52 protein-coding genes and 1 riboswitch (1 of these 53 cut by a window edge) are annotated in these 55,829 nt (G+C 53.0%); of the genes, 26 read left to right on the forward strand and 26 right to left on the reverse strand.

The features are described from left to right. Window positions 1–216, forward strand: partial view of an L-threonine 3-dehydrogenase gene (gene tdh / locus MUA00_RS03220; RefSeq protein ID WP_271121670.1) — the final stretch only. It extends 810 nt beyond the left edge of the window; only the last 216 of its 1,026 coding nucleotides appear in the window; the start codon falls outside the window, past its left edge; the stop codon is at window positions 214–216. 59 nt (window positions 217–275) lie between these two features. Here tdh and MUA00_RS03225 read toward each other — a convergent pair whose 3' ends face one another. The 5 genes from MUA00_RS03225 to gpmM all read right to left on the reverse strand — a co-directional run bounded on the left by MUA00_RS03225 (window position 276) and on the right by gpmM (window position 6,314). Beyond that, complete coding sequence (locus MUA00_RS03225; protein ID WP_271121669.1) at window positions 276–1,196, reverse strand: hypothetical protein; 921 nt, start codon at window positions 1,194–1,196, stop codon at window positions 276–278. After that, window positions 1,189–2,421 (reverse strand): glycosyltransferase, encoded by a 1,233-nt coding sequence (locus tag MUA00_RS03230; protein WP_271121668.1) that lies wholly within the window; start codon window positions 2,419–2,421, stop codon window positions 1,189–1,191. The genes MUA00_RS03225 and MUA00_RS03230 overlap by 8 nt, the downstream gene beginning before the upstream one ends. Window positions 2,422–2,513: 92 nt before the next feature. Continuing rightward, window positions 2,514–3,470, reverse strand: coding sequence for a divergent polysaccharide deacetylase family protein (locus MUA00_RS03235; RefSeq protein ID WP_271121667.1), 957 nt, complete (start codon window positions 3,468–3,470; stop codon window positions 2,514–2,516). 3 nt (window positions 3,471–3,473) lie between these two features. Further along, entirely contained in the window at window positions 3,474–4,757 is a 1,284-nt protein-coding gene (gene envC / locus MUA00_RS03240; RefSeq protein WP_271121666.1) for a murein hydrolase activator EnvC, read from the reverse strand. A gap of 9 nt (window positions 4,758–4,766) precedes the next feature. Further along, window positions 4,767–6,314 (reverse strand): 2,3-bisphosphoglycerate-independent phosphoglycerate mutase, encoded by a 1,548-nt coding sequence (gpmM, locus tag MUA00_RS03245; RefSeq protein WP_271121665.1) that lies wholly within the window; start codon window positions 6,312–6,314, stop codon window positions 4,767–4,769. A gap of 248 nt (window positions 6,315–6,562) precedes the next feature. On the opposite strand from gpmM, the gene MUA00_RS03250 reads away from it, so the two are divergent. The 5 genes from MUA00_RS03250 to cysE all read left to right on the forward strand — a co-directional run bounded on the left by MUA00_RS03250 (window position 6,563) and on the right by cysE (window position 9,731). After that, window positions 6,563–6,994 carry a rhodanese-like domain-containing protein gene (locus MUA00_RS03250; RefSeq protein WP_271121664.1) on the forward strand — a complete coding sequence of 144 codons (432 nt, stop codon included), beginning with the start codon at window positions 6,563–6,565 and terminating at the stop codon, window positions 6,992–6,994. A 24-nt stretch (window positions 6,995–7,018) separates the two neighbouring features. Next, window positions 7,019–7,270, forward strand: coding sequence for a glutaredoxin 3 (gene grxC, locus MUA00_RS03255; protein ID WP_271121663.1), 252 nt, complete (start codon window positions 7,019–7,021; stop codon window positions 7,268–7,270). A 64-nt stretch (window positions 7,271–7,334) separates the two neighbouring features. Beyond that, a complete protein-coding gene (secB, locus tag MUA00_RS03260; RefSeq protein WP_121266219.1) occupies window positions 7,335–7,802 on the forward strand; it encodes a protein-export chaperone SecB in 468 nt (155 codons plus the stop codon). Then, complete coding sequence (gene gpsA, locus MUA00_RS03265) at window positions 7,802–8,821, forward strand: NAD(P)H-dependent glycerol-3-phosphate dehydrogenase (protein ID WP_271121662.1); 1,020 nt, start codon at window positions 7,802–7,804, stop codon at window positions 8,819–8,821. The genes secB and gpsA overlap by 1 nt, the downstream gene beginning before the upstream one ends. 88 nt (window positions 8,822–8,909) lie before the next feature. Beyond that, complete coding sequence (cysE, locus tag MUA00_RS03270) at window positions 8,910–9,731, forward strand: serine O-acetyltransferase (protein ID WP_271121661.1); 822 nt, start codon at window positions 8,910–8,912, stop codon at window positions 9,729–9,731. Here the strand turns inward: cysE and trmL are convergent. The 3 genes from trmL to cpxR all read right to left on the reverse strand — a co-directional run bounded on the left by trmL (window position 9,728) and on the right by cpxR (window position 12,356). Beyond that, complete coding sequence (trmL, locus tag MUA00_RS03275; RefSeq protein ID WP_271121660.1) at window positions 9,728–10,201, reverse strand: tRNA (uridine(34)/cytosine(34)/5-carboxymethylaminomethyluridine(34)-2'-O)-methyltransferase TrmL; 474 nt, start codon at window positions 10,199–10,201, stop codon at window positions 9,728–9,730. The two genes, cysE and trmL, sit on opposite strands and share 4 nt — an antisense overlap. Before the next feature lie 86 nt (window positions 10,202–10,287). After that, on the reverse strand, window positions 10,288–11,661 hold the full coding sequence (cpxA, locus tag MUA00_RS03280) for an envelope stress sensor histidine kinase CpxA (protein WP_271121659.1): 1,374 nt from the start codon (window positions 11,659–11,661) through the stop codon (window positions 10,288–10,290). Next, window positions 11,658–12,356 (reverse strand): envelope stress response regulator transcription factor CpxR, encoded by a 699-nt coding sequence (cpxR, locus tag MUA00_RS03285; RefSeq protein ID WP_271121658.1) that lies wholly within the window; start codon window positions 12,354–12,356, stop codon window positions 11,658–11,660. The genes cpxA and cpxR overlap by 4 nt, the downstream gene beginning before the upstream one ends. A 150-nt stretch (window positions 12,357–12,506) precedes the next feature. Here cpxR and cpxP point away from each other — a divergent pair, with 150 nt between their 5' ends. From cpxP to MUA00_RS03310, 5 genes are all read left to right on the forward strand, one after another. After that, entirely contained in the window at window positions 12,507–13,016 is a 510-nt protein-coding gene (gene cpxP, locus MUA00_RS03290) for a cell-envelope stress modulator CpxP (RefSeq protein WP_271121657.1), read from the forward strand. A gap of 125 nt (window positions 13,017–13,141) precedes the next feature. Beyond that, window positions 13,142–14,044 (forward strand): CDF family cation-efflux transporter FieF, encoded by a 903-nt coding sequence (fieF, locus tag MUA00_RS03295; protein ID WP_271121656.1) that lies wholly within the window; start codon window positions 13,142–13,144, stop codon window positions 14,042–14,044. Window positions 14,045–14,230: 186 nt separating this feature from the next. Further along, window positions 14,231–15,193: a 6-phosphofructokinase gene (pfkA, locus tag MUA00_RS03300; RefSeq protein WP_271121655.1), complete on the forward strand. Its 963-nt coding sequence runs from the start codon at window positions 14,231–14,233 to the stop codon at window positions 15,191–15,193. A gap of 147 nt (window positions 15,194–15,340) precedes the next feature. Continuing rightward, window positions 15,341–16,330: a sulfate ABC transporter substrate-binding protein gene (locus MUA00_RS03305; RefSeq protein WP_271121654.1), complete on the forward strand. Its 990-nt coding sequence runs from the start codon at window positions 15,341–15,343 to the stop codon at window positions 16,328–16,330. A 117-nt stretch (window positions 16,331–16,447) separates the two neighbouring features. Next, window positions 16,448–17,752, forward strand: coding sequence for an SLC13 family permease (locus MUA00_RS03310; protein ID WP_271121653.1), 1,305 nt, complete (start codon window positions 16,448–16,450; stop codon window positions 17,750–17,752). 40 nt (window positions 17,753–17,792) lie between these two features. Here MUA00_RS03310 and tpiA read toward each other — a convergent pair whose 3' ends face one another. Next, the gene (tpiA, locus tag MUA00_RS03315; RefSeq protein ID WP_271121652.1) at window positions 17,793–18,560 is read right to left on the reverse strand and encodes a triose-phosphate isomerase; all 768 of its coding nucleotides are present in this window, start codon (window positions 18,558–18,560) and stop codon (window positions 17,793–17,795) included. 109 nt (window positions 18,561–18,669) lie between these two features. Then, entirely contained in the window at window positions 18,670–19,269 is a 600-nt protein-coding gene (locus MUA00_RS03320) for a YiiQ family protein (RefSeq protein ID WP_271121651.1), read from the reverse strand. Window positions 19,270–19,383: 114 nt separating this feature from the next. Between MUA00_RS03320 and MUA00_RS03325 the strand changes: the two genes are divergently transcribed. Next, window positions 19,384–19,803, forward strand: coding sequence for a DUF805 domain-containing protein (locus tag MUA00_RS03325; RefSeq protein WP_271121650.1), 420 nt, complete (start codon window positions 19,384–19,386; stop codon window positions 19,801–19,803). Between the two features lie 2 nt (window positions 19,804–19,805). Here MUA00_RS03325 and fpr read toward each other — a convergent pair whose 3' ends face one another. The 4 genes from fpr to MUA00_RS03345 all read right to left on the reverse strand — a co-directional run bounded on the left by fpr (window position 19,806) and on the right by MUA00_RS03345 (window position 24,172). Then, the gene (gene fpr / locus MUA00_RS03330; RefSeq protein ID WP_271121649.1) at window positions 19,806–20,552 is read right to left on the reverse strand and encodes a ferredoxin--NADP(+) reductase; all 747 of its coding nucleotides are present in this window, start codon (window positions 20,550–20,552) and stop codon (window positions 19,806–19,808) included. A 98-nt stretch (window positions 20,553–20,650) separates the two neighbouring features. Beyond that, window positions 20,651–21,661, reverse strand: coding sequence for a class II fructose-bisphosphatase (gene glpX / locus MUA00_RS03335; protein ID WP_271121648.1), 1,011 nt, complete (start codon window positions 21,659–21,661; stop codon window positions 20,651–20,653). A gap of 119 nt (window positions 21,662–21,780) precedes the next feature. Then, entirely contained in the window at window positions 21,781–23,295 is a 1,515-nt protein-coding gene (glpK, locus tag MUA00_RS03340) for a glycerol kinase GlpK (protein WP_271121647.1), read from the reverse strand. Between the two features lie 25 nt (window positions 23,296–23,320). Next, entirely contained in the window at window positions 23,321–24,172 is an 852-nt protein-coding gene (locus tag MUA00_RS03345; protein ID WP_271121646.1) for an MIP/aquaporin family protein, read from the reverse strand. Window positions 24,173–24,612: 440 nt separating this feature from the next. On the opposite strand from MUA00_RS03345, the gene zapB reads away from it, so the two are divergent. Further along, window positions 24,613–24,852, forward strand: coding sequence for a septal ring assembly protein ZapB (zapB, locus tag MUA00_RS03350; RefSeq protein ID WP_121266187.1), 240 nt, complete (start codon window positions 24,613–24,615; stop codon window positions 24,850–24,852). Window positions 24,853–24,911: 59 nt separating this feature from the next. On the opposite strand, the gene rraA is transcribed toward zapB, so the two are convergent. From rraA to priA, 7 genes are all read right to left on the reverse strand, one after another. Further along, window positions 24,912–25,397 carry a ribonuclease E activity regulator RraA gene (gene rraA / locus MUA00_RS03355; protein ID WP_271121645.1) on the reverse strand — a complete coding sequence of 162 codons (486 nt, stop codon included), beginning with the start codon at window positions 25,395–25,397 and terminating at the stop codon, window positions 24,912–24,914. 92 nt (window positions 25,398–25,489) lie between these two features. Further along, window positions 25,490–26,419 (reverse strand): 1,4-dihydroxy-2-naphthoate polyprenyltransferase, encoded by a 930-nt coding sequence (menA, locus tag MUA00_RS03360; RefSeq protein WP_271121644.1) that lies wholly within the window; start codon window positions 26,417–26,419, stop codon window positions 25,490–25,492. 76 nt (window positions 26,420–26,495) lie between these two features. After that, a complete protein-coding gene (gene hslU, locus MUA00_RS03365; RefSeq protein WP_271121643.1) occupies window positions 26,496–27,830 on the reverse strand; it encodes an HslU--HslV peptidase ATPase subunit in 1,335 nt (444 codons plus the stop codon). A gap of 9 nt (window positions 27,831–27,839) precedes the next feature. After that, window positions 27,840–28,370, reverse strand: coding sequence for an ATP-dependent protease subunit HslV (hslV, locus tag MUA00_RS03370; protein ID WP_034461419.1), 531 nt, complete (start codon window positions 28,368–28,370; stop codon window positions 27,840–27,842). 90 nt (window positions 28,371–28,460) lie between these two features. Beyond that, window positions 28,461–29,507, reverse strand: a complete 1,047-nt coding sequence (ftsN, locus tag MUA00_RS03375; RefSeq protein WP_271121642.1) for a cell division protein FtsN — start codon at window positions 29,505–29,507, stop codon at window positions 28,461–28,463. 88 nt (window positions 29,508–29,595) lie between these two features. After that, entirely contained in the window at window positions 29,596–30,630 is a 1,035-nt protein-coding gene (gene cytR, locus MUA00_RS03380) for a DNA-binding transcriptional regulator CytR (RefSeq protein ID WP_271121641.1), read from the reverse strand. 164 nt (window positions 30,631–30,794) lie between these two features. Continuing rightward, the gene (priA, locus tag MUA00_RS03385) at window positions 30,795–32,990 is read right to left on the reverse strand and encodes a primosomal protein N' (protein ID WP_271121640.1); all 2,196 of its coding nucleotides are present in this window, start codon (window positions 32,988–32,990) and stop codon (window positions 30,795–30,797) included. Between the two features lie 209 nt (window positions 32,991–33,199). Here priA and rpmE point away from each other — a divergent pair, with 209 nt between their 5' ends. After that, a complete protein-coding gene (gene rpmE, locus MUA00_RS03390) occupies window positions 33,200–33,415 on the forward strand; it encodes a 50S ribosomal protein L31 (RefSeq protein ID WP_167614712.1) in 216 nt (71 codons plus the stop codon). A 119-nt stretch (window positions 33,416–33,534) separates the two neighbouring features. On the opposite strand, the gene metJ is transcribed toward rpmE, so the two are convergent. Beyond that, a complete protein-coding gene (gene metJ, locus MUA00_RS03395) occupies window positions 33,535–33,852 on the reverse strand; it encodes a met regulon transcriptional regulator MetJ (protein ID WP_031523354.1) in 318 nt (105 codons plus the stop codon). A gap of 263 nt (window positions 33,853–34,115) precedes the next feature. Here metJ and metB point away from each other — a divergent pair, with 263 nt between their 5' ends. The 3 genes from metB to metF all read left to right on the forward strand — a co-directional run bounded on the left by metB (window position 34,116) and on the right by metF (window position 38,832). Then, window positions 34,116–35,276, forward strand: coding sequence for a cystathionine gamma-synthase (metB, locus tag MUA00_RS03400; RefSeq protein ID WP_271121639.1), 1,161 nt, complete (start codon window positions 34,116–34,118; stop codon window positions 35,274–35,276). A 2-nt stretch (window positions 35,277–35,278) separates the two neighbouring features. Beyond that, complete coding sequence (locus tag MUA00_RS03405) at window positions 35,279–37,711, forward strand: bifunctional aspartate kinase/homoserine dehydrogenase II (RefSeq protein WP_271121638.1); 2,433 nt, start codon at window positions 35,279–35,281, stop codon at window positions 37,709–37,711. A 230-nt stretch (window positions 37,712–37,941) separates the two neighbouring features. Next, window positions 37,942–38,832, forward strand: coding sequence for a methylenetetrahydrofolate reductase (gene metF / locus MUA00_RS03410; protein ID WP_271121637.1), 891 nt, complete (start codon window positions 37,942–37,944; stop codon window positions 38,830–38,832). A 66-nt stretch (window positions 38,833–38,898) separates the two neighbouring features. On the opposite strand, the gene ppc is transcribed toward metF, so the two are convergent. Together ppc and argE are read right to left on the reverse strand one after the other, a co-directional pair. Further along, window positions 38,899–41,550, reverse strand: coding sequence for a phosphoenolpyruvate carboxylase (gene ppc / locus MUA00_RS03415; protein WP_271121636.1), 2,652 nt, complete (start codon window positions 41,548–41,550; stop codon window positions 38,899–38,901). 237 nt (window positions 41,551–41,787) lie between these two features. Continuing rightward, window positions 41,788–42,939, reverse strand: coding sequence for an acetylornithine deacetylase (gene argE / locus MUA00_RS03420; protein ID WP_271121635.1), 1,152 nt, complete (start codon window positions 42,937–42,939; stop codon window positions 41,788–41,790). Between the two features lie 186 nt (window positions 42,940–43,125). On the opposite strand from argE, the gene argC reads away from it, so the two are divergent. The 5 genes from argC to oxyR all read left to right on the forward strand — a co-directional run bounded on the left by argC (window position 43,126) and on the right by oxyR (window position 48,882). Continuing rightward, entirely contained in the window at window positions 43,126–44,130 is a 1,005-nt protein-coding gene (gene argC / locus MUA00_RS03425) for an N-acetyl-gamma-glutamyl-phosphate reductase (protein WP_271121634.1), read from the forward strand. Between the two features lie 16 nt (window positions 44,131–44,146). Then, the gene (gene argB, locus MUA00_RS03430; RefSeq protein WP_271121633.1) at window positions 44,147–44,923 is read left to right on the forward strand and encodes an acetylglutamate kinase; all 777 of its coding nucleotides are present in this window, start codon (window positions 44,147–44,149) and stop codon (window positions 44,921–44,923) included. Window positions 44,924–44,964: 41 nt separating this feature from the next. Next, complete coding sequence (locus MUA00_RS03435; RefSeq protein ID WP_271121632.1) at window positions 44,965–46,182, forward strand: argininosuccinate synthase; 1,218 nt, start codon at window positions 44,965–44,967, stop codon at window positions 46,180–46,182. 75 nt (window positions 46,183–46,257) lie between these two features. Then, window positions 46,258–47,631: an argininosuccinate lyase gene (argH, locus tag MUA00_RS03440; protein WP_271121631.1), complete on the forward strand. Its 1,374-nt coding sequence runs from the start codon at window positions 46,258–46,260 to the stop codon at window positions 47,629–47,631. A 333-nt stretch (window positions 47,632–47,964) separates the two neighbouring features. Continuing rightward, window positions 47,965–48,882, forward strand: coding sequence for a DNA-binding transcriptional regulator OxyR (oxyR, locus tag MUA00_RS03445; RefSeq protein ID WP_271121630.1), 918 nt, complete (start codon window positions 47,965–47,967; stop codon window positions 48,880–48,882). Here oxyR and sthA read toward each other — a convergent pair. Further along, on the reverse strand, window positions 48,865–50,265 hold the full coding sequence (gene sthA, locus MUA00_RS03450; protein ID WP_271121629.1) for a Si-specific NAD(P)(+) transhydrogenase: 1,401 nt from the start codon (window positions 50,263–50,265) through the stop codon (window positions 48,865–48,867). The two genes, oxyR and sthA, sit on opposite strands and share 18 nt — an antisense overlap. 193 nt (window positions 50,266–50,458) lie before the next feature. Between sthA and fabR the strand changes: the two genes are divergently transcribed. Next, entirely contained in the window at window positions 50,459–51,103 is a 645-nt protein-coding gene (gene fabR / locus MUA00_RS03455) for an HTH-type transcriptional repressor FabR (RefSeq protein WP_271121628.1), read from the forward strand. 10 nt (window positions 51,104–51,113) lie between these two features. Then, window positions 51,114–51,476: a YijD family membrane protein gene (locus MUA00_RS03460; RefSeq protein WP_271121627.1), complete on the forward strand. Its 363-nt coding sequence runs from the start codon at window positions 51,114–51,116 to the stop codon at window positions 51,474–51,476. Window positions 51,477–51,515: 39 nt separating this feature from the next. Here MUA00_RS03460 and trmA read toward each other — a convergent pair whose 3' ends face one another. Beyond that, window positions 51,516–52,616 (reverse strand): tRNA (uridine(54)-C5)-methyltransferase TrmA, encoded by a 1,101-nt coding sequence (gene trmA, locus MUA00_RS03465; RefSeq protein ID WP_271121626.1) that lies wholly within the window; start codon window positions 52,614–52,616, stop codon window positions 51,516–51,518. 118 nt (window positions 52,617–52,734) lie between these two features. Further along, a riboswitch (cobalamin riboswitch) is annotated at window positions 52,735–52,919 on the forward strand. Between the two features lie 70 nt (window positions 52,920–52,989). On the opposite strand from trmA, the gene btuB reads away from it, so the two are divergent. Then, entirely contained in the window at window positions 52,990–54,861 is a 1,872-nt protein-coding gene (gene btuB / locus MUA00_RS03470) for a TonB-dependent vitamin B12 receptor BtuB (protein ID WP_271121718.1), read from the forward strand. Next, window positions 54,806–55,687 (forward strand): glutamate racemase, encoded by an 882-nt coding sequence (gene murI, locus MUA00_RS03475; protein ID WP_271121625.1) that lies wholly within the window; start codon window positions 54,806–54,808, stop codon window positions 55,685–55,687. Before btuB ends, murI begins: the two co-directional genes overlap by 56 nt. Window positions 55,688–55,829 lie beyond the last annotated feature (142 nt).

Genomic DNA, 55,829 nt, shown 5'->3' on the forward strand with positions numbered 1-55,829 from the left:
ATCGACTGGACAAAAGTCATCTTCAAGGGCCTCTTCATTAAAGGTATTTACGGACGTGAAATGTTCGAAACCTGGTACAAAATGGCCGCGCTGATTCAGTCTGGTCTGGACCTGTCGCCGATCATTACTCACCGCTTTGGTATTGATGATTTCCAGAAAGGCTTCGACGCTATGCGTTCCGGGCAGTCCGGAAAGGTTATCCTTAGCTGGGATTAACGAAATCTGGATGAAGAAAAGGCCGGGGAAACCGGCCTTTTTACTATTCACTTAAGTTATTATTCGCTGGCGGTTTTCTTTTCAGCATCCGTCAGATAACGCACTTTACGCGTGTAATCCTGCCCCTTAAACAGCAGCTCGCTATCAGGCGAGGCAAGATACTTCTGCCATTCCGACAGCGGAAAACCGCCGTGCGCGCCAACAACGGGTTTAGGGATTACAGACGGCGTGCCGCCGATTTTCTTCGACACCGGCCAGTTCATCCAGTCGCCCAGATTAACCGTTCGTATATCCAGCATATCCAGCAACGCGGCCAGCGGTAGCTGATCTGTAGGCGGCTGGCTGTCGTCCATTAGTTCCCAGGTATCCTGGAATAATGTCAGCCATAAAGGGCAAATACGGCGCCAGGTTTTGCGCGTCGCAGCCAAAAATGCACCGTTTACATGATCGACAATGTAAGGACGCACCGTATCTCTATAATAAGCCGGAACTTTTTCGGCGGGTGCGCCGTCCAGCTTGGCGATCATTTTCCCCTGGCGGAAACTGGAATAGATATGCTGCTCTTCTATTTTAAACGTCGGCATTTGTAGCAGATTAAGGTCGGAATCGATCATCAAAATGCCGTCCGTACGCGCCTGCAAGGGAGCGTTCAGTTTAATCAATCGGCTTAGATAGATTTGTTTGTAGCGATAGCCTTCTTCGCGCTGCGGTAAATCAAGAGTGGCTACGCGAGTTTTAGGCGGTAATTCACCAAATTCCTCTGCCGGACGGTCGGAGACAATGACTATCTCTTCAACATCCGGGGCGAAACACGCAGCGAACGTCGCCGAAAGTAAGCCTTCTTCTATGTAATCCGCGCCAGCGCAAGGAATAACAATCGATGTTACTGGCACAGCGTTTGAACCTGAAGCTGGCTCCTGATAAGGGATATTATGCCGCACCTTAATATGACGATATTTTGCATTCAGAAATTTAAACATGGTTATTCCGGTTTGGTTTCACTGCGCCGAGAACGTTTTCGACGCCGGCAACATAATGTTCTATCGCATAATTATCAATTACACGCTGATGGGCTTGCTGAGTGAGGACATCACGTAACGCGCTATCCTGCCATACCGCCTGCAGATGCGCCGCCAGCGCCAGAACATCGCCATAAGGGTAAAGCAGACCGGTACGGCCGGAATCAATTAATTCCTCTGTGCCGGTAACGTTCGAGCCGATAACAACGGTCCTGAGCAGCATGGATTCAAGTACGACACGGGGCAGGCCTTCGCTTTTCGAAGCCAGAATAAATGCGTCAAAAGCTGCGAGATAATCGAGAGGATTATTGCGAAAACCGGTGAATATGACGCGATCGGCAAAGCCATAGCCGTTCGCCTGTTGCTGCAATTTATCTCTGTCCGGGCCTTCGCCAACCAGCAAAAACTTCCATTTAGCTTCAGGGTGCTGCTGATGAAAGCGATGCAGCGCCTCAAGCGTGTGATGACAGGATTTGCGTGGGATAAGCGATCCAATACTGCCGAACACAAAAGTGTTTTCATCCAGTTCCAACTCTTCACGCATCGCTTTTCCATCCGGCAAAGGCTGGTGGATATCAATCGCGTTGGAAACGGTAGTACATAGCGATTTATGCACGCCATTTTGGATCAGAACACGCTCAACGCCATGGGAAACGGCGATTACCGCCTGGGCTGTTTGATTGACCGTCTGCGTAATTTGTTCTGTCATGACGGGTTCAATCCGGCAATGCTGCACGACAGCGACTTCAAGGTCGAATGCTGCGAGATAGCCTTCCATGTTGGAACCCGGCTGGTTGTTCATATAGAGAATTTGGTAGCCGTCACGTTGCAGCAGGTCGCGTATGCGCTTCGCATTAGGGTTGATGCGCCACTGTTTATCTATGACCTCAGCGACTTTCTTGCGCATTGAACGACTGAAGAATACAAATGCACGGGCCGTTTCTTTGCTGATTTTCGCCCACAGGGGTTGCCCGGTTTGCGGAAGAAAAATAACCGGAATTCCGATGCCGTTAAGCACCTGCTCAATGGTTTCACCTTCTCCACGCGCGTAGTTGTAGTAGAAGCAACACGTGATATCAAATCGTTGGCGGTCGATGCGTTTGAGAAGCTCCAGCATGCTGTTGGTGCCGCCTCCCCACTCTTTACCGTTATCCAGCAGGAGAATTTTGCGCCGTTGTTGCGTCATTGAAGCCCGGATCCCTGTTGTGTTAATCAGCCGGCATTATAAGTGTTCAGAACGCAGGTTTATACGCCGTGTTTTTGTGGCCTTGTGAAATTTCAGGACCGTGGCGTGCTGGTTCCCCAGCCTTGCCACTGATGCTGTATATATTTCGCCAGGGTGCTCTGGCTGATGCTATCGCTAAGCACCGCGAAGTAGGTTGTAGCATAGACCGGAGCCAACGGTTTTTTAGGCTTGCAAAGCTTCACGCCGCTAAATGGATTGCGCGGTTGTTCTGCTGGCTTGCCGGGTTTGCCCGGGAGCGCGTTGTTCGGCGTGGAGGTATCTATCTGCGGCTCATGCAACAGGCTGCTGGGGCGTACCAGCATAATATCCGGCGGCAGGCTGTAAATCACCTGCTGTAATACTCGCACCGTTGTTGGATGCGGATGGCCAATGGCAATGGCCGATCCGTTACGGCGTGCGAGCGCAACAGCGCGGTTAAACTGGAAACGGATATCGGCTTCGTTCTGCGTATCGTCGAGAAATACCTTCCGCTTGATGACTTTGACTTTTGTTCCCGCTGCGGCACGCATCGACTGGCTGTTGCCGATGGTCATGCTGTCGAGAAAATAAAGGTTGTACTGATCCAGCGCCTGCATCACTTTTTGCATCCCGAACAGGCTTGAAGTCATGGCGCTGCCCATATGGTTATTTAAACCCACGGCGTAGGGCACTTTATCGACGGCGTCGCGGATAATGCGCTCGATCTCGCTGCTGCTCATTTCCGGACGTAGGGTATCTTTTTCCAGCGGCTGTTTGCTAAGCGGTGCCATCGGTAAGTGGATGAGCACTTCGTGTCCCGCATTATGGGCTTTAGTCGCCATTTCATGGGCGTGCGGAGCGTTGGGCAGAACAGCGACGGACACATTGGATGGCAGGGCGAGAACCTGATTCTCTTGCTGCGGGCGATAACCAAAATCATCAATGACGATCGCCAGCTTGCCGGCATAAACGGGAGTGGCCAGCGTTAACGCGCAGGCGAGAGAAAAAACAACGTGACGAAATTGAAGCAAAACTTATCTTCCCAACCACGGTTGTGGATTGACTGCCTGGCCCTGGCGACGAATTTCGAAATAGAGTGACGGGCGGCCCTGACCACCACTGTTACCCACCAGCGCGATGGGTTGTCCGGCTCGTACCTGCGAACCAACGCTCACCAGCGCGCTCTGGTTGTAGCCATACAAACTCATATCGCCTTTACCGTGTTCTACCACCACAACCAGACCATAGCCCTGGAGCCAGTCGGCGAGAATCACGCGTCCGTCAGCGATGGCTTTTACTTCTGTTCCTTCACCCGCTGCGATAACGATACCTTTCCAACGTAGCTCACCCTGCAGTTGTTCGCCATAACGATGCAGCAGAGAACCGCGCACCGGCCAGAACGCCTGGCCCCTCGGCGACCCAAGGCCGCCGGTTCGGGATATTAACGAACGTTCATCCTGCGTTGGCTTGTAAGTGCTGCCTTTGCTGGCGGCTTCTTTCTGGCGAGTACGTACTTGCTCAGCTTCCCGCGCTTCTTTTTCTGCGCGCGCTTTGGCCGCCGCCGCGGCACGGGCTATTTGATTCTGCAGACGGGATTCGTTCTGGCGCATTTCACCCAGCTTCTGCTGATCCTGCTGGATAGAGGATTCCAGGCTGGAAAGCGTTTTCTTACGCTCGTTGCGTGCTGCCTCAAGCTTAGCCTGTTGAGCCTGTTGTTCGTAAAGCAGCGTTTGCTGCTCGCTCTGTTTGGCTTCAAGCGTCGCTTTTTGCTCGTCGACTTCCGCCTTCGTTTGTTTTAATTCTGCAATGGTCTGCTGGCGGGCGGCGTTCAGATAGCCAAAATACGCCTGCAGGCGCTGACCGCGCTGGCTCTCTTCGCCGCTGAGTATCAGTTGAATTCCCGTATGCTGCCCCTGCCGGAATGCCGCATCAAGCTGAGCCGCCAGGTTACGTTCCTGAGAAGCCTGCTGCTTTTGCAGCTTCACGAGGGAAGCGTTCATGATATCAATCTGGCGGTTAAGCGTGGCGAGGGTGTTTTGCGTATCGCGTAATTTACGGCTTGCCGCAGCGATTGCCTGTTCCTGCTCCTTTAACTGCGCGAGAAGGGCCGAGCGTTGCTGCTGTTGCTGGCGTACCGCACGCTCTTTGGCTGCGATATCCTGCTGGATGGATTTTAGTTGGGCGCTGTCATCCGCATGGCTGGAAAAAGGGCACAGCAATACGCCAGCGCTAAGTACGCTGGCGTAGAGAATGGGTCTGACTGAAAACCGCTTCGGTTTCACGACCCATGTTATTGAAAAAATCGCCTTTCCCCTCATGGGGAAGGATTATTCCACGATGAACAGCGGCTTGCCAGTCATCTCTTGCGGGATTTCCATGCCCATCAGGCTCAGCATGGTTGGTGCGATATCCGAAAGCTTACCGCCTTCTGATGCTTTCACACTGCGTTCGCCGATATAAATCAACGGTACCGGCAGGCTGGTGTGCGCGGTATGGGCCTGACCTGTTGCCGGGTCGCGCATTTGCTCTGCGTTGCCGTGATCAGCGGTGATCAGCAGTTGACCGCCTGCTTTTTCTACAGCGGAAACAACCTGTGCAATACAATTATCCAGCGCTTCAACAGCAGAAATCGCTGCTTCATAAACGCCGGTATGACCGACCATATCACCGTTTGGATAGTTACAGATGATGGCGTCGTACTTACCGCTGTTGATGGCGGACAGTAATTTTTCAGTCAATTCTGCAGAGCTCATTTCCGGTTGCAGGTCGTAAGTCGCCACTTTTGGCGAATTAATTAGCACGCGGTCTTCGCCGGCAAACGGCTCTTCTACGCCGCCGTTATAGAAGAAGGTTACGTGAGCGTATTTTTCAGTCTCGGAAATGCGTAGCTGGGTTTTGTCGTGCTTTGCCATCCACTCGCCAAAAGTATTGGTCAGGGACGCCGGTGGATATGCGCAGGCAGTTTTGATATCGGCTGCGTATTCGGTCAGCATCACGAAATCACCGAATTTCACGACTTTTTTGCGTGCGAAGCCGTCGAAATCAGCATTTATGAATGCACGGGTGATCTGGCGAGCGCGGTCAGCGCGGAAGTTCATAAAGATCAGCGCGTCGCCATCGTTCATTGCCGCATCAGCTTCGCCTTCTGCACGAATCACGGTTGGTTTAACGAATTCGTCGTTTTCATCGCGGGCATAAGCGGCTTCCAGGCCAGCCAAAGCATTAGCTGCCTGGTATTCGCCTTTAGCCTGAGTCATCAGGTCATAAGCCAGCTCCACGCGGTCCCAGCGGTTGTCGCGGTCCATGGCAAAGTAGCGCCCAATGATTGAAGCCACGCGGCCTTTGCCCAGAGCGGCAAATTTGTCAGCGAACTTCTTCAAAGAAGATTCTGCGCTGCGCGGCGGAGTATCGCGACCATCAAGGAAAGCATGCAGATAGATGGCTTGCGCACCACGCTCTGCGGCCAGTTCGATCATCGCCAGGATGTGCTCTTCATGGCTGTGAACGCCGCCAGCAGAAGCGAGGCCCATAATGTGTACAGCTTTGCCAGCCGCGACGGCTTTATCAATAGCTGCGGTCAGCACCGGGTTTGCGAAGAAAGTACGTTCTTTAATTTCAACATCAAGCCGGGTCAGATCCTGATAAACGATACGGCCAGCGCCGAGATTTACGTGACCCACTTCGGAGTTACCCATCTGCCCGTCAGGCAGGCCCACTTCCAGACCTGATGCGTTGATAAGGGTATGCGGGCGTTGGGCCCACAGGTTATCCATAACCGGGGTTTTAGCATTCAGTATGGCGTTATCCTGCTGCTCTTCACGATGGCCGTAACCATCCAGAATCACCAGAACCATAGGTTTTTTAGTAGCCGACATTGCAACAACCTCTAAGTCAAAGACAAAAAATTTGCGTAATTTTACTACAGGTACCAGAGGAAATAGCCGCAGAAGATCAAAGAAAGGGGCCGGATGACGGCCGGTTTATCCCGGGCAAAGTCATTTTTTTCGTAACAGCACGCAGAATCCACAATACATCATGCTGACTGGCTGTAATTGCCACAATGCGAAGGTATACTCCTTGCCTGGTTTTTTTCATATTACTTAGTCGGGAGTTATCACCCCCCATGCAAGAAATTATGCAATTCGTTGGTCGTCATCCCATACTTAGTCTGGCATGGGTTGGTTTACTGGCCGCCGTGCTTTTTATGACCTTTAAGGGATTAACCTCAAAGGTGAAGGTAATTACTCGTGGTGAAGCCACGCGTTTAATTAATAAAGAAGATGCTGTTGTGGTTGATGTGCGTCAGCGTGATGACTACCGCAAGGGCCATATCGCGAACTCACTCAACGTGCTGCCAAATGAAATCAAAAGCGGCAACCTGGGTGAGCTGGAAAAACACAAAGCTAAGCCGGTTATCGTGGTTTGCGGCAACGGCGTTTCCTCTCAGGAGTCAGCAGCATTGCTGACAAAAGCCGGTTTCGAGCAGGTTACCTTGCTAAAAGAAGGTATTGCTGGCTGGAGCGGAGAAAACCTGCCGCTGGTTCGCGGTAAATAATCTGAGTGTATTCTGAGGTAAGCCATGGCGAATATTGAAATCTATACCAAAGCGACCTGTCCTTTTTGCCACCGTGCAAAAGATTTGCTCAGCAGCAAAGGGGTAATTTTCCAGGAATTGCCTATTGATGGCGATGCCGTTAAACGGGAAGAGATGATCAAGCGCAGTGGTCGTACAACGGTGCCGCAGATTTTTATTGATGCACAGCACATTGGCGGCTGTGATGACTTGTATGCGCTTGAAGCACGTGGTGGACTCGATTCCCTGCTGCGATAGCGCGGTTTATCTGCCGTTAGTCGCGGATAAACAAAGGACGTATTAATTTTTTAAGGGTTTAAAAATGTCAGAACAAAACAACACAGAAATGGCTTTCCAGATTCAGCGCGTTTACACCAAGGACATCTCTTTTGAAGCGCCAAATGCGCCTCATGTTTTCCAGAAAGACTGGCAGCCGGAAGTTAAACTGGATCTGGATACCGCGTCCAGCCAGTTGGCGGACGATGTATATGAAGTTGTGCTGCGCGTAACCGTGACCGCAACTCTGGGTGAAGACACCGCTTTCCTGTGCGAAGTGCAGCAGGCAGGCATCTTCTCCATCGGCGGTATCGAAGGCACGCAAATGGCACACTGCCTGGGTGCGTACTGCCCGAACATCCTGTTCCCGTATGCGCGTGAAGCAATCACTAGCCTGGTTTCTCGTGGTACCTTCCCGCAACTGAACCTTGCACCGGTTAACTTCGATGCGCTGTTCATGAGCTATCTGCAGCAGCAATCTGGCGAAGGTGCTGAAAACCATCAGGATGCCTGATGAACAGCCTTAATGCTTCAATGACTGTGATCGGTGCCGGCTCTTACGGCACCGCTCTTGCTATCACACTGGCAAGAAACGGCCACCATGTTGTCCTGTGGGGCCACGATCCAAAACATATTGCTACCTTACAGGCCGATCGCTGTAACGTTGCATTCCTCCCTGATGTTACCTTCCCGGATACGCTTCATCTCGAAAGCGATTTAGCCACTGCGCTTTTGGCAAGCCGCAATATTCTGGTAGTCGTTCCGAGCCATGTCTTTGGTCAGGTATTACGCCAAATCAAACCGCTGATGCGCCCGGACGCGCGGGTAGTTTGGGCAACCAAAGGCCTGGAAGCTGAAACCGGCCGCCTGTTGCAGGACGTTGCACGAGAAGCGTTGGGGGAAAGCGTTCCGCTTGCGGTTATTTCCGGTCCAACCTTTGCCAAAGAGCTTGCCGCTGGCTTGCCTACGGCAATTGCTTTAGCGGCAACCGACGAAAGTTTCGCGCAGGATCTTCAGCAATTGCTGCACTGCGGCAAAAGCTTCCGCGTTTACAGCAATCCAGATTTTATCGGCGTTCAGCTCGGCGGTGCGGTGAAAAACGTTATTGCGATTGGCGCAGGCATGTCCGACGGCATTGGTTTTGGTGCGAATGCGCGTACCGCGCTGATTACTCGCGGGCTTGCCGAAATGACTCGTCTTGGCACTGCGCTAGGCGCCGATCCTGAAACCTTTATGGGCATGGCCGGTCTTGGCGATCTGGTGCTGACCTGTACCGATAACCAATCCCGTAACCGTCGCTTTGGCATGATGCTGGGGCAGGGAATGGACGTGGATGCATCACAACAGAAAATCGGCCAGGTGGTTGAAGGCTACCGTAATACGAAAGAAGTGCGGGAGCTGGCGGCGCGTTTTGGCGTCGAAATGCCAATAACCGAGGAAATTTATCAGGTATTATATTGCGGAAAAAACGCTCGCGAGGCAGCATTAACTCTGCTTGGTAGAACGCGCAAGGATGAACGGAGCAGCAACTGACGCAGTTGCGAATGATGGAACAACACAACCGCAATTACTGAAGCGCTCCGGTCCCGTGCCGGACGCTGTTTTCTGTCTGGAGAGAGCAATGTCGTCTGAAGAACTGGATCTGGTGTGGAACAACATTAAAGCCGAAGCGCGAGCGCTTGCCGATTGTGAACCAATGTTGGCCAGTTTTTATCATGCAACTCTCCTGAAACATGAAAATCTTGGTAGCGCTCTGAGTTATATGCTGGCTAACAAGCTGGCCTCACCGATTATGCCAGCCATCGCCATACGTGAAGTCGTGGAAGAAGCCTATGCGGCAGAACCGCAGATGATCGCCTCCGCCGCCTGCGATATCCAGGCAGTGCGCACCCGCGATCCGGCGGTAGACAAATATTCAACCCCGCTACTCTATCTGAAAGGTTTCCATGCGCTGCAGGCCTATCGTATTGGCCACTGGTTGTGGAACGAAGGGCGTCGGGCGCTGGCGATTTTCCTGCAAAACCAGGTGTCCGTCTCTTTCCAGGTCGATATCCACCCGGCGGCGAAAATTGGCTGTGGGATTATGCTCGATCACGCTACCGGTATCGTGATTGGTGAGACAGCGATTGTAGAAAACGACGTGTCGATTCTGCAATCGGTTACCCTTGGCGGTACCGGGAAAACCAGTGGCGACCGTCATCCAAAAATTCGCGAAGGCGTTATGATTGGCGCCGGGGCAAAAATCCTCGGCAATATTGAGGTTGGACGTGGTGCGAAAATAGGCGCAGGTTCAGTGGTATTGCAGCCTGTTCCACCGCATACCACGGCTGCTGGCGTACCGGCACGTATCGTTGGCAAGCCTGAAAGCGACAAACCGGCGATCGATATGGATCAGCACTTCAACGGTGCCAATAACGGCTTTGAATACGGCGACGGCATTTAACTTCTCAGCACGGCGCCAGGATAACCGAGCTGGCGCCAGGCTTCATACACCACTACAGATACCGCGTTCGATAGGTTCATGCTGCGGCTGTCCGGCATCATTGGGATACGAATTTTTTGTTCGGCAGGCAGCGCATCCAGAATCGTCATCGGCAGGCCACGAGTTTCCGGGCCAAACACCAGATAATCTCCTTCCTGGTAGCTAACGGCGCTGTGTGCGGGCGTGCCTTTTGTTGTTAAGGCAAACAGGCGCTGCGGGTTTTCCGCTTCAAGAAATGCGTTGTAATCCGCATGACGATTAACGGCGGCGAATTCGTGGTAATCCAGACCAGCACGACGCAATCGCTTATCATCCCAGCCAAAACCCGTTGGCTCGATAATATGCAACCGGAAACCGGTATTGGCACAAAGACGGATGATATTCCCGGTATTAGGTGGAATTTCAGGTTCAAATAACACGATATTCAGCATATAACCCCCATAAGACGAGGGGCGCAGAATAGCAAAATTTGTAGCGGGAAGGAAAACAGGCCCGAGGGGCCTGGCAGAGGTAACGGCTAGTTGCGATGGTAGAGTGGCAGCCAGATAATCAATTGCAAACCACCCAACGGGCTGTCTTCGGCTTTCACCCAACCACGATGCTGCTGAACCGCTGTTTCAACGATGGCAAGTCCTAAACCAGTACCGCCGGATTCACGATCTCGTGCTTCGTCGGTGCGGTAGAACGGACGGAAAATTTGCTCGCGATCCGCCGGGCTAACGCCCGGGCCGTCATCATCAACGGTGACGGTAATGCCTTGATTATCAACCGAGAAATTCACCGCGATTTTAGTGTGTGAATAACGCAGCGCGTTGCGAACGATATTTTCCAGCGCACTTTCCAGCGAGTTTGGGTTACCGTACATTAGCCATGGGCCTGGCGGGTAGGTGACCTCCAGCGTTTTCCCCATCTGCTCTGCTTCAAAGGCTGCATTATCCAGCACTTCCGACCAGATTTGGTTTGCCTTCATGGTTTCGCTCGCCAGCGCGTTTTTCTGTTGATTGCGGGACATCACCAGAAGATCGTTAATCATGCCATCCAGACGCTGCGCTTCGGTTTCAATACGTTCAAGTTCTTTGCTTTCACCGCTTTTACGGCGCAGCAAGGCCGTACCCAACTGCAGGCGTGTAAGCGGCGTGCGCAATTCATGGGAGATATCCGACAGCAGCCTTTGCTGCGTTGTCATCATTCTTTCCAGGGCGGTCACCATCTGGTTGAAACTGGCTCCGGCAGCAAGGAATTCTTGCGGGCCTGCTTCCAGTTCAGGATGCTGGCGTAAATTTCCCTGCGCCACTTCATCAGCCGCATTTTTCAACTTGCGCGCGGGTTTTGCGAGGCTCCACGCAAGCCACAACAGCAGCGGGGAGCTGACCAGCATGGTGACGATCAGCAGCAGAAGCGGCCTGTCAAACAGCAGATTAATAAAGTCGGACTGGGAACTGCTGGCCGGGCGGATAAGATAGAGCTGGTAATTATCTTCCCCATCGCGAACAGAAAATGGTCCTACTAACTCAACCCGGCCATATTTTTTCTTCTGCGGATGATCGGAGTTGTCAGACTGGCCGATAAAGTTACGGATAATCTGCATTTCGTTGCGCTGGGCACCAATCACTCGCCCTTCGCTGGTCACCAGCAACAGGCGTTGTCCTGGCGGAGCCCATTTATCAATGGCCCGAAACAGGCGGCGCCACCACATCAGGTCGTTAGGCGGATCGTTTTCAAGCTCCGCCTCGACATGCTGCTCAATCATAATGCCTTGACGTTGCTCATTTTCCATCAGTTCGGTCATTTGACGCGAATCCAGTTTTGGCAGCATCAGTACCAGCATCAACACTAATGCTAACGTCAACCAGAAGATGGCAAAAATACGCGCGGTAAGGCTACTTATCATGAAGCGGACACCATCAAATATCCACGGCCACGCAGCGTCTTAAACCACGGATGCCCATCTTTACGATCGGGTAATTTACGGCGCAAGTTGGAGATGTGCATGTCAATGGCGCGGTCAAACGGCGTTAAACGTTTACCTAAAACTTCCTGGCTAAGATGTTCGCGTGAAACCACCTGGCCTAAATGCTGAGCTAACAGATACAGCAGGGTAAATTCTGTACCCGTTAAATCTAGCGCCTGGCCATCAAAGCTGGCTTCCTGGCGACCAGGATTGAGGCTTAATCCATCAACGTCCACCGTTGGCGAGCCGCTATCGCTGTTTTGCAGTTGTTCACTCCAGTGCGAACGGCGCAAAATAGCGCGTATGCGGGCCACCAGTTCACGATCGTTGAACGGTTTAGGGAGATAGTCATCTGCGCCCAATTCAAGGCCGAGCACGCGGTCTAACTCGCTTCCGCGCGCGGTAAGCATAATGACAGGAGTCTGATGTGTCTGGCGTAGCTCTTTCAAAGTATCGATGCCGTTCTTTTTTGGCATCATCACGTCGAGCAATAACAGGTCGATGCTGTCGTCTAAAAGCTCTAACGCTTGTTCGCCGTCGTGCGCGACAATCACGTTAAAACCTTCCATGTCGAGCAGTTCCTTTAACAGGGAAGTAAGCTCTCGGTCATCATCAACTAGCAGAATTTTATTCATTGTTAAATTACCTCCGAGGCAGAAATTACGTCATCAAGGCGCGCTAATCCATGACTTTACGTTGTTTTACACCCCCTGACGCTAGTTTGCAGCGGGAATCGTAGACTGGCTCTCGTTGAATCGCAGCACACAAGATTTTGGGAGCAAGTGATGCGCAATGTTACCGCTGCCGTCATGGCCTCAACACTGGCGCTCGTAACGCTAGCCAGCCAGGCCGCAGATTTATCGACCAGCGATAACTGGCATCCGGGCGAAGAGCTAGTAAAGCGTAACAGTGTTCAGAGCCAAATGTTTGACGGCATTAATTTAACTGAACAGCAACGCCAGCAGATGCGCGATCTGATGCAGCGTGCAAGGCATGATAGCCCACCCGTGAACGTTCGCGAAATGGAGGCCATGCATAATCTGGTCACCGCAGAAAATTTTGACGAAACGGCGGTTCGCACTCAGGCAGAAAAAATGGCACAGGAACAGGTTGCTCGCCAGGTAGAAATGGCGAAAGTGCGCAACCAAATGTACCGCCTGTTAACGCCTGAGCAGCAAGCCGTTTTGAATAACAAACACCAACAGCGCATGAATCAGTTTCGTGAACTGGCGGATTTGCAGCGAATGTCTTCGCTGCAGGCACTGAGTAGTAGCAATACCCGTAGTAACCAGTAACAAACCCTGTTTTCCTTGCCATAGACACCATCCCTGTCTTCCCCGCCTACCACGGCGGGGTTTTTTTTGCCTGAGAGATCGGACGAATCCGCTATACTAGCCAGCATTAATTTGTTGGAGCCCCTATGAATCAACAGTATGGGCAGTTGGTCAGCCGCGCGGCGATCGCTGCGACGGTGATGGCGTCGCTGTTACTTTTGATTAAAATTTTCGCCTGGTGGTATACCGGTTCTGTCAGTATTCTGGCGGCGCTGGTTGATTCACTGGTTGATATTGCTGCGTCGCTAACCAACCTTCTCGTTGTGCGCTATTCGCTGCAGCCTGCGGACGAAGAGCATACCTTCGGGCACGGTAAAGCAGAATCCCTGGCGGCGCTGGCGCAAAGCATGTTTATCTCAGGCTCAGCGCTATTCCTGTTTTTAACCGGCATCCAACACTTGGCCGATCCAGCGCCGATGAAACAGCCTTTTGTGGGGATCGTCGTCACCGTAATCGCCCTGTTCAGCACGCTAATTCTCGTGACTTTTCAACGCTGGGTGGTGCGAAAAACGCAAAGCCAGGCCGTTCGTGCGGATATGCTTCATTATCAGTCTGATGTTATGATGAACGGCGCGATTCTTATCGCGCTGGCGTTATCCTGGTATGGCTGGCATCGCGCTGATTCATTGTTTGCATTAGGGATTGGCGTCTATATTTTGTATAACGCTGTTCGCATGGGCCACGAGGCCGTGCAATCCCTTTTAGATCGTGCGTTACCGGAAACTGAGCATCAGGCCATTATTGATATCGTTACTTCATGGCCGGGCGTCAGAGGAGCACATGATTTACGTACGCGGCAGTCAGGGCCGACCCGCTTTATTCAGCTTCATATCGAAATGGAAGACAATTTACCGCTGGTTCAGGCGCATGTTATCGCTGAACAGGTGGAACAGGCGATTCTGCATCACTTCCCCGGTTCGGATGTGATCATTCATCAGGATCCCTGCTCGGTCGTTCCATCGGAGCGGCAAGGGCATTTTGAGCTTTAGTTTATCGTTGTAGAAAAGCAGACATGGGCAGCGTTTTATGGGTAAATTACCGCCATATGGCCTGACCTGAATCAATTCAGCTGGAAGCGGTTGATATACTATTTGCAGCAGAGTCGAAGCCTCGGTTTGCTCGCAGGCTGTTTCCGGCAACAGGATTTATTTTGCATTCAAAGTTCAGAGGTAGTCATGATCAAAAAAATTGGTGTGTTGACGAGTGGCGGTGATGCGCCGGGCATGAACGCCGCGATTCGCGGCGTGGTTCGTGCGGCATTGTCGGAAGGTCTGGAAGTAGCTGGTATTTACGATGGCTATCTCGGTTTGTATGAAGATCGCATGATCAACCTGGACCGCTACAGCGTGTCCGACATGATCAACCGTGGCGGCACTTTCCTGGGCTCTGCTCGCTTCCCTGAGTTCCGTGAAGAACACGTTCGCGCCGTGGCGATTGAGAACATGAAAAAACGCGGTATCGATGCGCTGGTTGTTATCGGCGGCGACGGTTCCTACATGGGCGCTAAGCGTCTGACTGAAATGGGCTTCCCATGCATCGGTCTGCCAGGCACCATCGACAATGACGTAGCGGGTACCGACTACACCATCGGTTATTTCACCGCGCTGGAAACCGTTGTTGAAGCGATTGACCGCCTGCGTGACACCTCTTCTTCCCACCAGCGTATTTCTATCGTTGAAGTCATGGGTCGTTATTGCGGCGACCTGACCCTGGCTGCAGCTATCGCGGGTGGCTGTGAATTTATCGTTCTGCCAGAAGTGGAATTCAATCAGGAAGACCTGGTTGCCGAAATTAAAGCCGGTATCGCGAAAGGCAAAAAGCACGCTATTGTTGCGATTACCGAGCACATCTGCGACATCGACGAGCTGGCAAAATACATCGAAACCGAAACGGGCCGCGAAACGCGCGCAACCGTACTGGGCCATATCCAGCGCGGCGGCTCTCCGGTCGCCTATGATCGCATCCTTGCTTCCCGTATGGGCGCTTACGCCATTGAACTGCTGCTGCAAGGTCACGGCGGCCGCTGCGTAGGTATTCAGAACGAGAAAATGGTTCACCACGATATCATCGACGCTATCGAAAACATGAAGCGTCCATTCAAAGGTGACTGGCTGGACTGCGCGAAAAAACTGTACTGAGTAAGTATGCAAAAAGCCGGGAAACCCCGGCTTTTTTTATACGCCTGTATATTTCTAATAGTTATAGCCAATCTTTTTTTATTCTTTAATCATTGGATAAGTTTCTGGCAGGCTGAGTTCATCAAACTACATATAAGAGAGCGTGCGATGAACAAGTGGGGAGTGGGTTTAACATTACTTTTGGCGTCTTCGAGCGTCCTGGCGAAGGACATCCAGTTACTTAACGTGTCTTATGATCCGACGCGTGAATTATACGAAGAATACAATAAAGCCTTTAGCGCTCACTGGAAGCAGCAAACCGGTGATGACGTAGTGGTGCGTCAGTCCCACGGCGGCTCGGGTAAACAAGCGACTTCGGTGATCAATGGTATTGAAGCAGACGTTGTTACCCTTGCGCTGGCTTATGATGTCGATGCCATTGCTGAGCGCGGCCGTATTGATAAAAACTGGATTAAACGCCTGCCGGATAACTCCGCGCCATACACTTCCACCATCGTATTCCTGGTGCGTAAAGGCAATCCAAAACAGATCCATGACTGGAACGATCTGATTAAGCCTGGCGTTTCCGTTATCACCCCGAACCCGAAAAGTTCTGGCGGCGCCCGCTGGAATTATCTTGCCGCATGGGGTTATGCCCTGCACCACAACAACAACGATCAGGCCAAAGCACAGGACTTCGTGAAGGCGCTGTTTAAAAACGTTGAAGTGCTGGATTCCGGCGCTCGTGGCTCAACGAACACTTTCGTTGAACGCGGTATTGGCGATGTGCTGATTGCCTGGGAAAACGAAGCGTTGTTGGCTACCAACGAACTGGGCAAAGATAAGTTTGAAATTATCACCCCAAGCGAATCCATCCTGGCTGAACCTACTGTTTCCGTTGTCGACAAAGTGGTTGATAAGAAAGGCACTCAGAAAGTCGCAGAAGAGTATCTGAAATATCTCTACTCTCCGGAAGGGCAGGAAATCGCCGCGAAGAATTACTATCGCCCGCGTAATGCGGACGTTGCGAAAAAATACGAAAGCGCCTTCCCTAAACTGAAGCTGTATACCATCGACGAAGAGTTCGGCGGCTGGACAAAAGCTCAGAAAGAGCACTTCTCCAACGGTGGCACCTTCGACCAAATCAGCAAGCGTTAACCGACACGGCCCAACGGGGCCGTTTCTCTTCATGTTTTAAATGCGAGCAATTATCAACAAATTTTACATTACCGCAGCTCCGCCGTAGACTGCTGAAAAAATCTACCGGAGACAGGTATGTCGAACTGGTTTATTCACCCCTTGTTTCTCCCCACTCTGATTATCCTTGTCACCATCATTTTTTGGGCAACCTCCGCCCTGCCTGAATATCTCACCGCGCTGCTGTTTTTTGCCGCGGCAATGGTGGCAAAAATTGCGCCTGCGGAAGTTATTTTCAGCGGATTTGCCTCCTCAGCGTTTTGGTTAGTCTTCAGCGGGTTTGTTCTGGGAATTGCTATTCGCAAAACTGGCCTTGCTGACCGGGCAGCAAGAGTGATTTCTGCAAACCTGACGGATTCCTGGGTGCGGATGGTCGCCAGCGTCGTGTTACTCAGCTATGCGCTCGCTTTTGTGATGCCTTCAAACATGGGGCGTATCGCATTGTTGATGCCCATTGTGGCGGCGATGGCGAAACGCTCCGGCATTGCGGATGGATCTCGTGCCTGGTTTGGCCTGGCGCTGGCGGTCGGTTTTGGCACCTTCCAGCTTTCGGCCACCATTCTGCCCGCCAACGTGCCTAATCTGGTCATGAGCGGCGCGGCAGAAGGCTCTTACGGTATCCATCTTAACTATCTGCCTTATCTTTGGCTGCACACGCCGGTGCTGGGAATGTTAAAAGGACTGGCGCTAATCGGCCTGATTTGCTGGCTCTTTCCTGGAAAACCTCACGCGCCGAAGGCGACAGAACATCCCGGCCCGATGAGCGGCGATGAAAAACGCCTGGCATGGCTGCTTGCGGCGGTATTGGGACTTTGGGTCAGTGAAAGCCTGCATGGCATTGGCCCGGCCTGGGTGGGGCTTGTCGCCGCCTGTATTACGCTGCTGCCGCGAGTGGGTTTTATTACCAGCGAAGAATTTGCAAGCGGGGTTAATGTGCGCACCTGCTTCTATGTGGCGGGAATACTGGCTCTGGCTTCCACGGTAACGGAAACCGGGTTAGGCAGCGTGATGGGCGAGAAATTACTCGCCGTGATGCCGCTTGATCCTGGTAGCCCTTTTACCAGCTTTGTCGCTCTGACGGGCATAACCAGCCTGCTGAACTTCATCGTTACGGCGAACGGCGTGCCTGCGCTATACACGACGCTTGCCGAAAGCTTCTCACAGGCGACCGGCTTCCCGCTGTTATCGGTAATTATGGTGCAGGTGCTCGGCTATTCAACGCCGCTGTTACCGTATATGGCATCGCCGATTGTGGTGGCCATGGCGTTAGGGCAGGTGCCTGCAAAGGCCGGTTTAAAGCTTTGTCTGGCATTAGCGGTGGTGACGTTTGTAATACTAATGCCGCTGGATTACGGCTGGTTCCGGCTATTGGGCCAGCTATAAAAAAAGCCCCGTTTGGGGCTTTTTAATCATCGTGCGTGACTTACGCTTTTTTCGCTTCAGCCGCAGCTTTAACGATAACCGCGAAAGCGTCTGCTTTCAGGGAGGCGCCGCCAACCAGCGCGCCGTCGATGTCCGGCTGAGCAAACAGCTCGGCTGCGTTTTTATCGTTTACGGAACCGCCGTACTGGATGATAACTTGTTCAGCCACTTTCGCATCGGCTTTAGCGATGTGATCGCGAATGAATTTGTGAACGGCCTGAGCCTGAGCAGGCGTTGCTGATTTGCCAGTACCGATTGCCCAAACGGGTTCGTAAGCAATAACCACGCCTTCGAAAGCCGCAGCACCCTGAGTTTTCAGAACGGCATCGATCTGACGAGCGCAAACTTCTTCAGTTTTGCCCGCTTCGTTTTCTGCTTCGGTTTCGCCGATGCACAGAACCGGGGTCAGGCCGACATCTTTAAGCACTGCGAATTTCTTCGCAATCAGTTCGTCAGATTCAGCGTGATAAGTACGACGCTCGGAGTGACCGATGATGATGTATTTAGCACCGATATCTTTGAGCATTTCAGCGGAAACTTCGCCGGTAAACGCACCAGAAAGGTTTACGTCAACGTTCTGAGCACCAAGAACAATGTGGCTACCGGAAGCAGCGTGTTTTGCCAGGTCCAGGTACATGGTTGGCGGGGCAATAGCTACGCCACAACCATCAACACCGGCCAGTTCTTTACGCAGGCCAGCAATCAACTCGTTAACCATCTGCTTGCTGCCGTTGAGTTTCCAGTTACCCATCACTAAAGGATGTCGCATTTTAATTCTCCACGCGGTCAATCAAATAAAAGAATCGCTGCCTTCAGGGCAGCGTGGTCTGTGAAACAGTATAGAGACTCAACAGGTGAAAGGCTTTGCTTTTTGTCATTTATTCACCGTTGTTTAAGGTTTCAGAAAGCGCTAGCTTAATCGGTTCAACAGCAAAAGTTAGCCCCTTTTCGCCGTTATCTGCCACCACATAGCGAATGGCCCCTTCGGTCTGTGCGAAGTAGCGTTTATTTTTCCCGGCGCTCAGTAATTTGTTCAGTCTTTCCTGGCTTTGCTGTTGAGAAAACGTAGGGGTGAGGCTGCGCAGCAGGGCCGCCATATATTCCGTTGCTTTCGCGCGCGCTGCTTTCTGCTCCGGCCCTTGAATCGGCAACCAGGTCATCTGGATAGATTTGATTTTCAGCGTGCCGCGCTCGAGCGCTGTAGAAGCATAGAGATTTTCGTTAATCTTGCTGGCCGCTCGCGTCAGATTAGCCTTGTCACGGCTGGAGTCGATAGCGCGAAACTCACCGATAGGCAGCTTTGGATTATCAATATTAAATTTTTCGCGGAACTGCGTAATCGTCAGATCGAAAGTGGGCGATCCTGGCAGTAAATAAGGCGCTGCAGGTAAGGTGGCCGGCGTGTCTGAAGGTGGATCTGCCCGGCTCACCGCAACAGGTAGCGTGAACAGCGCAAGGGCGCAGAGCAGATATTTCATCAACAGCTTCTCCAGAACATTCATTGCAGTGATTAAATCGGCAATCTGTTGGCTTGTCAAAACCCGGCATAGCCAGGGTACACTACGCCGCATAAGTTTAATAAGGACCTTACCATGACCATACAGCTTTGGCTGTTCTCTTTTAAAGGGCGCATCGGGCGTCGCGATTTCTGGATTTGGATTGGCGTCTGGATTGCTGGACTGGCGATTTTGTTTACCCTGGCCGGGGCAAAAATTATGCCTTATTCGACCGCTGGCTTCTTTTTGTGCGGGTCGTTGATTCCTACGGCAGCGGTCATTGTTAAACGCCTGCACGATCGTAATAAAAAAGGCTGGTGGGCGTTGCTGTTTATTCCGGCATGGCTACTTCTGGCTGGCAACTGGGAAGTTTTCGGCAGCGTAGCGCAGTGGGGGTTAGGGCGTTTTATCCCGACGCTGATTCTGGTGATGATGATTATGGACCTGGGCGCGTTTGTCGGCACCCAGGGCGAAAACAGGTTTGGCAAAGATACAAGTGAAGTAAAATACCGCTGAGTTTACCAGTAGTGCTCTGCGGTCATATGGCCCGGACGACGACGTAAATGTTTGGTCATCTGCCGGGTATCCTTCAGCAATTGCTGGGTATCACGCACCATTTGTGGGTTGCCGCACAGCATGACATGGCTGGTTTCAATGTCCATCGGCAATCCAACCGCCGCTTCCAGCTCACCGCTTTCAATTAACGCAGGCACGCGCCCGGTCAGTGAACCGGCGATGGTTTCCCGGCTGACCACCGTCTGAATACGTAACTTCCCAGCATAGCGCTGCTGAAGCTGCTGCATTAACGGCAGATAGCTAAGGTCATTGGCATAGCGCACGGCGTGCAACAGCACAATATTCTCGAAGCGCTCGAGGTCTTTGCCTTCCTGCAGAATCGAAAGATAAGGGCCAAGCGCGGTACCGGTTGCCAGCATCCACAGCGTCTTACAGTCCGGGATTTCTTCCAGAACAAAGAACCCGGCGGGCTCACGCACCACCATCACTTCGTCACCGGGTTGCATAACGTGCAGACGCGGGCTGAGTTTACCTTCCGGCACGTTGACCAGATAAAATTCGAGATCGGGATTGCCTGGCGCGTTGACATAAGAGTAGGCGCGCTGCACGCGCTCACCGTCAATTTCCAGGCCAAGCTTAGTAAACTGCCCGGCGGTAAACGGGGCGACAGGAGCCTGAACCGTGAGGCTAAAAAGAGAATCGGTCCAGTGTTGAACCTGAGTGACTTTACCTTTTATCCAATCCGCCATGTTGCGCTCCTGTTGTTGCTCTTGCCTTATCTTCACCAGAATAGTGAAAGATTTCCAGCCGGTACGGGCTGGAAAGCTCAATCAGACAAACGGCAGCCTTACAGAATATGGGTCTGCACGTCCGGGTCTTTACGATCAAGATAATGAATGGATTTGATGCGGCGAATGGTGCGGGATTTACCGCGAATCAGCAGCGTTTCCGTCGTCGCCATATTGCCTTTACGCGTGATGCCGTCGAGCAGATCGCCTTTGGTGATGCCGGTCGCTGAAAAGATAACGTTATCGTTGCGCGCCATGTCGTCCAGCTTCAGAACTTTTCCTGCTTCAATGCCCATCGCTTTGCAGCGCGCCAGTTCCTGCTCACCAATGCGGCGGTTTTCTTCGCTTTCGCCTTTCACATGATGTCGGGCCAACAGACGGCTTTGCATATCGCCGTCCAGCGCGCGGATTACCGCTGCGGAAATTACGCCTTCAGGCGCGCCACCGATGCCGTACATTACGTCTACTTCGCTGTCCGGCATGCAGGTCAGAATCGACGCCGCGACATCGCCGTCAGGAATAGCGAAAACGCGCACGCCAAGTTTCTGCATTTCAGCAATAGTTGCTTCGTGGCGTGGTTTAGCAAGGATGGTGACGGTGAGTTCGCTGAGCGACTTATTAAGCGCAACGGCAACGTTATGCAAATTTTGCGCAAGCGGCAGGTTAAGATCGATAACGCCTCGCGCGCCAGGGCCGACAATCAGCTTTTCCATATACATATCAGGCGCGTTCAGGAAGCTGCCTTTATCGCCAACAGCCAGTACCGCCAGCGCGTTGGCCTGGCCCATCGCCGTCATGCGGGTACCTTCGATTGGGTCAACAGCGATATCCACCGCGTCGCCTTGCCCGGTTCCCACTTTTTCGCCGATATAAAGCATCGGCGCTTCGTCGATTTCTCCTTCGCCAATCACAATCTGGCCGTCGATATTGACCTGATTTAGCACGATTCGCATGGCGTGAACGGCCGCGCCGTCAGCGATATTTTTGTCGCCACGGCCAAGCCATTTATAACCAGCCAGCGCCGCGGCTTCGGTTACCCGGGAAAATTCGATCGCAAGTTCTCGTTTCATCACATACTCATCTGGCAAGCTTAATTGCGACGGAGTGTAGCACAGGCGAGAAATAGCCGGGAAAGCCCGGAACTTGAGAAGGGTATAAAAATGGCCCCGTCAGGGGCCAGGTAAAGCAATCAGGATTCGTCGTGTTCTTCCCATGCAAGGGCGCGTTTAACCGCTTTTTTCCAGCCTGCGTAACGGAAATTACGCTCGGTGGTTTCGATGCCCGGGCGGAACTCTTTCTCGATAACGGCCTTCTCGCTCACTTCGTCTAAATTCTGCCAGAAGCCAACTGCCAGTCCTGCCAGATAAGCGGCGCCCAGAGCCGTCACTTCACGCACTTCAGGACGCTCAACGCGGGTGCCGAGAATATCGGACTGGAACTGCATCAGGAAATTGTTGGCAACCGCACCGCCATCCACGCGTAAGGCATGCAGCCGAATACCTGAATCTGCCTGCATCGCTTCGAGCACATCGCGGGTTTGATAAGCGATGGATTCCAGCGTAGCGCGGATGATGTGGTTTGAATTCACTCCACGCGTCAGGCCGAAGATTGCGCCGCGCGCGTACGGATCCCAGTAAGGCGCGCCGAGGCCGGTAAATGCCGGAACTACGTACACGCCGTTAGTATCTTTTACCTTAGTGGCGAAGTATTCAGAATCAAACGCATCGCTAATGAGCTTCATTTCATCGCGCAACCACTGAATCGAGGCGCCAGCCATAAACACCGCGCCTTCCAGGGCATAGTTCACTTCACCTCGTGGACCGCAGGCGATAGTTGTCAGCAGGCCGTGGCTTGAGGCAACGGCTTTTTCGCCGGTATTCATCAGCATAAAGCAGCCGGTGCCGTAGGTGTTTTTCGCCATGCCTTCTTTCACGCAAAGCTGGCCGAACAGCGCAGCCTGCTGGTCGCCTGCGATACCAGCGATAGGAATACGCGTGCCGCCTTTACCGCCGATATTCGTCTGGCCGTAAACTTCGGATGATTTGCGCACGTCCGGCAGCATGGCGCGTGGGATATCCAGCGCTTCCAGCATGCGATCATCCCAGTCCAGCTCATGGATATTGAACAGCATGGTACGGGAAGCGTTGGTGTAATCGGTTACGTGCACGCGTCCCTGAGTCATTTTCCAGATAAGCCAGGTATCAATGGTGCCGAAAAGCAGTTCGCCACGGCGAGCGCGCTCGCGTGAACCTTCTACATGGTCGAGGATCCATTTTACTTTGGTGCCGGAGAAATACGGGTCGATGACCAGGCCAGTATTGTGGCGAATATACTCTTCCATGCCGTCGCGTTTGAGTTTCTCGCAGATCTCAGCGGTACGACGGCACTGCCAGACGATGGCGTTATATATCGGCTTTCCGGTTTCACGCTCCCAGACAACGGTGGTTTCGCGCTGGTTAGTGATGCCGATTGCTGCAATCTGATCGGAATTAATATCTGCTTTCGCCAGCACCTCCACCAGCGTGGAGCTTTGGGTCGCCCAGATTTCCATTGGGTCATGCTCAACCCAGCCAGGCTTTGGATAGATCTGCTCAAATTCACGCTGCGACACGCTGATGATATTGGCGTCATGATCCAGAACGACGGCACGGGAGCTGGTGGTGCCCTGGTCGAGCGCGACGATGTACTTTTTTTCTGTGGTCATAAACTTGTCCCGAAGTCAGTGTTGCTTAAGATGCATTTTGCTGTGTGGAAGCGCCCGACGTTTTCTCTTCAATGTCTTCGCAAACGTCACACGGCAAATGGCGACCAATCAATTTACGATACCCGAATGCGCCTAACGCAGCACCGGTTAGCGGGCCAAAAACAGGCACCAGGAAATAAGGAATATTTTTGCCGCCGGTAAAGGCAACGTCGCCCCAGCCGGCCAGCCAGGCGAACAGTTTCGGGCCAAAATCACGAGCCGGGTTCATGGCAAAGCCGGTCAGTGGGCCCATTGATGCGCCAATCACGGCGATTAATAAACCAATCAGCAGGGGAGCAAGCGGCCCGCGCGGGATGCCGTTGCCGTCGTCGGTCAGCGCCAGAATCACGCCCATCAGAATGGCGGTAATGACCATTTCTACGGCAAAAGCCTGCACAAGATTAATGTGCGGGTTTGGATAAGTGGAGAAAATGCCGGCTAATTCCAGGCTTTCCACGCTGCCGCGCACCATGTGATGGGTCTGTTCGTAATCCAGGAACAAATTGTAATACAAGCCGTATACCAGCGCTGCGGCGCAGAAGGCGCCTGCGATCTGGGAGACAATAAACGGCGCCACTTTGCGTTTGTCAAAGCAGGCGAACAACCATAGTGCAACCGTGACGGCAGGATTGAGATGCGCACCAGAAACGCCGGCGGTCAGGTAAATGGCCATCGCCACCCCTAAGCCCCAAATGATGCTGATTTCCCACTGTCCGAAGCTTGCGCCTGCCACTTTTAATGCGGCCACACATCCCACACCGAAGAAAATCAACAGCGCGGTACCCATAAATTCTGCGATGCACTGGCCTTTTAAGGTTGGTGAAGCTGTCTGACTCATAATAGGGTCCTGAAGGCAAAATTAATGATTATTGTGATTTGAGCGTCCTTGCCACCCTTATGCCATGTAGGCATGGTGTTAATTTATCGTTAACGAACATAAACGAGAAATATCGAACGCTAAATTTGTGGCTTTCGTCAACAAAATGAGCGTTTACGAGCCAAAAGTGAGCATTAACACCCAGTATCGTTGGGGGAATGGATTCGTTTGGGTAACAGGTTATTTAACAATTACCGGTTAAGTCGCCCGCAGTCTTTCGGCATAAGCTGAAAAACGTCATGTTACGCAAAGAGCGCGGGAAGCCGCTGGACACGCGGTGCGGCGCTACTTACAATCGGGGAAACGCTGCGTGGTGCGCATATGTTCACAAAGGCGTCGCCGGAAGCTCCGGGACGAGGATAGCCATCCATCAACGCCTTGCAATTCAGGAGAGATTTGACATGTCATTTGAAGTTTTTGAGAAACTGGAATCGAAAGTACAGCAGGCGATTGACACTATCACGTTGTTGCAGATGGAAATCGAAGAGCTGAAAGAGAAAAACAATAGCCTGGCCCAGGAAGTGCAGCAGGCGCAAGGCAATCATGAAGAGCTGGTCCGTGAGAACAACTCTCTGAAAGAACAACAGCATGTCTGGCAGGAACGCCTGCACGCGCTGCTGGGTAAGATGGAAGAAGTGTAAGCGACAGGCTGAAATAAAACGGGCGCCCTTCAGGCGCCCGTTTTGCATGGTAAATCTGATTATTCGATATCAAGCGGATCTTCGGAAAGGATAATGCCGGTATTGTCCGCGTAAAGATGATCGCCGGAGAAGAACGTCACGCCGCCAAAGTTAACTCGCACATCGCTTTCACCGATACCTTCGCCCGTAGAACCAACAGGAATCGCGGCGATGGCCTGAATACCGATATCCAAATCTTCGAGGTCGTCCACCTGACGGACCGCGCCATAGACAACAATGCCTTCCCATTCGTTTTGCGTAGCCAGACGAGCCAGCTCGGCATCAATAAGGGCACGGCGTACTGAGCCGCCGCCATCGACCAGCAAAACACGGCCACGGCCATTCTGTTCGAGCAGATCGTACAGCAACCCGTTGTCCTCGAAACATTTCACCGTCATGATTTGCCCGCCAAACGACGACCGCCCACCAAAGTTGGAAAACAGCGGTTCAACGACGTTGACATCTTCCTGGTAGATGTCGCAAAGCTCGGAAGTATCATATTTCATAGGATTTAAGTTCTGTTGCTGCAGGAGTTGTCAGTATATCGCTTAATGTTAACTGTTGGCAAAATCATCAATTGTTAATTGATATTTATCAGCTAAAAATGCGCCTTGCTGAGCACAACTCCTATCGCAAACAACAGGTTAATCAGCAGTGCCGCTTTCACCGTACGCTCAAGCATCGGGCGGATAGCGGTGGGTTCCTTTTCACGCGTGACGTAAATCGCCTGTTTAATGAGAAGCGGCGCCGCCAGCACAAACAGCCATCCCCACAGGCTTTTCAGCCAAACCAGATTAAAGATTGCCAGACACAACAGCGCCCCCATCAGCAGGCAAACATGATAGCGGCGAGCCAGAACCGGCCCCAGACGCACCGCCAGCGTGTTTTTACCGTTCTCTCGATCGCTATCGATATCGCGCAGGTTGTTGATATTTAAAACGGCTGTTGCCAACAAACCACAAGCGGTAGCGGGCAGGAAAACCAGGGGTACGAGCGTATGAGCCTGTAAATACCAGCTTCCCGCCACGCTCAACCAGCCGAAAAAGACCAGCACGGAAATATCGCCCAGCCCCATATATCCATACGGACGAGTGCCGACTGTATAGGTAATTGCTGCGATAATGGCAATCAGGCCGAGCATGAGAAAACCGAAGAAATCGGCCGGGGTGCGGCAGGCAACGGCCACCAGCGCCAGCCCGGACAGACAAATAAGCACAACGGTAATAATCAGCGCGCGCTTCATTTGCGCCTGGGTAATTACCCCTTTTTGCATACCGCGTAAAGGACCAATGCGGTCTTCTTTATCGCTGCCTTTTACCGCATCGCCATAATCATTCGCGAGGTTAGAGAGGATTTGCAACAGCCCCGCCGTCAGCAGCGCAAGCCCGGCCACTGCGGGATCGAATACCCCTTGCCAGTACGCCAGCGCTGAACCGCAGACGATAGAGGCAAAAGCCAGCGGCAGGGTGCGTGGTCGCAGGCTTTCCAGCCAGGCCCTCGTGATGCTTACAGAGTGCGAATCGTTCATAGTTATAGGTGCCAGTGATAAAAAAATGGAGGGCATAAGCCCTCCATTTGAAATGAAGAAAATACGTTGGGCGCGATTATAGGATAAAACGGCTCAAGTCTTCATCTGCTACCAGTTCATCCAGATGCTTACTTACGTAATCAGCATCAATAACAATGGACTGACCGCTCAGATCGCTGGCTTCGTAAGAAATATCTTCCACCAGACGTTCGAGCACGGTATGCAGGCGACGCGCGCCGATATTTTCAGTAGATTCATTCACCTGCCATGCGGCCTGAGCGATACGGCGAATACCGTCTTCGGTGAAGTCGATATTCACGCCTTCCGTACCCATCAACGCCTTGTATTGCACGGTGATAGAAGCGTTTGGCTCCGTCAGAATGCGTTCGAAATCTTCTACGGTCAGCGCCTGCAACTCAACGCGAATCGGCAGACGACCCTGCAATTCCGGAATCAGATCGGACGGGCTTGCCACCTGGAATGCGCCAGAAGCGATAAACAGGATATGGTCAGTTTTAACCATGCCGTGCTTGGTGGAAACGGTGCAGCCTTCAACCAGCGGCAGCAGGTCGCGCTGCACGCCTTCACGGGAAACGTCCGGGCCGGAGCTGTTGCCGCCGCGCTTACAGATTTTGTCGATTTCGTCAATGAACACGATACCGTGCTGTTCAACCGCATCAATGGCGTCTTGTTTCAGCTCTTCCGGGTTTACAAGCTTTGCCGCTTCTTCTTCAATGAGAAGTTTCATTGCGTCTTTGATTTTCAACTTGCGCGGCTTCTGCTTCTGGCCGCCCAGGTTCTGGAACATGGACTGCAACTGGCTGGTCATTTCTTCCATGCCTGGAGGCGCCATGATTTCGACGCCCATCGGCGCTGCCGCCAGATCGATTTCGATTTCTTTATCGTCCAGTTGGCCTTCACGCAGTTTTTTGCGGAATGACTGGCGAGCCGCAGACGGCTCCGGCACCGTTTCGGACTGGCCCCAGTTGTTTTTGGCAGGCGGGATCAGCACGTCAAGAATACGTTCTTCCGCCATTTCTTCGGCGCGATAGCGGTTTTTCTCGATGGACTGTAAACGCACCATTTTCATCGCAGAATCGGTCAGATCGCGGATGATAGAGTCAACTTCCTTACCGACATAGCCCACTTCGGTGAACTTGGTGGCTTCGACTTTAATAAACGGCGCATTGGCAAGCTTCGCCAGACGGCGTGCGATTTCGGTTTTACCGACGCCGGTCGGGCCGATCATCAGAATATTTTTCGGCGTCACTTCATGGCGCAGCTCTTCGTCAAGCTGCATACGGCGCCAGCGGTTACGCAGCGCAATCGCCACGGAACGCTTGGCGTTGTCCTGGCCAATGATGTGTTTGTTCAGTTCGCTGACAATTTCGCGTGGAGTCATTTCAGACATGGGGGATCCTTACGCCTTAGACGCTAATTCTTCGATAGTATGGAAATGGTTGGTGTAGATGCAGATATCACCGGCGATCCCCAGCGATTTCTCAACGATGTCGCGCGCGCCCAGCTCGGTGTTTTCCAGCAGGGCACGGGCAGCAGCCTGCGCGTACGGGCCACCGGAACCGATGGCAATCAGGTCATCTTCTGGCTGAATAACGTCGCCGTTACCGGTGATGATCAGTGAAGCATTTTCATCGGCTACGGCCAGCAGCGCTTCAAGCTTGCGCAGCATGCGATCGGTGCGCCAGTCTTTAGCCAGCTCAACGGCGGCTTTAACCAGGTGACCCTGATGCATTTCGAGCTTGCGTTCAAAGAGTTCAAACAGAGTGAAGGCGTCGGCTGTGCCGCCCGCAAAGCCCGCGATGACTTTGTCGTTATAGAGGCGACGAACTTTTTTCACGTTGCCTTTCATTACGGTATTGCCGAGCGTGGCCTGACCATCACCACCGATTACGACATGGCCATTGCGGCGCACACTTACTATTGTTGTCACGAGCAGACCCCTTATTGCATCAGCTAAATACGTGCCCCAAACCGTGTTTGGGGCTGAATGCAATTATAGATGGGGGAGTTTTTGGGGGTTTCAACCCCCGCCGAGACGAATGCAGTTAGAGTGACCAGCCATCTTCAGGCGGTTAAGGGTGCCATCGGCATTGTCTTTGCCTTTGATTGGGCCAATCACCACGCGATTCCAGCCGTTGTTGGTGGTAATACGTGAATCAAAGCCCTCAAAAGCAAGCTGCGCGCGGACCGTTTCGGCCTGCTCGCTACCTTTGAATGAACCGCACTGAACCATCCAGCGTTTTTCATCCTTTTTCTCCTGAGTGGCTGGAGCAGGTTTGGCTGCTTCAGGTTCACGAGTAACCGGTGCCGCTTTTGGCTGCGTCTGAACCTGCTCACGAGGCTGCGTAGTTTGCGCAGGAGCACGCTGCTGAGCGTTATGCGGCGGCGTTTGCAGCAGATCCTGATACGGCTGAGGAGCTGTCGTCGTGCGCGTTTGCTGCTGTTGTTGAACAGGTCGTGACTGCTGCTGCGTTTGTTGCACCGTACGCGGCTGCTGATAAGGCTGCTCGGTTACGCGCTGCTGCACGCGAGGCTGTTGCTGTTGCGTGTTCCACTGCTGTTGCTGAGTCTGCTGCTGTACTTGCTGTTGTAATTGCTTCTGACGCTGCAACGTTTGTTGGCGCTGGGCCGGGGTTTGTTCGTTCCACGGCACTTCATTCAATTGAGTGGGCTGCTGGCGCATATCCGCCTGCATCTGCTCAAGGAGCTGACGCTGTTCATTAGTGAGCTGGTCTTTATTTTGCACTTCTCCGCCGGCAGTAGGCTCGGTTGGACTGCGCACGCCAGGCTGGCGATTTTCCAGCTCTTTGATGTAGCGCCAGCGTTCTTCAGGCTTTGGCGGAAGACCATTTCCGGTCACTTTATGGCCCGGCAGGACTTCACTTTCCTCTTTTTTATGATGGGTAATGAAGTACAGAGCACCAATAAAGGTCACCAGAACGGCGGCCGCAATGGCGACCATTGTCGGCGAGACGGATGGCAGGTTACGTTGCTTTTTGCGGGAATTACTCTTTTTGCGCCGTGTCCCTGCCGATTGCCCGCGGCGTACATAATCTCTTTGTGCCACTATCGATTCGCTGTATTTATTCGTTTGTCAGCCCGCCATGTTACTTAAGGGGCGCCCCTTTGACCAGATGAGGGAGTCCTAAAGCGGTTCATTTTCTCAAGCCTGGCGCGCTGGTACTTCCTCGCTCAATGAGGTCGCAGTCCAGCAAGCGCGATCCGCTGCTAACGATTTCACCGTGCAACTGATCTAATAACAACAACATAGCTTCCCGCCCGATATCGAAACGCGGTTGCTGGACAGTGGTGAGCGGTGGATCACAAAATTGTGATAACGCAATGTCATCGAAACCCATGATGGATAAATCTTCCGGTATGCGCAGCCCGCTGCGTTTAGCCTGCGAAAGCGCGCCCAGAGCCATAACGTCACTGTGGCAAAAGACCGCAGTAGGCGGTACGGGGAGTGATAAAAGCTGCGCAAGGGCTGCCGCGCCGGCCTCAAAAGTAAAATCACCGCGCGCGATGTAATGCGGATCGACAGTCATTCCTGTCCGACGCAAGGCCTGAACGTACCCCTGCAGACGGTAATGGCAAAGCGGCATCTCTTCCGGCCCGGCAATACAGGCAATCCTTTCATGGCCCAACTGCTGCAAATAATAAACCGCGTTAAACGCAGCGGTGAGATTGTCGATATGAACGGTCGGCAGTTCCAGCTCCGGCGCAAACTCGTTGGCCATGACCATTGGCGGCAAATTTCTTTGCTCTTCAAGGCTTGCGTCAAACGGCAGGCGCGAGCCAAGCAGTAACATGCCGTCAATTTGTTTCGTTATGATCAGATCGATAAACGTTTTTTCCTGCTGGTTCTGATGGGCGCAGTCGCCGATCAGAACCAGATAACCTTGTTTGGCTGCGGTGACTTCAATGCCGCGAATAATCTCGCTGAAGAACGGATCGCAGATATCGGGAACAATCACCAGAATCGTGCGCGATTCGTTACGCTTCGCGTTGCGGCCTAACGAATGAGGCAAGTAACCCACTTCTATTGCAGCCTGTTCTACCCGGCTGCGCGTGCTTTGTGAAACCTTATCCGGGTTCATCAATGCACGGGATACCGTTGCCGTTGAGACTTTCGCCTGTACGGCAACATCTTTCATGGTTGCGTTAGCAACCTGGTTCTTCGGCTTCAACTTCTTCTCCTCGCTCGCACTCCGCAGGCCATGACACGTCCTTTATGTCTGATCGTGTTCACATTCTTAGCAGAATATTGCTGCCGCCTGTTACAGAAATTTCATCAAAAATGTGACGGGTACATAATTTTTCGATCCGCTTCGCATAACCAGTTGGTGATGTGCTAGCCCTCAATCGGATCGACGTCCAGCATCCATTTCACTTTCCGCGATTCAGGAAGGGTATTTACCAGCGTCAGAGAGTGGCTTATCAGGCGCTGCAATCGGGCGCGTGACGGGTGCTGGAGAAGAATTTGCCAGCGGAATCGGCCCCCGCGTTTTGGCTGGAGCGAAGGCACCGGCCCCATGATCCACAATTGTTCATCGCGCAGCGGGCTGGATTCCAGCAAATTGCGAAGCTGTTGCAGGAAAAGCGGCGCCTGTTGGTTATTTTGATCTTCTGCACGGAAGATAACGTGGCTGGTGAACGGCGGTAAAAATACCGTCTGGCGTTCTACCAGCGCCTGGCTTGCGAACGCATCGTAGCCCTGGGCCAGTAAAGTTTGCAGTAATGGATGCTCAGGATGGTGAGTTTGCAGCACCACTTCACCCTGCTTACCCGCGCGGCCTGCACGTCCTGAAACCTGAACGTAAAGCTGGGCGAAACGTTCGGCTGCGCGAAAATCTGCGGAGAAAAGCGCGCCGTCGACATCCAGCAGCGTGACCAGCGTGACGTCAGGGAAATGGTGGCCTTTCGCCAGCATCTGTGTGCCAATCAGAATACGTGCGCCGCCGCGATGAACCTCCGCCAGATGCTGTTCAAGCGCGCCTTTGCGGCTGGTGGTGTCGCGGTCGATACGTGAAAGCGGCACGCCGGGGAATAGCGGCTCCAGGCTTTGTTCAAGCTGCTCCGTGCCCATCCCCACCGGTACCAGGTTGGTTGAACCGCACCCCGGACACTGATTAGGGATGGCTCGCTGGCTGTCGCAGTGGTGGCAACGCAGTTGGCGCTGCCCCTGATGGAGGGTGAAATAGTGGTCGCAGCGCGGGCATTCCGCTATCCATCCACATTCATGGCACAAAAGAGCAGGGGCGAAACCGCGGCGATTCAGAAAAAGTATCACCTGATTATCGGCCTTTAAATGCTGACCCATTTTCTGAATCAGCGCGGGGGCAAGACCAGATTTTAGCGGCTGGCCTTTTAAATCCATTACCTGCTGTAAAGCCGGGCGCGCATTCCCGGCGCGTTTAGTCAGGCGTAGCTGGCGATATTTGCCTACCTGCACGTTATGCAACGTTTCCAGAGCGGGCGTTGCCGAGCCGAGGATAATCGGAATATCTTCCGCGTGAGCGCGGTAAACCGCTAAATCACGAGCGTGATAGCGCCAGCCTTCCTGCTGCTTGTAAGAGCTGTCGTGCTCTTCATCGATGACGATGACGCCAAGTCGGCAGAAAGGCGTGAAAAGAGAAGAGCGAGTGCCGATAACAATGGCAGCTTCCCCGCTGCGCGCTTTCAGCCACACGGCCAGACGTTCGCTGTCGTTCAGCCCGGAGTGCAGGACTTCTACCGGCGCGTTAAAACGCTCGCGGAAACGGGCGATAGTTTGCGGCGTAAGGCCGATTTCAGGCACCAGTACCAGCGCCTGTTTGCCCTGCGCGAGGACGTTTTCAAGCACGCTCAGATAGACTTCGGTTTTGCCCGAGCCGGTAATTCCCGCCAGCAGCCAGGCGGAAAAATGATCCGCCGCGCTATGAATGGCGCCCACCGCCGTGGCTTGTTCGGTGTTCAGACGTAAGCGCTCGCCCGCAACAGAATAGTCGTCTCGCCAGTCGGTTGTGGCCGGGGCCGCGCTTTTCAAATCGCATAGCCCTTTAGCGCGCAGCGCCTGCAAGCCTTGTTCGCTGATATCCATCTCGCTGACCTGATGGCGCCAGATGTTTTTTTGCCGTACTGCCGCCAGCGCCTGCTGCTGTTTAGGCGCGCGTTTAAGGCTATTAAGATCGATAGCCTTACCTTCATCCGTGGCGAACCAGTACCAAAGCGGCGCGTGATGGGCGGGTTTTCCCTGACGCAGCAAAATCGGCAAAGCATGAAACAGCACATCGCCAACAGGATGGTGGTAATAATCTTTTGCCCACAGCAAAACGCGCCATAAAGAAGGGGGGAACAAGGAAGCGCCATCCAGCACATCAGCCACGGGTTTTAAATCGCTGAGCGGCAGTTCGCTTTTTTCGCTAACGGATACCACAATCCCCACGGCTTCGCGTTTGCCAAACGGCACCATGATGCGACAGCCCGCCGCTACCTGCATGCCAGCAGGGATCAGATAGTCAAAAGTACGGGCAAGTGGAACCGGCAGGGCGACGTGAGCGACAGGCATGAAAGCATCCGGGCTGATAAAAAAGACGAGATAGTGTACACTGTGTGTTCGCGAAATTGCGGATCAGTTTGCATGCATCGGTAGTATTCTGTATGATTCGCCGCCTTTGATGCGCAGTTTTGGCTTCGAATAAACCTACTTTATTAACATCGCGTGGTGTCTGGCGTTAGGGCTGGAAGAGCGACGCGGCCTTAGACCTGAGGTTTTCCATGAAAAAAGATATCCACCCTAAATATGACGTAATTACTGCAAACTGTTCTTGCGGTAATTCTATCAAAATCCGCTCTACTGCGGGTCACGATCTGAACCTGGACGTTTGTGGCGAATGCCACCCGTTCTACACTGGTAAACAGCGTGATGTTGCGACCGGTGGCCGTGTTGACCGCTTCAACAAGCGTTTCAGCGTACCAGGCGCGAAAAAATAAGTTTCGCAGCTTGAAAGAGAAAGGCGCCCAAGGGCGCCTTTTTTGTATCCGTTACTTTTATAACCGTTAGCATCGAGCTGCAGTCAACATCCCTGCAGCCTGAAAAATGACGATCGGAATTAGTATTCCCACGTATCCGGGTCAATCCCCAGTTCGCGCATGATCACCTTCGCCTCTTCCGGAATTTCATCACTGCGCTCTTTGCGCAGATCCGCATCGTTCGGCAGAGGTTGGCCAGTAAACGCGTGCAGAAAAGCCTCACACAGCAGTTCACTGTTTGTTGCGTGGCGCAGGTTGTTCACCTGGCGACGGGTGCGCTCATCGGTGAGGATTTTTAACACCTTCAGAGGAATGGAAACCGTAATTTTCTTTACTTGTTCACTCTTCTTCCCGTGCTCAGCGTAAGGGCTGATATATTCGCCGCTCCATTCAGCCATGAGATACCTTTAATCCTCTTATCAATTAAACATGCTTAAACCGGGCGAGGCACGATTTCAGCGATTATCTGTCTTAGTGTACAGCCCAGACACCTGCGCAGTCTGCGACGCTATCACGCTAAAGCATATAATTTTAACGGCTATTTCGCGTTTGCTCAATCTATACGCAAAGAAGTTTAGATGTCCAGATGTATTGACGTCCATCTTTGCAATGTTTACTCTGATGCCTGACCTTTATTCGACCAGCAAGGATTAGGGAAACAATGACGCGCAAACAGGCAACCATCGCAGTACGCAGCGGTTTGAATGATGACGAACAATACGGCTGTGTTGTTCCGCCCATTCATCTTTCCAGCACCTATAACTTTACGGGGTTTAATGAACCGCGCGAGCATGATTATTCGCGTCGCGGCAACCCTACGCGCGATGTCGTACAGCGTGCGCTGGCGGAACTGGAAGGCGGTGCGGGCGCAGTGATGACGAATACCGGCATGTCGGCCATTCATCTCGTGACTACGGTATTCCTGAAGCCTGGCGACCTGCTTGTTGCTCCTCATGATTGCTATGGCGGCAGCTATCGCCTGTTTGATAGCCTGGCAAAACGCGGCGCGTACCGTGTTTTATTTGTCGATCAGGGCGATGAAGCTGCTTTAAATGCGGCCCTGGCCGAAAAACCGAAGCTGGTGCTGGTAGAAAGTCCAAGCAACCCATTGTTGCGCGTGGTAGATATTGCGAAAATATGCACCGCGGCACGAGCTGCCGGAGCGATAAGCGTGGTGGATAACACCTTCCTGAGCCCGGCGTTGCAAAATCCGCTGGCGCTGGGGGCCGATCTGGTTTTGCATTCCTGCACCAAATATTTAAACGGTCACTCTGATGTGGTGGCGGGTGTGGTGATTGCTAAAGATGCCGATACGGTCACCGAGCTTGCGTGGTGGGCGAATAATATCGGCGTAACCGGGAGCGCGTTTGACAGCTACCTCCTGCTGCGCGGTCTACGCACCTTGTCGCCGCGTATGGAAGTTGCTCAACGTAATGCACAGCTAATTGTCGATTTCCTGAAAACACAACCGCTGGTGAAAAAGCTGTATCATCCATCGCTGCCAGAAAACCAGGGGCACGAGATCGCTGCCCGTCAGCAGAAAGGTTTTGGCGCGATGTTAAGTTTTGAACTGGATGGGGACGAGCAGACGCTGCGTCGTTTCCTGAGCGGGCTGTCGCTCTTCACGTTAGCGGAATCGCTGGGTGGGGTGGAAAGCCTGATTTCTCACGCGGCAACCATGACCCATGCGGGCATGGCGCCGGAAGCGCGAGCTGCGGCTGGCATTTCCGAAACATTACTGCGTGTGTCTACCGGTATTGAAGATGGCGAAGATTTAATTGCCGATCTGGAAAATGCCTTCCGGGTGGCAAGAGAGGGGTAAGCATGAGTGTTTCAGCACCAGCAGGGACGCCGGTTCGTCAACTGCATAAGTTTGGCGGTAGTAGTCTTGCAGATGTGAAATGTTATCTGCGCGTGGCAGGTATCATGACCGAGTATTCCCGGCCGGGCGACCTGATGGTGGTTTCTGCCGCTGGCAGCACCACTAACCAGTTGATCAACTGGCTCCAGTTGAGTCAAAGCGATCGGCTATCCGCGCATCAGGTTCAGCAGGCGCTGCGTCGCTATCAAAGCGAGTTAATCAGCGGGCTGGTTCCACCTGACGTTGCGGATGGTTTAATCGGTGAATTTATTCACGATCTGGAGCGTTTGGCCGGTTTGCTGGATGGCAAAATCACAGAGGCAGTGTATGCCGAAGTGGTTGGTCACGGTGAAATCTGGTCCGCACGTCTGATGTCTGCGGTGCTGAATCAGCAAGGTATTGAAGCCGCCTGGCTTGATGCGCGTGAATTTATGCGCGCCGAGCGAGCGGCTCAGCCACAGGTTAATGAAGGCCTTTCCTGGCCGCTGCTGCAACAGCTTATGGCGCAGCATCCACATAAGCGTTTGGTGGTTACCGGGTTTATCTGCCGCAACGATGCCGGTGAAACCGTGCTGCTGGGACGTAACGGCTCTGACTATTCCGCAACACAAATCGGTGCGCTGGCGGGCGTTTCCCGCGTGACTATCTGGAGCGACGTGGCCGGGGTTTACAGCGCCGATCCACGTAAAGTAAAAGATGCCTGCCTGCTGCCTCTGCTGCGCCTCGACGAAGCCAGCGAACTGGCGCGCCTTGCCGCTCCGGTGCTGCACGCACGTACGCTGCAGCCGGTCTCCGGCAGCGATATCGATCTGCAATTGCGTTGCAGCTACTCCCCGGAACAAGGCTCAACGCGAATTGAACGCGTGCTGGCTTCCGGCACCGGCGCGCGTATTGTCACCAGTCACGATGACGTCTGCCTGATTGAGTTCCAGGTCGCCCCGCAGCAGGATTTCAAACTGGCGCAGAAAGAGCTGGATACGCTGCTTAAACGCGCGCAGGTTCGTCCTTTGTCCATCGGCGTGCATCCCGATCGTAATCTGCTGCAGCTTTGTTATACCTCCGAAGTAGTGAACAGCGCGCTGCAAATTCTGCAGGATGCGGAACTGCCGGGTGAATTACGTCTGCGCGAAGGCTTAGCGCTGGTGGCGATGGTAGGCGCTGGCGTTTGTCGTAATCCTTTGCATAGCCATCGTTTCTGGCAGCAGTTGAAAGACCACCCGGTTGAATTTATCTGGCAATCCGAAGATGGCATCAGCATGGTTGCCGTTCTGCGAGGTGGCCCGACGGTAAACCTGATTCAGGGTTTGCATAAATCGTTGTTCCGTGCGGAAAAACGTGTCGGCCTGGTGCTGTTTGGCAAAGGCAATATTGGTTCTCGCTGGCTTGAACTGTTTGCCCGCGAACAGGAAACGCTCTCCGCCCGCACCGGTTTTGAATTTATCCTTGCGGGTGTGGTGGATAGCCGCCGCAGTTTGCTGAATTATGAAGGGCTTGATGCCAGCCGCTCACTGGCATTTTTTAATGATGAAGCGGTAGAGCAGGATGAAGAATCCCTTTTCCTGTGGATGCGCGCGCACCCGTACGATGATTTAGTGGTGCTGGATGTGACGGCAAGCGAGCAGCTCGCCGATCAGTATCTTGATTTCGCAAGCCACGGTTTCCATGTCATCAGCGCTAATAAGCTGGCGGGTGCTGGCAACGGGCAAAAGTACCGCCAAATCCGCGACGCGTTTGAAAAAACAGGCCGCCACTGGCTGTACAACGCGACCGTAGGAGCTGGTTTACCGGTCAACCACACCGTGCGCGACCTGCGAGACAGCGGCGATGCGATTCTGGCTATTAGCGGCATTTTCTCCGGTACGCTTTCCTGGCTGTTCCTGCAATTTGACGGCACGGTGCCGTTTACCGATCTGGTCGATCAGGCCTGGCAGCAAGGACTGACGGAGCCCGATCCCCGGGTCGATCTTTCCGGCAAAGATGTCATGCGCAAGCTGGTGATCCTTGCTCGTGAAGCCGGTTATGACATCGAGCCCGATCAGGTTCGCGTGGAGTCGCTAGTGCCACATGGCTGTGAAGAAGGTTCGGTGGACCACTTCTTTGAGAACGGCGAAGCGCTCAACGAACAGATGGCGCAGCGTTTTGAAGCCGCGCAGGAAATGGGATTGCTCCTGCGTTACGTGGCCCGCTTTGATGCGAATGGCAAGGCGCGCGTTGGCGTGGAGGCGGTTCGCCCTGAACATCCTCTGGCGGCGCTGTTGCCGTGCGATAACGTGTTCGCCATTGAAAGCCGCTGGTATCGCGATAACCCATTGGTTATCCGTGGACCAGGCGCTGGCCGTGACGTCACTGCCGGAGCCATTCAGTCGGACCTGAACCGCCTGGCGCAATTGCTTTAAATCGCCTGAAAGTGATTTGTCAGAAAGCCAGCGTTAGCTGGCCTTTTTGTTGGCAATCTTACGACCTTGAATAAAATTCAAGTTGGGTGAGAATTCCTCAGTTCTCGTCGTGATTTTTCAGTTGACGGCCTGTCCCTTTTCCTTCATCTTGCTATCTGGACGTCTAAACGTCTGGACAGCAGTCAAACACAACAACACATTATTACAAATGCGATTGATGAGGTAAGGGTATGAGCTTTTTTCACGCCAACCAGCGGGAAGCACTGAATCAGAGTCTGGCCGAAGTCGCCGGGCAAATTAACGTTTCCTTTGAGTTTTTCCCGCCGCGTACCAGTGAAATGGAACAGACCCTGTGGAGCTCAATTGACAGGCTTAGCAGCCTGAAACCTAAATTTGTCTCCGTCACCTACGGGGCAAACTCCGGTGAGCGCGATCGCACCCATAGCATTATCAAAGGGATCAAAGATCGTACCGGGCTGGAAGCGGCGCCGCATCTGACCTGTATCGACGCCACCCGCGACGAACTGCGTACCATCGCCCAGGACTACTGGAATAACGGTATCCGTCATATCGTCGCCCTGCGCGGGGATTTACCCCCCAATGGTGGCAAGCCGGACATGTACGCCTCCGATCTGGTTACCCTGCTTAAAGAGGTGGGCGACTTTGATATTTCCGTTGCAGCCTATCCGGAAGTCCATCCGGAAGCGAAGAGCGCTCAGGCCGATCTTATCAATCTGAAGCGCAAAATTGATGCGGGCGCGAATCGCGCTATCACCCAGTTCTTCTTCGATGTGGAAAGCTATCTGCGTTTCCGCGACCGCTGCGTGGCCACAGGGATTGATGTTGAAATCGTGCCGGGTATCCTGCCGGTCAGTAACTACAAGCAGGCGCATAAATTTGCCACCATGACTAACGTGCGCGTTCCGCACTGGATGGCGCAAATGTTTGAAGGGCTGGATGATGATGCGGAAACCCGCAAAATGGTCGGCGCAAATATTGCGATGGACATGGTAAAAATCCTTAGCCGTGAAGGCGTGAAGGATTTCCACTTCTATACGCTAAACCGCGCGGAGATGAGTTATGCGATTTGCCATACTCTGGGCGTTCGTCCTGGGTTATAAAAGCCGTTAAGGCAGTAAAAAGAAACCCCGCATGAGCGGGGTTTTTGTTTATACAAAATACGGTGGTTAACCGGTGTTACGCATCCCGGCAGCGACGCCGGCGATAGTCACCATCAGCGCCTGCTCAACGCGGGCATCCGGCTCTTCACCTTTCTCTTCCGACTGACGTGAGCGGTGCAGTAATTCAGCCTGCAGAACGTTCAGCGGGTCGGTATAGATGTTACGCAGAGTGATGGACTCGGCTATCCACGGCAAGTCTTCCATCAGGTGTGAATCGTTGGCGATATCCAGCACCACTTTGATGTCGGCTTCCAACTGGTCGCGAAGCTGTTTGCCCAGCTTCCACAATTCTGGCTTCACCAGACGCTGATCGTAGTATTCCGCCAGCCACAGGTCAGCTTTAGCAAATACCATCTCAAGCATACCAAGGCGCGTGGAGAAAAACGGCCAGTCGCGACACATGGTTTCCAGCTCATCCTGTTTGCCATTTTCCACCACTTTTTGCAGCGCGGCGCCGGCGCCCAGCCAGGCTGGCAGCATCAGGCGGTTCTGCGTCCAGGCAAAGATCCACGGGATGGCGCGTAGCGACTCAACGCCGCCGTTCGGACGACGTTTTGCCGGGCGTGAACCGAGCGGTAATTTACCCAGTTCAAGTTCAGGTGTTGCAGAACGGAAATAGGGCACGAAATCTTTGTTTTCACGGATATAACTGCGATACATATCGCAGGAGGTGGCTGACAGCTCCTCCATGATATGTTTCCACTCTTTCTTCGGTTCCGGCGGCGGCAGCAGGTTAGCTTCCAGGATCGCGCTGGTGTAGAGAGAAAGGCTGCTGATGGTGATTTCCGGCAGACCGTATTTGAAGCGAATCATTTCACCCTGTTCGGTCACGCGCAGGCCGCCTTTCAGGCTTCCCGGTGGCTGAGACAGGAGCGCTGCATGCGCAGGCGCGCCGCCACGGCCAATGGAGCCGCCGCGTCCATGGAACAGCGTCAGGGTGATACCGGCTTTTTCACAGGTTTTGATCAGAGCGTCCTGCGCCTGGTACTGCGCCCAGGAAGCGGCCATCACGCCTGCGTCTTTCGCGGAATCAGAATAGCCAATCATGACCATCTGTTTGCCCTGGATAAAGCCGCGATACCAGTCGATGTTCAACAACTGGGTCATAACGTCGTCGGCGTTGTTCAGGTCATCGAGCGTTTCAAACAGCGGAGCGACCGGCAACGCGAACGTGCAGCCGGCTTCTTTTAGCAGAAGATGTACTGCCAGCACGTCAGACGGCGTTTTTGCCATGGAAATCACATAGGCGGCGATAGATCCACGAGGCGCTTCGGCAACCACTTTGCAGGTTTCCAGCACTTCGCGAGTGTCTTCGCTCGGTTCCCACTGGCGCGGCAGTAACGGGCGTTTGGAGTTCAGTTCACGGATCAGGAAGGCCTGTTTGTCGGCTTCTGACCAGCTTTCATAGTCGCCAATGCCGAGATAGCGGGTCATTTCGCCCAGCGCTTCGGTATGACGGGTGCTTTCCTGGCGAACGTCAATGCGTACCAGCGGCACGCCGAAGCTCTTCACGCGGCGCAGAGTGTCCAGCAACTGACCGTTGGCGATGATGCCCATGCCGCAAGCCTGCAGCGATTCGTAACAGGCATAGAGCGGTCCCCAAAGCTGTTCGTTCTGGGTCAGCAAACCTTCTGGTTTTGGCAGACGCTGGCCTTTCAGGCGCGCTTCCAGCCAGGCCTGGGTCGACAGCAACTGCTGGCGCAGGCCTTTCATGATGCAGCGATACGGTTCCTGCGCGGCATCCGGGCCCGCCAGCTCGCTCAGTTCCGGCGTGCATTCCACCATTGAAAGTTCGGAAATCAGCACCTGAATATCGCGCAGGAACAGGTCGGTGGCTTTCCAGCGGCTAAGCAGCAGCACGTGGCGCGTAATATCGGCTGTTACGTTCGGGTTGCCGTCGCGGTCGCCGCCCATCCAGGAGGTGAAACGTACCGGTACGAAGTCAACCGGCAGTTTATAGTCCAGGTTTGCTTCAAGCTGTTCGTTCAGCTCGCGCAGGTAGTTCGGTACGCCTTCCCAAAGGCTGTTTTCGACTACCGCAAAACCCCATTTAGCCTCATCAACCGGAGAAGGGCGATGCTTACGGATTTCGTCGGTATGCCACGCCTGCGCCACCAGTTGACGCAGACGGCGCATAATCTGGTTGCGTTCATAGTCCGCGATATCGCTATGGTCGAGCTGTTTCAGACAACTGTTTACTTCAACCAGCTTGTGAATCAAGGTGCGACGGGTGATCTCGGTCGGGTGTGCTGTCAGCACAAGTTCCAGGGAGAGGGATTCCACGGCATCACGAATGGCGGTTTCGCTAATATCCGGCTGTTCTTTTAATTTTTGGAGGGTTTTAGCGATAACTTCGGGATTGCTGGCGGCCTCGCCGTTAGCGGAAATGCTGTGATACTGCTCGGCGGTGTTGGCCAGATTCAGGAACTGACTGAACGCACGGGCTACCGGAAGTAGTTCGTCGTTAGACAGGTTCTGTAACGTGGTTAGCAACTCCTGACGATTTGCTTCATTGCCCGCCCGTGAAGACTTTGACAATTTGCGGATTGTTTCTACCCGGTCAAGAATGTTTTCACCTAATGCATCCTTGATGGTATCCCCGAGCAACTTGCCGAGCATACTGACATTACTTCGCAAAGCGGAATACTGTTCGTTCATATGACCCCAGACACCCAATCTAATTTGTAACTTAATTTCACCCGTGAAGGTTCAACACCGTCTTTTATAAAGCCACGTCTCACCGCGTTCGTCAATTGCTACGAAATCGTTTCAGCAAACGAGTAAATGGCGCAAATTCATGAAATTTAATTACCAAGTTTGCGCATAAGCTTTTCTTATAAGAATCCACAAAAAAGCAGCGGAAAAAGGGGCGAAAACCCCGATTTCCGCTATTTTTCAATGCCAGCAAAAATGATTTATGACCTGAGTGATAAGCTTGCGAGTCGGCTCAATAAAACGGGTTTCGATATATTCATCCGGCTGATGAGCCTGGTTAATTGAGCCCGGTCCCAGCACAAGCGTTGGACAAATGGTCTGGATAAAAGGCGCTTCGGTGCAGTAGTTCACCACTTCGGTTTGCGCCCCAAGCAGTTTCTCAACTACCTGCACCAGTTGATGATCTTCAGCGCATTCGTAGCCCGGAATCGGCGGATGGAGTTCAGAAATTGTCAGGCGGCCTGGCCAACGTTGGCTGACCGGCTCCAGCGCTTCATTCAGTAAACCATTCAGATCGTTTAATGTCAGGCCCGGCAGCGGACGGATATCCATGTGCAGTTCGCAGCAGGCGCAAATACGGTTTGCCGCATCGCCGCCGTTGATGTGCCCCAGGTTTAACGTTGGATAAGGCACGGTAAAGGCATCGTGGTGATAACGGTCTTTCAACGTGTTTTTCAAGGACATGATATGGCCGATCGCATCATGCATCAGTTCGATGGCGTTGACGCCCCGTGCAGGATCGCTTGAGTGACCAGACTGGCCGAGAATACGAATCGCATTAGAAATATGTCCTTTATGCGCACGTACCGGTTGCAAGGAGGTTGGTTCGCCGATGATCGCGCAGTCCGGGCGTAAAGTTGTGGTTTCAGAGAAATAACGCGCGCCCGCCATGGTGGTTTCCTCATCGGCGGTGGCCAGAATATAAAGAGGCTTTTTCAGCGTGGTCACGTCAACGTCACGCAACGCGTCAAGAATAAAGGCGAAGAAGCCTTTCATGTCAGCGGTGCCAAGACCGTACAGCTTATTTTCATGTTCTGTCAGGGTGAAGGGATCGCGCGTCCAGCGGCCATCGTCAAACGGTACGGTATCGGTATGACCCGCCAGCAGCAGTCCACCCGCGCCAGAACCGGTGCTCGCCAGCATATTAAATTTATTGCGGGTGCCGGGTACGGGCTGTACTTCGACGTTAAAACCCAGGTCGCGGAACCATCCCGCCAGCAAATTGATTAAAGACTCATTGCTTTGATCCAACGCGCTGTCGGTCGCACTGATGGAGGGAGTCGCGATCAATGCGCGGTAAATCTCGATAAAAGGAGGTAATTTCATCTTCACTGTTGACAGGCCTTAGGTTAGGATAGTATCAATATTCATGCAGTAATTGTGAATAAAAATACAATAACGTTGAGCGTAAAGGAACCCTTAAGCGTTCCGGTGAATAAAACCACGCTCGCAGACGTGGGTGATAGCCGCAAGGCTTTTTCCCTGAGCAGACACGACGTAAGAAGGTGAACAGCCCAGATGTTGAATACGCTGATTGTTGGTGCCAGCGGTTATGCAGGCGCAGAGCTTGTAACCTATTTGAATCGCCATCCTCATATGAACATAACCGCATTGACGGTTTCAGCGCAAAGTTCAGATGCAGGAAAATTGATATCTGATTTGCATCCGCAGTTAAAAGGCATTGTCGACATGCCCTTGCAGGCAATGTCTGACATCAGCGAGTTTACCGACGGCGTGGATGTGGTGTTCCTGGCCACCGCCCATGAAGTGAGCCACGACCTCGCACCACAATTCCTGGCAGCAGGCTGCGTAGTAATTGATTTATCGGGCGCGTTTCGCGTTAACGACGCCGAGTTTTATCAACGTTATTACGGCTTTGTTCATCAGCATCCTGAACTGCTTGAGAAAGCGGTTTATGGCCTGGCGGAGTGGCAAAGCGACAAATTAAAAGAAACCAATCTGATCTCTGTGCCGGGCTGTTATCCGACGGCCTCTCAACTTGCGCTTAAGCCGCTGATTGATGCCGGTTTGCTGGATTTGAATCAGTGGCCGGTGATTAACGCCACCAGCGGCGTGAGCGGAGCAGGGCGCAAAGCGGCTATTTCCAACAGCTTCTGCGAAGTGAGCCTGCAGCCGTATGGCATCTTTAACCATCGCCATCAGCCGGAAATTACCACTCACCTTGGCGCGCAGGTTATTTTCACTCCGCATCTGGGCAATTTCCCACGCGGAATTCTGGCGACCATTACCTGCCGCCTGAATGCGGGCGTCACGCAGCAACAGGTTGCCGATGCGTTTCATCAGGCCTATCAGGGCAAACCGATGGTGCGTCTGTACGACAAAGGCGTGCCGGCGCTGAAAAACGTGGTGGGCCTGCCGTTTTGCGATATCGGTTTTGCGGTGCAGGATAATCATCTGATTGTCGTTGCAGCCGAAGACAACTTACTTAAAGGCGCGTCGGCTCAGGCCGTGCAGTGTCTGAATATTCGTTTTGGCTTCGCCGAAACGCAGTCTCTTATTTAACCGACAGCCGGGTGAAATGATGAATCCATTAATTATCAAATTAGGTGGCGTACTGCTTGATAGCGAAGAGGCGCTGGAGCGTCTGTTTACTACGCTTGCGAACTTTCGTCAGTCCCATCAACGCCCGCTGGTGATTGTGCACGGCGGCGGCTGCCTGGTGGATGAGCTAATGAAAAAACTCTCCCTGCCGGTGAAAAAGAAAAATGGCCTGCGCGTTACGCCTGCCGATCAAATAGACATTATTACCGGCGCGCTTGCCGGTACGGCGAACAAAACGCTGCTGGCATGGGCGAAGAAGCACGGCATCAACGGCGTCGGCCTGTGTCTGGGCGACGGCGATAGCGTGACCGTCACTAAACTGGATGAAGAGTTAGGGCATGTAGGTCGGGCAAAACCAGGTTCAGCTAAGCTGATTACCACGCTTCTGGAAGCTGGCTTCCTGCCAATCATCAGCTCAATTGGCGTGACGGCGGAAGGCGAATTAATGAATGTGAATGCTGACCAGGCGGCAACAGCCCTGGCGGCGACCCTGGGGGCGGATTTGATTCTGCTCTCAGACGTAAGCGGTATTCTGGACGGTAAAGGGCAGCGTATCGCTGAGATGACTGCTGCTAAAGCTGAGCAGCTCATTGAGCAGGGCATTATTACCGACGGAATGATTGTGAAAGTAAATGCGGCGCTGGATGCAGCCCGCACGCTGGGTCGCCCGGTGGATATCGCCTCCTGGCGCCATGCGGATCAGCTCCCCTCTTTATTTAACGGCGTGGCAATCGGCACCCGGATTCTGGCTTAGTTCTGGCCTGGTTTAGAAAAAGTATTTGAAGGAAAAAGACAATGGAAAATCACGGCATCAAAAAAATCGTTCTCGCATACTCCGGCGGCCTTGATACCTCAGCCATCATTCCATGGCTGAAAGAAAACTATGGCGGCTGCGAAGTGGTCGCCTGCGTAGTGGATATTGGCCAGGATCGTGACGATCTGAAAGGCGTTGAGCAAAAAGCCCTGCGCTCTGGCGCGACTGAATGCTATGTAGTGGATGCGCGTGAAGAGTTTATCAGCGACTACGTTTACCCGGTTCTGCAAACTGGCGCCCTGTACGAAGGCAGCTATCTGCTGGGCACCTCAATGGCTCGTCCGTTGATCGCAAAAGCGCTGGTGGACGTGGCGAATAAAGTCGGCGCGGACGCGCTGTGCCATGGCGCAACCGGCAAAGGCAACGACCAGGTGCGTTTCGAGTCCACCTGGGCTGCGCTGGCGCCGCATCTGAAAGTGGTTGCGCCGTGGCGTGAGTGGAACCTGCGTTCCCGTGAAGCCCTGCTCGACTACCTGAAAGAGCGCGATATCCCAACTACCGCGTCGCTGGAAAAAATCTACAGCCGTGATGAAAACGCATGGCATATCTCCACCGAAGGCGGCGTGCTGGAAAGCCCGTGGAACGCGCCGAATAAAGATTGCTGGGTCTGGACCGTCGATCCGCAGGAAGCGCCGGATCAGGCTGAGCAGGTCACCGTCACCGTTAAACAGGGCAAAGTTGTTGCTGTTAATGGCGAAGCGATGAGCCCGTTCAAATGTCTGGAAACCCTGAATGCGATTGGTTCTAAACATGGTATCGGCCGTATCGATATCGTGGAGAACCGCCTGGTGGGCATCAAATCCCGCGGCTGCTACGAAACGCCAGGAGGCACCATTATGATGGCTGCGCTGCGCGGCGTTGAGCAACTGGTGCTGGATCGCGATAGCTTCAAATGGCGTGAGCAACTGGGTCTGGAAATGTCCTATGTGGTTTACGACGGTCGCTGGTTCGCGCCGCTGCGTAAATCTTTGCAGGCTTCCGCCCAATCGCTGGCTGAAGAAGTGAATGGCGAAGTTGTGCTGCAGCTTTATAAAGGTCAGGTTACGGCGATTCAGAAAAAATCCCCGAACAGCCTTTATAGCGAAGAGTTCGCAACCTTTGGCGAAGACGAAGTGTATGACCACAGCCACGCGGGCGGCTTCATTCGTCTGTTCTCGCTGTCATCACGTATTCGTGCGTTGAACGAACTGAAGAAGTAATTAGAGTTTGATGGCGGGTGACGCTCTGCTTACCCGCCTTATAAAGTAATAAAGATAATTTTATGGAGCATGACTATGGCACTTTGGGGTGGACGTTTTACTCAGGCAGCAGACCAGCGGTTCAAACAGTTCAATGATTCATTGCGCTTTGACTACCGACTGGCCGAGCAGGATATTGTGGGTTCTGTCGCCTGGTCCAAAGCGCTGGTTACCGTCAATGTTCTGACACAAGCAGAGCAGCAAGAGCTGGAGCAGGCTCTGAACGTGCTGCTTGAAGAAGTGCAGGCCAATCCGCAGGCCATCCTTGAGAGCGACGCGGAAGATATCCACAGTTGGGTGGAAGGAAAGCTCATCGATAAAGTCGGTGCGTTAGGCAAGAAACTCCACACCGGCCGTAGCCGTAACGACCAGGTCGCGACCGATCTGAAACTGTGGTGTAAAACACAAATCAGCGAACTGCTGGCGGCAACTCGCCAGTTGCAGCAGGCGCTTGTGGAAACCGCGGAAGCTAACCAGGACGCGGTAATGCCGGGTTATACCCACCTGCAACGTGCGCAACCGGTGACGTTTGCCCACTGGTGTCTGGCGTATGTAGAAATGCTGGCGCGTGACGAAAGCCGTTTACAGAGCACCCTGGAGCGTCTGGACAGCAGCCCGCTTGGCTGCGGCGCGCTGGCCGGCACCGCCTATGAAATTGACCGTGAGCAGTTGGCTGGCTGGTTAGGTTTTGCCTCCGCGACCCGTAACAGCCTGGACAGCGTTTCTGACCGTGATCATGTACTCGAATTACTGTCTGACGCTTCTATCGGCATGGTGCATTTATCGCGTTTTGCCGAAGACCTGATTTTCTTTAATACCGGGGAAGCAAGCTTTGTCGAGCTGTCTGACCGGGTGACTTCAGGTTCATCCCTCATGCCGCAGAAGAAAAACCCGGACGCGCTGGAACTGATTCGCGGTAAGTGTGGCCGCGTTCAGGGAGCGCTCACCGGCATGATGATGACGCTCAAAGGTCTGCCGCTGGCCTACAACAAAGACATGCAGGAAGATAAAGAAGGTCTGTTCGACGCGCTCGACACCTGGCTCGACTGCCTGCATATGTCGGTGCTGGTACTCGACGGCATTCAGGTAAAACGCCCGCGCTGTAAAGAAGCGGCCGAGCAGGGTTATGCCAACGCGACCGAGCTTGCGGATTATCTGGTCGCTAAAGGCGTGCCGTTCCGTGAAGCGCACCATATTGTTGGTGAAGCCGTAGTGGAAGCGATTCGCCAGGGTAAAGCTCTGGAAGCGCTGCCGCTTGCGGATTTGCAGAAATTTAGCCCGGTAATTGGCGAAGATGTTTATGCCATTTTGTCTTTGCAATCTTGCCTGGATAAGCGCGCTGCGAAAGGTGGTGTGTCGCCTCAGCAGGTGGCATCCGCGATTGCTTATGCTAAGCAGCGTTTGGTTTAACACTCTTTTCAAACTCAAAGGTGGAAGGCGCTGCGCTTATCCACCCTATAAATACGTAGGGCAGGTAAGCGAAGCGCCACCTGCCAGATCTGAATAAATTCAAAGCAAAAAAAAGCGGACATCAAGTCCGCTAAAAGTTCACGTTGGCTTTTTATCATTAGTCAGGTCAGAGAACAGAGATTTCTCTTCAGCAGAACCATCCGGTGAGGGGGTCAAACATTTGGATGGTTCGTGCTGTTGCTGGCTATTATTCATATTCTCTCTTGATAGGGATAATCGTTCATTGCTATGCTATCTATCGCCATGGGCTATCATGGCGCTGGAGGATGGATAATGAATATTCGTGATCTTGAATACCTTGTGGCGTTAGCTGAACATCGTCATTTTCGTCGGGCAGCGGATGCCTGTCATGTTAGCCAGCCAACCCTGAGCGGCCAAATCCGTAAGCTGGAAGATGAGCTGGGCGTCATGCTGCTGGAGCGTACCAGCCGCAAAGTTTTATTCACGCAGGCAGGTTTGCTGCTGGTCGATCAGGCCCGTACCGTGCTGCGCGAAGTTAAAGTGCTTAAAGAGATGGCCAGCCAGCAAGGCGAGGCGATGTCCGGGCCGCTGCATATCGGGCTTATCCCAACCGTTGGGCCTTACCTGTTGCCGCAGATTATTCCCATGCTGCACAAAACCTTCCCCAAACTGGAAATGTATCTGCATGAAGCGCAGACCCATCAACTGTTAGCGCAGCTTGATAGCGGCAAGCTCGACTGTGCCATTCTGGCGCTGGTTAAAGAAAGCGAAGCCTTTATTGAGGTGCCGCTGTTTGATGAGCCAATGGTGCTGGCGGTGTATCAGGATCATCCGTGGGTCAACCGCGACCGGGTGCCGCTCTCAGATTTGGCCGGTGAAAAGCTGCTGATGCTGGAAGATGGGCATTGCTTGCGCGATCAGGCGCTGGGTTTCTGTTTTGAAGCGGGTGCCGATGAAGACACGCATTTCCGTGCAACCAGCTTAGAAACACTGCGTAACATGGTAGCGGCGGGCAGCGGGATCACGTTGTTACCGGCTCTGGCTGTGCCAAATGAACGCGAACGAGATGGGGTCGTTTATCTGCCATGTTATAAACCAGAACCGCGCCGTACGGTCGGTCTGGTTTATCGTCCAGGTTCTCCGCTGCGTAGCCGCTATGAGCAGCTTGCGGAAGCCGTCCGCACGCAGATGGACGGCCATTTTGACTCGGTGTTAAAACAGGCGGTTTAAGCCGTTTAACGCCGCTACCCGATAGGCTTCCGCCATCGTTGGGTAGTTAAAGGTGGTGTTAACAAAGTATTCAATGGTGTTGCCGCCGCCTTTCTGCTCCATTATCGCCTGGCCGATGTGAATAATTTCCGCCGCGCGTTCACCAAAGCAGTGAATCCCTAAAATCTCTTTCGTCTCCCGATGGAAGAGAATTTTTAGCGTGCCCACGTTCATGCCGACGATTTGTGCGCGAGCAAGATGTTTAAACTGCGCGCGACCTACCTCATAAGGCACTTTCATGGACGTTAACTGCTGTTCGGTTTTTCCGACAGAGCTGATTTCCGGAATGGTGTAAATGCCGGTTGGAATATCTTCAATCAGGTGCGCGTTAGCTTCGCCTTTGACCAGCGCCTGAGCGGCAATGCGGCCCTGATCGTATGCAGCAGAAGCAAGGCTTGGATAACCGATGACGTCGCCAACAGCATAGATATGCGGCTGCGCTGTCTGATACATACTGTTGACCTTCAGCAAGCCACGGCTATCAGCTTCCAGCCCGACATTTTCCAGCGACAGGGAATCGGTGTTCCCCGTGCGGCCATTGGCGTAAAGCAGACAGTCGGCTTTGACCTTCTTACCGGATTTCAACGAGACAATTACACCGTCTTCCACGCCCTCAATACTCTCAAACTCTTCGTTGTGGCGAATAACGACGCCGCTGTTCCAGAAATGGTAAGAGAGCGAATCTGACATTTCCTGATCGAGAAATGCCAGCAGGCGGTCACGCGTGTTAATCAAATCCACTTTAACGTTCATGCCGCGGAAAATTGACGCGTATTCACAACCGATAACGCCTGCCCCGTAAATAATTACGTGGCGTGGTTCGTGGTGCAAATTGAGGATGGAATCGCTGTCGTAAACGCGTGGATGCGTAAAGTCGACTTCTGGTGGACGGTATGGACGCGAGCCGCAGGCAATCACAAATTTTTCAGCGGTGATCATCTCGACCGAGCCGTCGTGACATTCCAGCGCGATGGTGTGTTCATCGACAAATCTTGCGTCGCCCTGCAACATTTCGCAGCGGTTACGCTCGTAGAAGCTTTGGCGCATGCGGGTTTGCTGGTTAATCACGCTGTCTGCGTGGTTAAGAATGTCGGCGAAAGAGGAGCGGAGAAGGTGGGTATGGTCGCTGTATAACGGGTTTTGGTTGAATTCTATAATACGGCTAACGGCGTGGCGGAGGGCTTTTGAAGGGATGGTGCCCCAGTGGGTGCAACCGCCGCCAACATTATGGTAGCGCTCAATCACAGCTACCCTTGCGCCAAGTTTTACCAGTCCCATTGCAGCGCCTTCGCCGCCCGGGCCGGAACCAATTACTACTGCATCATAATCGTAGGTGTGTGGCATGGTAAGGCTTACCTGTTCTTATACATAAAAGCAACATGATGGTAACATCATCAGCGGTATAACCCAATTATCCTTGTGCTTTTTCACTTGTTACGCGAGCAACGTCCCGTAAACAATCATTCACAATCCTGTATAAAAGCGGTAGCGTTAGAGTCTGATATAGTGCCAGTTCGGTTTGAGGTATTCAGGCAACATGATGGGTGTAAGAGCGCAACAAAAAGAACGAACCAGGCGTTCTCTGGTTGAAGCCGCGTTTAGCCAGTTAAGTGCTGAACGGAGTTTCGCCAGCCTCAGTTTACGAGAAGTTGCGCGTGAGGCAGGGATTGCGCCAACGTCGTTTTATCGTCACTTCCGCGATGTTGATGAACTGGGCCTGACTATGGTTGATGAAAGCGGCCTGATGCTGCGCCAGTTGATGCGTCAGGCTCGCCAGCGCATTGCCAAAGGTGGAAGCGTTATCCGCACTTCCGTTTCAACATTTATGGAGTTCATTGGTAATAATCCCAACGCTTTTCGTTTATTACTGCGTGAACGTTCCGGCACTTCCGCTGCTTTTCGCGCCGCAGTAGCTCGCGAGATTCAGCACTTTATTGCGGAACTTGCCGACTATTTAGAACTCGAAAATCGCATGCCGCGCAGCTTTACTGAAGCGCAGGCGGAAGCAATGGTAACTATTGTTTTTAGCGCTGGCGCCGAGGCGCTGGACGTTGATCCCGATCAGCGTCGTCAGCTTGAAGAGCGCCTGGTGTTGCAGTTGCGCATGATTTCAAAAGGGGCGTATTACTGGTATCGCCGGGAGCAAGAAAAAATGTCGCTGGCTCAATCATCCGAAGAGTGAAGGACAAGCAATGAAACAGTTACAAGAAAGAGGTACGCTGGTGCTGGCGTTTATCGCCGGCCTTTCGATTAACGGAACCTTTGCCGCGCTGTTCAGCTCGGTGGTGCCGTTCTCTGTTTTCCCGATAATTGCACTGGTGCTGACGGTGTACTGTCTGCATCAGCGTTACCAGAACCGAACCATGCCGATAGGACTGCCGGGAATTGCTGCGGCCTGCTTCGTGCTTGGGGTATTGCTTTATAGCGCTGTCGTGCGCGCTGAGTACCCGGCTATTGGCTCTAATTTCCTGCCAGCGGTACTTTCAGTCGCGCTGTTGTTCTGGATTGGCTTCAAAATTCGCGCGCGCAAAGCGCAGATATACAGAATAAGTTAGCCACGCTGTAAAAAAACGGACGCTTCGGCGTCCGTTTTGCTATTTACGCGTCAGCCAGACGCCGCATTCCATATGATGGGTGTAGGGGAACTGATCGAATAGCGCCAGGCGCGAGACTTCGTGTGTTTCAGTCAGCGTTTCCAGATTCTCACACAGCGTTTGCGGGTTGCAGGAGATATAAAGAATGCGCGGGTAGGCCTGCACCATCTTTACCGTATTGGCATCAAGCCCGCTGCGTGGCGGATCGACAAAAATCGTCTCGCACTGGTAGCTTTTCAGATCGATGCCTTTCAGACGATTAAACTCGCGCACGCCGTTCATGGCCTGAGTAAACTCTTCAGCCGCCATGCGGATGATCTGCACGTTATCAATTTCGTTGGCGGCAATATTGTACTGCGCCGCAGCAACGGACGGCTTGGCGATTTCAGTTGCCAGCACGCGGTTAAAGTTGCGCGCCAGCGCCAGAGAAAAGTTGCCGTTACCGCAGTACAGTTCCAGCAGATCGCCGCTTGAGTTTTTCGTCGCATCCAGCGCCCACTCCAGCATCTGAATGTTCATCGCCGCGTTTGGCTGCGTGAAGCTATTTTCCACCTGACGATAAACCATCTCTTTGCCCGCTACCGGCAGGCGTTCGTCGATGTAATCCTGATCCAGCTCGATTTTGGTTTTTGTCGCCCGGCCAATCAAATGAACGTTAAAACCGCGAGCGCGAAGTGAATCACGCAGGGCTTCAGCATGTTCGCGCCATTCCTCATCCAGCTTACGATGGTAAAGCAGGGAGACAACGGCCTGGTTACTTAGCGTTGTCAGATAATCTATCTGGAAAAGTTTATGGCGCAATGCAGGGATATCCCGTACGCCATCCAGCATGGCCGGCATCAAGGCATTAATAAGCGAGCTTGCCGCAGGAAAGCTGTCCACCCGAATTCGCTGTTTGGTCTGCTGGTCAAACATGATGTGATAAAGATCGTCTTCATCATGCCAGATGCGGAATTCCGCACGCATACGGTAATGGCTGACTGGCGAACGGAACACCTCCGGCGCAGGCGCGGCAAAAGGGCCCATCATGCTTTGCAAGCGGGCGACTTTTTCTGCCAGTTGCGCGTCGTATTGGTCAATCGGGAGATGTTCGGGGGTCATGGCGGCTACCTGTTATTGAAATCAAACTACGCGGCGATTTTAGGGAATACCCTCGCGATGTCCAGTCTCTTCGTCAGCAGAAGTTCAACTGGAAGTCTGGACTTCTATATGGCGATAACGGTAGCATGCGCTCTCCGGCCTCCTGAGAGTTAAAAGGGAACCCAGTGCAATTCTGGGGCTGACGCGCAGCGGTAAGGAAGCGTGGGATGAAAGCAAATATGCAGACACTGCTTATATAAGTGGGAAGTCCTCATCCATAAAACACCTCCAAGCCCGAAGACCTGCCGGTTTACGTCGCAATTGATATAACTATCGCGTGCTATCGGTTATGTCTGCGGCATCCTTGATTTGAAAGCGGATGCTTATATAAATGATGATAAAAAAAGTTTCGCTGTTTACGGCGTTGTCCGTAACGGCGTTTTCTGGCTGGGCGCAAGACAGCAATTCTGATGATACTCTGGTGGTGACGGCTAACCGTTTCCAGCAACCGGTCAATACTGTGCTGGCTCCGACTGACGTTGTCACTCGTCAGGATATCGATAAGTGGCAGGCAAAAACCCTCAACGATGTTATGCGCCGTTTGCCTGGCGTGGATATCGCGCAGTATGGCGGCCCAGGACAAGGCTCTTCTATGCTGATTCGTGGAACCAACGCCAGCCACGTTTTAGTGTTAATTGATGGCGTTCCTGTTGCACGGCCGGGCATTTCTAATACTGCCGACTTCAATCAAATCCCCCTTTCTTTAGTTCAGCGCGTTGAATATATTCGCGGCCCGCGTTCTGCCGTTTATGGTTCCGGCGCGATTGGCGGCGTCATTAACGTCATCACCCACTCTGATGAAGAAAAATCGCAGATTAACGCGGGAATGGGCTCAAAAGGTTATCAACAGTATGACGGCACGTTGCGTCAGCGTTTTGGCGATACCGTGGCGACGGTTGCTGGCTCATATGAATCAACTAAAGGCTTCAATGTTCAACCGCATTCCACCTACAGCGGCGACAACGATCGCGATGGCTCGCGGAAAAAAACGTTTTGGGGCGGCGTCGAGCATAAATTCAATGATGAGTTCGATGGCTTCTTCCGCGGCCGTAGTTATACCAATAATATCGACTACGATCTGGGCAGCACGCCATTTTCGCCTGCGTATAGCGCTAATGAAGAACAACTTTACAACCAAAGCTATGATGCCGGGATGCGTTTCCACTCCGGCATTTACTCTTCGCAGCTAATCGCCAGCTACCAGAAAGTGAAGGATTACAACTACAGCAGCGAGTATGGACGCTATAACGATGGCACCACGCTTGACCGCATGACCCAGCGCAATCTCCAGTGGGGCAATAACTTTGTCGTTGGGCAGGGCTCCATCAGCGCTGGCGTGGACTGGCAGCAGCAGCGTCTGTCCTCTTCTGATACAGCCATCACCGACACCTACAAACGTGATAACACCGGCTTGTACCTGAGCGGGCAGCAGCAGTTTGGTGATGTCACCGTGGAAGCGTCCGGCCGTGAAGATCATGACGAACAGTTCGGCTGGCACGGCACCTGGCAGACTGCGGCAGGCTGGGAGTTTGTTGAAGGCTATCGCGCCACCGTTTCCTACGGCACCGGCTTCCTTGCGCCGTCGCTTGGCCAGCAGTTTGGTTCCACGCGTTTTGGGATTGACTCCAACCCGAATCTGGAACCGGAAGAATCAAAGCAGTGGGAAGCCGGCCTTGAAGGCCTGACCGGTCCGCTGGACTGGCGCCTGTCTGCTTATCGTTACAAAATCCAGAATCTGATCGCTTATTACTCCGATCCGGTCACCTATGCTGGTGCTTATGACAATATCGACGCCGCAACCATTAAAGGCGTGGAGTGGACGGGCAGCATTGATACCGGCATCTTCACCCATAAGGTCACGCTGCAATATATTGACCCGCGTAACGATCAGAATGACGAAGTGCTGGCTCGCCGTGCGAAGCGCCAGGCTAAGTACCAGCTTGACTGGACCATGTTTAATGTCGATATGGATGTGTCCTGGCAATATTATGGGAAGCGCTACGACAACAACACTTCTGTTTATAACAACACTCAGCAAATTTTGCCGAGCTACAGCACAGTTGACGTGTCTGCTTCATATCCAGTCACCTCTCATCTGACCGTTCGTGGTAGAATCGCCAACCTGTTCGATAAAGATTACGAGACGGTTTATGGCTATCAAACCCCAGGACGGGAATACTACCTCTCTGGCAGCTATACCTTCTGATGCACGCCCCACGGTACTGGTCTTTGATTCCGGTGTCGGGGGGCTTTCAGTGTATAACGAGGTTCGGCAACTTCTGCCGGACCTGCATTACATCTATGCCTTCGATAACGTAGCCTTTCCCTACGGCGAAAAGAGCGAAGAATTTATCGTTGAACGAGTGGTGGAGATTGTCACTGCGGTTCAGGAACGTTATCCGCTGGCGCTGGCAATTATTGCATGTAATACCGCAAGCACGGTTTCCCTTCCCGCATTACGCGAAAAGTTCGTTTTCCCGGTTGTTGGCGTGGTCCCGGCTATCAAACCTGCAGCACGTATGACGGCAAACGGTATTGTTGGTCTGCTTGCAACACGCGGCACGGTGCGCCGTCCTTATACTCATGAGCTGGTTGCGCGATTTGCGGCAGAATGCAAAATCGAGATGCTTGGTTCTGCTGAGCTGGTAGAACTTGCGGAAGCTAAGCTGCACGGCGAACCGGTCTCGCTCGAAGAGCTTCGCAAAATCCTGCGCCCATGGCTGCGTATGAAGGAGCCACCGGATACCGTTGTATTAGGTTGCACTCACTTCCCTCTATTACAGGAGGAACTTTTGCAGGTGCTGCCGGAAGGTACGCGGTTGATAGATTCCGGTGCTGCGATTGCTCGGCGTACGGCATGGCTTTTAGAGCATGAGGCGCCAGAGGCTTTTTCAACCGATGAGAATATTGCTTTCTGTATGGCCTTTACCCCGGAAACCGCACAGTTAATGCCTGTTTTGCAGCGTTATGGCTTCTCAACGCTCGAAAAACTGCCAGTTTGCAACGGTTTTGCACAAAAAATCGACGCTTGAAAAGAAATTGCAAATTAGGGGTTGTCAGCTTCCGAAAAATCCCTATACTGCGCCTCCACTGACACGGCACAACGGCTTACAAACCGGCCCGTCAGGCGGACGAAAGCGAAAATAAACGCTTGACTCTGCAGGAGGAAAGCGT

Origin of the sequence: Dryocola boscaweniae (assembly GCF_025215095.1) — a bacterium.
Taxonomy (GTDB): domain Bacteria; phylum Pseudomonadota; class Gammaproteobacteria; order Enterobacterales; family Enterobacteriaceae; genus Dryocola; species Dryocola boscaweniae.

Excerpts from the sequence above, each read along its gene's own strand:
- MUA00_RS03225 (WP_271121669.1), bottom strand. The coding sequence starts at position 1,196 with ATGTTTAAATTTCTGAATGCAAAATATCGTCATATTAAGGTGCGGCAT.
- MUA00_RS03230 (WP_271121668.1), bottom strand. The coding sequence starts at position 2,421 with ATGACGCAACAACGGCGCAAAATTCTCCTGCTGGATAACGGTAAAGAG.
- envC (WP_271121666.1), bottom strand. The coding sequence starts at position 4,757 with ATGAGGGGAAAGGCGATTTTTTCAATAACATGGGTCGTGAAACCGAAG.
- gpmM (WP_271121665.1), bottom strand. The coding sequence starts at position 6,314 with ATGTCGGCTACTAAAAAACCTATGGTTCTGGTGATTCTGGATGGTTAC.
- MUA00_RS03250 (WP_271121664.1), top strand. The coding sequence starts at position 6,563 with ATGCAAGAAATTATGCAATTCGTTGGTCGTCATCCCATACTTAGTCTG.
- grxC (WP_271121663.1), top strand. The coding sequence starts at position 7,019 with ATGGCGAATATTGAAATCTATACCAAAGCGACCTGTCCTTTTTGCCAC.
- secB (WP_121266219.1), top strand. The coding sequence starts at position 7,335 with ATGTCAGAACAAAACAACACAGAAATGGCTTTCCAGATTCAGCGCGTT.
- gpsA (WP_271121662.1), top strand. The coding sequence starts at position 7,802 with ATGAACAGCCTTAATGCTTCAATGACTGTGATCGGTGCCGGCTCTTAC.
- cysE (WP_271121661.1), top strand. The coding sequence starts at position 8,910 with ATGTCGTCTGAAGAACTGGATCTGGTGTGGAACAACATTAAAGCCGAA.
- trmL (WP_271121660.1), bottom strand. The coding sequence starts at position 10,201 with ATGCTGAATATCGTGTTATTTGAACCTGAAATTCCACCTAATACCGGG.
- cpxA (WP_271121659.1), bottom strand. The coding sequence starts at position 11,661 with ATGATAAGTAGCCTTACCGCGCGTATTTTTGCCATCTTCTGGTTGACG.
- cpxR (WP_271121658.1), bottom strand. The coding sequence starts at position 12,356 with ATGAATAAAATTCTGCTAGTTGATGATGACCGAGAGCTTACTTCCCTG.
- cpxP (WP_271121657.1), top strand. The coding sequence starts at position 12,507 with ATGCGCAATGTTACCGCTGCCGTCATGGCCTCAACACTGGCGCTCGTA.
- fieF (WP_271121656.1), top strand. The coding sequence starts at position 13,142 with ATGAATCAACAGTATGGGCAGTTGGTCAGCCGCGCGGCGATCGCTGCG.
- pfkA (WP_271121655.1), top strand. The coding sequence starts at position 14,231 with ATGATCAAAAAAATTGGTGTGTTGACGAGTGGCGGTGATGCGCCGGGC.
- MUA00_RS03305 (WP_271121654.1), top strand. The coding sequence starts at position 15,341 with ATGAACAAGTGGGGAGTGGGTTTAACATTACTTTTGGCGTCTTCGAGC.
- MUA00_RS03310 (WP_271121653.1), top strand. The coding sequence starts at position 16,448 with ATGTCGAACTGGTTTATTCACCCCTTGTTTCTCCCCACTCTGATTATC.
- tpiA (WP_271121652.1), bottom strand. The coding sequence starts at position 18,560 with ATGCGACATCCTTTAGTGATGGGTAACTGGAAACTCAACGGCAGCAAG.
- MUA00_RS03320 (WP_271121651.1), bottom strand. The coding sequence starts at position 19,269 with ATGAAATATCTGCTCTGCGCCCTTGCGCTGTTCACGCTACCTGTTGCG.
- MUA00_RS03325 (WP_271121650.1), top strand. The coding sequence starts at position 19,384 with ATGACCATACAGCTTTGGCTGTTCTCTTTTAAAGGGCGCATCGGGCGT.
- fpr (WP_271121649.1), bottom strand. The coding sequence starts at position 20,552 with ATGGCGGATTGGATAAAAGGTAAAGTCACTCAGGTTCAACACTGGACC.
- glpX (WP_271121648.1), bottom strand. The coding sequence starts at position 21,661 with ATGAAACGAGAACTTGCGATCGAATTTTCCCGGGTAACCGAAGCCGCG.
- glpK (WP_271121647.1), bottom strand. The coding sequence starts at position 23,295 with ATGACCACAGAAAAAAAGTACATCGTCGCGCTCGACCAGGGCACCACC.
- MUA00_RS03345 (WP_271121646.1), bottom strand. The coding sequence starts at position 24,172 with ATGAGTCAGACAGCTTCACCAACCTTAAAAGGCCAGTGCATCGCAGAA.
- zapB (WP_121266187.1), top strand. The coding sequence starts at position 24,613 with ATGTCATTTGAAGTTTTTGAGAAACTGGAATCGAAAGTACAGCAGGCG.
- rraA (WP_271121645.1), bottom strand. The coding sequence starts at position 25,397 with ATGAAATATGATACTTCCGAGCTTTGCGACATCTACCAGGAAGATGTC.
- menA (WP_271121644.1), bottom strand. The coding sequence starts at position 26,419 with ATGAACGATTCGCACTCTGTAAGCATCACGAGGGCCTGGCTGGAAAGC.
- hslU (WP_271121643.1), bottom strand. The coding sequence starts at position 27,830 with ATGTCTGAAATGACTCCACGCGAAATTGTCAGCGAACTGAACAAACAC.
- priA (WP_271121640.1), bottom strand. The coding sequence starts at position 32,990 with ATGCCTGTCGCTCACGTCGCCCTGCCGGTTCCACTTGCCCGTACTTTT.
- rpmE (WP_167614712.1), top strand. The coding sequence starts at position 33,200 with ATGAAAAAAGATATCCACCCTAAATATGACGTAATTACTGCAAACTGT.
- metJ (WP_031523354.1), bottom strand. The coding sequence starts at position 33,852 with ATGGCTGAATGGAGCGGCGAATATATCAGCCCTTACGCTGAGCACGGG.
- metB (WP_271121639.1), top strand. The coding sequence starts at position 34,116 with ATGACGCGCAAACAGGCAACCATCGCAGTACGCAGCGGTTTGAATGAT.
- MUA00_RS03405 (WP_271121638.1), top strand. The coding sequence starts at position 35,279 with ATGAGTGTTTCAGCACCAGCAGGGACGCCGGTTCGTCAACTGCATAAG.
- metF (WP_271121637.1), top strand. The coding sequence starts at position 37,942 with ATGAGCTTTTTTCACGCCAACCAGCGGGAAGCACTGAATCAGAGTCTG.
- ppc (WP_271121636.1), bottom strand. The coding sequence starts at position 41,550 with ATGAACGAACAGTATTCCGCTTTGCGAAGTAATGTCAGTATGCTCGGC.
- argC (WP_271121634.1), top strand. The coding sequence starts at position 43,126 with ATGTTGAATACGCTGATTGTTGGTGCCAGCGGTTATGCAGGCGCAGAG.
- argB (WP_271121633.1), top strand. The coding sequence starts at position 44,147 with ATGATGAATCCATTAATTATCAAATTAGGTGGCGTACTGCTTGATAGC.
- MUA00_RS03435 (WP_271121632.1), top strand. The coding sequence starts at position 44,965 with ATGGAAAATCACGGCATCAAAAAAATCGTTCTCGCATACTCCGGCGGC.
- argH (WP_271121631.1), top strand. The coding sequence starts at position 46,258 with ATGGCACTTTGGGGTGGACGTTTTACTCAGGCAGCAGACCAGCGGTTC.
- oxyR (WP_271121630.1), top strand. The coding sequence starts at position 47,965 with ATGAATATTCGTGATCTTGAATACCTTGTGGCGTTAGCTGAACATCGT.
- sthA (WP_271121629.1), bottom strand. The coding sequence starts at position 50,265 with ATGCCACACACCTACGATTATGATGCAGTAGTAATTGGTTCCGGCCCG.
- fabR (WP_271121628.1), top strand. The coding sequence starts at position 50,459 with ATGATGGGTGTAAGAGCGCAACAAAAAGAACGAACCAGGCGTTCTCTG.
- MUA00_RS03460 (WP_271121627.1), top strand. The coding sequence starts at position 51,114 with ATGAAACAGTTACAAGAAAGAGGTACGCTGGTGCTGGCGTTTATCGCC.
- trmA (WP_271121626.1), bottom strand. The coding sequence starts at position 52,616 with ATGACCCCCGAACATCTCCCGATTGACCAATACGACGCGCAACTGGCA.
- btuB (WP_271121718.1), top strand. The coding sequence starts at position 52,990 with ATGATAAAAAAAGTTTCGCTGTTTACGGCGTTGTCCGTAACGGCGTTT.
- murI (WP_271121625.1), top strand. The coding sequence starts at position 54,806 with ATGGCTATCAAACCCCAGGACGGGAATACTACCTCTCTGGCAGCTATA.